General features: G+C 36.0%; 60 protein-coding genes, 1 tRNA gene and 1 pseudogene (1 of these 62 running past the window's edge). 53 read left to right on the top strand and 9 right to left on the bottom strand.

Features of this window, described 5'->3' with window-relative positions:
- From lepA to G9F74_RS23035, 30 genes are all read left to right on the top strand, one after another.
- Nucleotides 1–805, top strand: partial view of an elongation factor 4 gene (gene lepA, locus G9F74_RS23180; protein ID WP_001030961.1) — the 3' portion only. 1019 nt of this gene lie to the left of the window's left edge; the window shows 805 of its 1824 coding nt (coding positions 1020–1824); its start codon lies off the left edge, out of view; it ends in the stop codon at nucleotides 803–805.
- A 129-nt stretch (nucleotides 806–934) separates the two neighbouring features.
- Complete coding sequence (locus G9F74_RS23175; protein ID WP_016109109.1) at nucleotides 935–1309, top strand: winged helix-turn-helix transcriptional regulator; 375 nt, start codon at nucleotides 935–937, stop codon at nucleotides 1307–1309.
- A gap of 51 nt (nucleotides 1310–1360) precedes the next feature.
- Nucleotides 1361–2500, top strand: a complete 1140-nt coding sequence (hemW, locus tag G9F74_RS23170; RefSeq protein WP_000249450.1) for a radical SAM family heme chaperone HemW — start codon at nucleotides 1361–1363, stop codon at nucleotides 2498–2500.
- A gap of 133 nt (nucleotides 2501–2633) precedes the next feature.
- Nucleotides 2634–3650 carry a heat-inducible transcriptional repressor HrcA gene (gene hrcA / locus G9F74_RS23165; RefSeq protein ID WP_000954961.1) on the top strand — a complete coding sequence of 339 codons (1017 nt, stop codon included), beginning with the start codon at nucleotides 2634–2636 and terminating at the stop codon, nucleotides 3648–3650.
- Nucleotides 3651–3764: 114 nt separating this feature from the next.
- A complete protein-coding gene (gene grpE / locus G9F74_RS23160) occupies nucleotides 3765–4331 on the top strand; it encodes a nucleotide exchange factor GrpE (protein ID WP_016109108.1) in 567 nt (188 codons plus the stop codon).
- 26 nt (nucleotides 4332–4357) lie between these two features.
- Entirely contained in the window at nucleotides 4358–6193 is a 1836-nt protein-coding gene (gene dnaK, locus G9F74_RS23155) for a chaperone protein DnaK (RefSeq protein WP_016109107.1), read from the top strand.
- Between the two features lie 204 nt (nucleotides 6194–6397).
- Complete coding sequence (gene dnaJ, locus G9F74_RS23150; RefSeq protein WP_000043955.1) at nucleotides 6398–7507, top strand: chaperone protein DnaJ; 1110 nt, start codon at nucleotides 6398–6400, stop codon at nucleotides 7505–7507.
- Nucleotides 7508–7535: 28 nt separating this feature from the next.
- On the top strand, nucleotides 7536–8474 hold the full coding sequence (gene prmA, locus G9F74_RS23145; protein ID WP_000872123.1) for a 50S ribosomal protein L11 methyltransferase: 939 nt from the start codon (nucleotides 7536–7538) through the stop codon (nucleotides 8472–8474).
- A gap of 144 nt (nucleotides 8475–8618) precedes the next feature.
- The gene (locus G9F74_RS23140) at nucleotides 8619–9368 is read left to right on the top strand and encodes a 16S rRNA (uracil(1498)-N(3))-methyltransferase (protein WP_001190139.1); all 750 of its coding nucleotides are present in this window, start codon (nucleotides 8619–8621) and stop codon (nucleotides 9366–9368) included.
- 6 nt (nucleotides 9369–9374) lie between these two features.
- A complete protein-coding gene (mtaB, locus tag G9F74_RS23135; protein ID WP_000108698.1) occupies nucleotides 9375–10727 on the top strand; it encodes a tRNA (N(6)-L-threonylcarbamoyladenosine(37)-C(2))-methylthiotransferase MtaB in 1353 nt (450 codons plus the stop codon).
- A 287-nt stretch (nucleotides 10728–11014) separates the two neighbouring features.
- A complete protein-coding gene (gene rpsU / locus G9F74_RS23130) occupies nucleotides 11015–11188 on the top strand; it encodes a 30S ribosomal protein S21 (RefSeq protein WP_000048061.1) in 174 nt (57 codons plus the stop codon).
- Between the two features lie 15 nt (nucleotides 11189–11203).
- Nucleotides 11204–11647, top strand: coding sequence for a GatB/YqeY domain-containing protein (locus G9F74_RS23125; protein WP_000054576.1), 444 nt, complete (start codon nucleotides 11204–11206; stop codon nucleotides 11645–11647).
- Between the two features lie 108 nt (nucleotides 11648–11755).
- Nucleotides 11756–12049: a sporulation protein YqfC gene (gene yqfC, locus G9F74_RS23120; protein ID WP_000732262.1), complete on the top strand. Its 294-nt coding sequence runs from the start codon at nucleotides 11756–11758 to the stop codon at nucleotides 12047–12049.
- A gap of 176 nt (nucleotides 12050–12225) precedes the next feature.
- Nucleotides 12226–13425: a sporulation protein YqfD gene (yqfD, locus tag G9F74_RS23115; protein ID WP_000792486.1), complete on the top strand. Its 1200-nt coding sequence runs from the start codon at nucleotides 12226–12228 to the stop codon at nucleotides 13423–13425.
- A 3-nt stretch (nucleotides 13426–13428) separates the two neighbouring features.
- On the top strand, nucleotides 13429–14388 hold the full coding sequence (locus G9F74_RS23110; RefSeq protein ID WP_000840526.1) for a PhoH family protein: 960 nt from the start codon (nucleotides 13429–13431) through the stop codon (nucleotides 14386–14388).
- 185 nt (nucleotides 14389–14573) lie between these two features.
- Complete coding sequence (locus G9F74_RS23105; RefSeq protein ID WP_000091506.1) at nucleotides 14574–16718, top strand: HD family phosphohydrolase; 2145 nt, start codon at nucleotides 14574–14576, stop codon at nucleotides 16716–16718.
- On the top strand, nucleotides 16715–17185 hold the full coding sequence (gene ybeY, locus G9F74_RS23100; RefSeq protein ID WP_000054674.1) for an rRNA maturation RNase YbeY: 471 nt from the start codon (nucleotides 16715–16717) through the stop codon (nucleotides 17183–17185). Before G9F74_RS23105 ends, ybeY begins: the two co-directional genes overlap by 4 nt.
- Nucleotides 17182–17535 carry a diacylglycerol kinase family protein gene (locus tag G9F74_RS23095; protein ID WP_000715513.1) on the top strand — a complete coding sequence of 118 codons (354 nt, stop codon included), beginning with the start codon at nucleotides 17182–17184 and terminating at the stop codon, nucleotides 17533–17535. The genes ybeY and G9F74_RS23095 overlap by 4 nt, the downstream gene beginning before the upstream one ends.
- Before the next feature lie 98 nt (nucleotides 17536–17633).
- Nucleotides 17634–18032: a cytidine deaminase gene (locus G9F74_RS23090; RefSeq protein WP_001086291.1), complete on the top strand. Its 399-nt coding sequence runs from the start codon at nucleotides 17634–17636 to the stop codon at nucleotides 18030–18032.
- Entirely contained in the window at nucleotides 18025–18930 is a 906-nt protein-coding gene (era, locus tag G9F74_RS23085) for a GTPase Era (protein ID WP_001080234.1), read from the top strand. Before G9F74_RS23090 ends, era begins: the two co-directional genes overlap by 8 nt.
- A 172-nt stretch (nucleotides 18931–19102) precedes the next feature.
- A complete protein-coding gene (locus G9F74_RS23080; RefSeq protein WP_000883923.1) occupies nucleotides 19103–19246 on the top strand; it encodes a YqzL family protein in 144 nt (47 codons plus the stop codon).
- A 33-nt stretch (nucleotides 19247–19279) separates the two neighbouring features.
- On the top strand, nucleotides 19280–20026 hold the full coding sequence (gene recO / locus G9F74_RS23075; RefSeq protein ID WP_000487005.1) for a DNA repair protein RecO: 747 nt from the start codon (nucleotides 19280–19282) through the stop codon (nucleotides 20024–20026).
- Nucleotides 20027–20133: 107 nt separating this feature from the next.
- Nucleotides 20134–20766 carry a transcriptional regulator CcpN gene (ccpN, locus tag G9F74_RS23070; protein WP_080119744.1) on the top strand — a complete coding sequence of 211 codons (633 nt, stop codon included), beginning with the start codon at nucleotides 20134–20136 and terminating at the stop codon, nucleotides 20764–20766.
- A gap of 29 nt (nucleotides 20767–20795) precedes the next feature.
- On the top strand, nucleotides 20796–21608 hold the full coding sequence (locus G9F74_RS23065; RefSeq protein ID WP_000368950.1) for a pyruvate, water dikinase regulatory protein: 813 nt from the start codon (nucleotides 20796–20798) through the stop codon (nucleotides 21606–21608).
- Between the two features lie 368 nt (nucleotides 21609–21976).
- Complete coding sequence (locus G9F74_RS23060; protein ID WP_002039621.1) at nucleotides 21977–22216, top strand: DUF188 domain-containing protein; 240 nt, start codon at nucleotides 21977–21979, stop codon at nucleotides 22214–22216.
- Nucleotides 22217–22469: 253 nt separating this feature from the next.
- Nucleotides 22470–24266 (top strand): DNA primase, encoded by a 1797-nt coding sequence (gene dnaG, locus G9F74_RS23055; protein ID WP_000528230.1) that lies wholly within the window; start codon nucleotides 22470–22472, stop codon nucleotides 24264–24266.
- A gap of 59 nt (nucleotides 24267–24325) precedes the next feature.
- Complete coding sequence (gene rpoD, locus G9F74_RS23050) at nucleotides 24326–25453, top strand: RNA polymerase sigma factor RpoD (RefSeq protein WP_000764067.1); 1128 nt, start codon at nucleotides 24326–24328, stop codon at nucleotides 25451–25453.
- Between the two features lie 385 nt (nucleotides 25454–25838).
- Nucleotides 25839–26195 (top strand): cytochrome c550, encoded by a 357-nt coding sequence (gene cccA, locus G9F74_RS23045; protein ID WP_000828150.1) that lies wholly within the window; start codon nucleotides 25839–25841, stop codon nucleotides 26193–26195.
- A gap of 165 nt (nucleotides 26196–26360) precedes the next feature.
- Nucleotides 26361–27068, top strand: a complete 708-nt coding sequence (locus tag G9F74_RS23040) for a tRNA (adenine(22)-N(1))-methyltransferase (protein WP_001006556.1) — start codon at nucleotides 26361–26363, stop codon at nucleotides 27066–27068.
- Nucleotides 27065–28186 carry a Nif3-like dinuclear metal center hexameric protein gene (locus G9F74_RS23035; protein WP_016109105.1) on the top strand — a complete coding sequence of 374 codons (1122 nt, stop codon included), beginning with the start codon at nucleotides 27065–27067 and terminating at the stop codon, nucleotides 28184–28186. The genes G9F74_RS23040 and G9F74_RS23035 overlap by 4 nt, the downstream gene beginning before the upstream one ends.
- Before the next feature lie 40 nt (nucleotides 28187–28226).
- Here the strand turns inward: G9F74_RS23035 and G9F74_RS23030 are convergent, their stop codons facing one another.
- Together G9F74_RS23030 and vrrA are read right to left on the bottom strand one after the other, a co-directional pair.
- Entirely contained in the window at nucleotides 28227–29177 is a 951-nt protein-coding gene (locus G9F74_RS23030; RefSeq protein ID WP_000706652.1) for a 4-hydroxy-3-methylbut-2-enyl diphosphate reductase, read from the bottom strand.
- Between the two features lie 89 nt (nucleotides 29178–29266).
- Nucleotides 29267–30013: a VrrA/YqfQ family protein gene (gene vrrA, locus G9F74_RS23025; RefSeq protein WP_016109104.1), complete on the bottom strand. Its 747-nt coding sequence runs from the start codon at nucleotides 30011–30013 to the stop codon at nucleotides 29267–29269.
- Nucleotides 30014–30193: 180 nt separating this feature from the next.
- Here vrrA and G9F74_RS23020 point away from each other — a divergent pair, with 180 nt between their 5' ends.
- Together G9F74_RS23020 and G9F74_RS23015 are read left to right on the top strand one after the other, a co-directional pair.
- Complete coding sequence (locus G9F74_RS23020) at nucleotides 30194–31504, top strand: DEAD/DEAH box helicase (protein ID WP_000194009.1); 1311 nt, start codon at nucleotides 30194–30196, stop codon at nucleotides 31502–31504.
- Nucleotides 31505–31735: 231 nt separating this feature from the next.
- Nucleotides 31736–32632, top strand: coding sequence for a deoxyribonuclease IV (locus tag G9F74_RS23015; protein ID WP_016109103.1), 897 nt, complete (start codon nucleotides 31736–31738; stop codon nucleotides 32630–32632).
- Between the two features lie 19 nt (nucleotides 32633–32651).
- On the opposite strand, the gene G9F74_RS23010 is transcribed toward G9F74_RS23015, so the two are convergent.
- Nucleotides 32652–32906 carry a DUF2624 domain-containing protein gene (locus G9F74_RS23010; protein ID WP_001048958.1) on the bottom strand — a complete coding sequence of 85 codons (255 nt, stop codon included), beginning with the start codon at nucleotides 32904–32906 and terminating at the stop codon, nucleotides 32652–32654.
- A gap of 149 nt (nucleotides 32907–33055) precedes the next feature.
- Between G9F74_RS23010 and G9F74_RS23005 the strand changes: the two genes are divergently transcribed.
- The 4 genes from G9F74_RS23005 to G9F74_RS22990 all read left to right on the top strand — a co-directional run bounded on the left by G9F74_RS23005 (nucleotide 33056) and on the right by G9F74_RS22990 (nucleotide 36145).
- The gene (locus G9F74_RS23005) at nucleotides 33056–33934 is read left to right on the top strand and encodes a YitT family protein (protein ID WP_000435959.1); all 879 of its coding nucleotides are present in this window, start codon (nucleotides 33056–33058) and stop codon (nucleotides 33932–33934) included.
- 180 nt (nucleotides 33935–34114) lie between these two features.
- Nucleotides 34115–34885 carry a metal ABC transporter ATP-binding protein gene (locus G9F74_RS23000; protein ID WP_016109102.1) on the top strand — a complete coding sequence of 257 codons (771 nt, stop codon included), beginning with the start codon at nucleotides 34115–34117 and terminating at the stop codon, nucleotides 34883–34885.
- Entirely contained in the window at nucleotides 34885–35718 is an 834-nt protein-coding gene (locus G9F74_RS22995; protein WP_000613814.1) for a metal ABC transporter permease, read from the top strand. Before G9F74_RS23000 ends, G9F74_RS22995 begins: the two co-directional genes overlap by 1 nt.
- Before the next feature lie 13 nt (nucleotides 35719–35731).
- A complete protein-coding gene (locus G9F74_RS22990) occupies nucleotides 35732–36145 on the top strand; it encodes a Fur family transcriptional regulator (protein ID WP_001054515.1) in 414 nt (137 codons plus the stop codon).
- Nucleotides 36146–36225: 80 nt separating this feature from the next.
- On the opposite strand, the gene ispG is transcribed toward G9F74_RS22990, so the two are convergent.
- From ispG to G9F74_RS22975, 3 genes are all read right to left on the bottom strand, one after another.
- Nucleotides 36226–37329, bottom strand: coding sequence for a flavodoxin-dependent (E)-4-hydroxy-3-methylbut-2-enyl-diphosphate synthase (gene ispG, locus G9F74_RS22985; protein WP_162861751.1), 1104 nt, complete (start codon nucleotides 37327–37329; stop codon nucleotides 36226–36228).
- Between the two features lie 164 nt (nucleotides 37330–37493).
- Complete coding sequence (locus tag G9F74_RS22980; RefSeq protein ID WP_000825413.1) at nucleotides 37494–37847, bottom strand: hypothetical protein; 354 nt, start codon at nucleotides 37845–37847, stop codon at nucleotides 37494–37496.
- 73 nt (nucleotides 37848–37920) lie between these two features.
- Nucleotides 37921–38679, bottom strand: a complete 759-nt coding sequence (locus G9F74_RS22975) for a DUF1189 domain-containing protein (protein ID WP_000021678.1) — start codon at nucleotides 38677–38679, stop codon at nucleotides 37921–37923.
- Nucleotides 38680–38921: 242 nt separating this feature from the next.
- On the opposite strand from G9F74_RS22975, the gene G9F74_RS22970 reads away from it, so the two are divergent.
- The 14 genes from G9F74_RS22970 (at nucleotide 38922) to glcK (ending at nucleotide 53182) form a co-directional block, all read left to right on the top strand.
- Nucleotides 38922–38995, top strand: a tRNA-Ile gene (locus G9F74_RS22970).
- A gap of 224 nt (nucleotides 38996–39219) precedes the next feature.
- Nucleotides 39220–39831 (top strand): superoxide dismutase [Mn], encoded by a 612-nt coding sequence (sodA, locus tag G9F74_RS22965; RefSeq protein ID WP_001052031.1) that lies wholly within the window; start codon nucleotides 39220–39222, stop codon nucleotides 39829–39831.
- 117 nt (nucleotides 39832–39948) lie between these two features.
- A complete protein-coding gene (locus tag G9F74_RS22960) occupies nucleotides 39949–41226 on the top strand; it encodes an MFS transporter (protein WP_000871364.1) in 1278 nt (425 codons plus the stop codon).
- A 109-nt stretch (nucleotides 41227–41335) separates the two neighbouring features.
- Nucleotides 41336–43471, top strand: coding sequence for a peptidoglycan D,D-transpeptidase FtsI family protein (locus G9F74_RS22955; protein ID WP_016109101.1), 2136 nt, complete (start codon nucleotides 41336–41338; stop codon nucleotides 43469–43471).
- A gap of 338 nt (nucleotides 43472–43809) precedes the next feature.
- Nucleotides 43810–44727 (top strand): PstS family phosphate ABC transporter substrate-binding protein, encoded by a 918-nt coding sequence (locus G9F74_RS22950; protein ID WP_016109100.1) that lies wholly within the window; start codon nucleotides 43810–43812, stop codon nucleotides 44725–44727.
- 27 nt (nucleotides 44728–44754) lie between these two features.
- Nucleotides 44755–45705: a phosphate ABC transporter permease subunit PstC gene (gene pstC / locus G9F74_RS22945; RefSeq protein WP_016109099.1), complete on the top strand. Its 951-nt coding sequence runs from the start codon at nucleotides 44755–44757 to the stop codon at nucleotides 45703–45705.
- Between the two features lies 1 nt (nucleotide 45706).
- Nucleotides 45707–46573, top strand: coding sequence for a phosphate ABC transporter permease PstA (gene pstA, locus G9F74_RS22940; protein ID WP_016109098.1), 867 nt, complete (start codon nucleotides 45707–45709; stop codon nucleotides 46571–46573).
- A 28-nt stretch (nucleotides 46574–46601) separates the two neighbouring features.
- Nucleotides 46602–47417 (top strand): phosphate ABC transporter ATP-binding protein, encoded by an 816-nt coding sequence (gene pstB / locus G9F74_RS22935; RefSeq protein ID WP_000226691.1) that lies wholly within the window; start codon nucleotides 46602–46604, stop codon nucleotides 47415–47417.
- A 171-nt stretch (nucleotides 47418–47588) separates the two neighbouring features.
- Nucleotides 47589–48245, top strand: coding sequence for a phosphate signaling complex protein PhoU (gene phoU / locus G9F74_RS22930; RefSeq protein ID WP_033657342.1), 657 nt, complete (start codon nucleotides 47589–47591; stop codon nucleotides 48243–48245).
- A gap of 370 nt (nucleotides 48246–48615) precedes the next feature.
- Complete coding sequence (locus G9F74_RS22925) at nucleotides 48616–50973, top strand: sugar phosphate nucleotidyltransferase (RefSeq protein WP_016109097.1); 2358 nt, start codon at nucleotides 48616–48618, stop codon at nucleotides 50971–50973.
- A 69-nt stretch (nucleotides 50974–51042) separates the two neighbouring features.
- The gene (gene rpmG / locus G9F74_RS22920; protein ID WP_001265616.1) at nucleotides 51043–51192 is read left to right on the top strand and encodes a 50S ribosomal protein L33; all 150 of its coding nucleotides are present in this window, start codon (nucleotides 51043–51045) and stop codon (nucleotides 51190–51192) included.
- Nucleotides 51193–51296: 104 nt separating this feature from the next.
- A complete protein-coding gene (locus G9F74_RS22915; protein WP_000656840.1) occupies nucleotides 51297–51875 on the top strand; it encodes a 5-formyltetrahydrofolate cyclo-ligase in 579 nt (192 codons plus the stop codon).
- Nucleotides 51876–51978: 103 nt separating this feature from the next.
- Nucleotides 51979–52179, top strand: a complete 201-nt coding sequence (locus G9F74_RS22910) for a YqgQ family protein (protein ID WP_000253699.1) — start codon at nucleotides 51979–51981, stop codon at nucleotides 52177–52179.
- A gap of 19 nt (nucleotides 52180–52198) precedes the next feature.
- Nucleotides 52199–53182 carry a glucokinase gene (gene glcK, locus G9F74_RS22905; protein WP_016109096.1) on the top strand — a complete coding sequence of 328 codons (984 nt, stop codon included), beginning with the start codon at nucleotides 52199–52201 and terminating at the stop codon, nucleotides 53180–53182.
- Between the two features lie 81 nt (nucleotides 53183–53263).
- On the opposite strand, the gene G9F74_RS22900 is transcribed toward glcK, so the two are convergent.
- Nucleotides 53264–53437 (bottom strand): DUF2759 domain-containing protein, encoded by a 174-nt coding sequence (locus G9F74_RS22900; RefSeq protein WP_000524850.1) that lies wholly within the window; start codon nucleotides 53435–53437, stop codon nucleotides 53264–53266.
- 170 nt (nucleotides 53438–53607) lie between these two features.
- Between G9F74_RS22900 and G9F74_RS22895 the strand changes: the two genes are divergently transcribed.
- Nucleotides 53608–54237 (top strand): MBL fold metallo-hydrolase, encoded by a 630-nt coding sequence (locus G9F74_RS22895; RefSeq protein ID WP_000872319.1) that lies wholly within the window; start codon nucleotides 53608–53610, stop codon nucleotides 54235–54237.
- A gap of 9 nt (nucleotides 54238–54246) precedes the next feature.
- Nucleotides 54247–55359, top strand: coding sequence for a class I SAM-dependent methyltransferase (locus G9F74_RS22890; RefSeq protein WP_000525126.1), 1113 nt, complete (start codon nucleotides 54247–54249; stop codon nucleotides 55357–55359).
- A gap of 143 nt (nucleotides 55360–55502) precedes the next feature.
- Here G9F74_RS22890 and G9F74_RS22885 read toward each other — a convergent pair whose 3' ends face one another.
- Nucleotides 55503–55793, bottom strand: a complete 291-nt coding sequence (locus tag G9F74_RS22885) for an ArsR/SmtB family transcription factor (RefSeq protein ID WP_000894375.1) — start codon at nucleotides 55791–55793, stop codon at nucleotides 55503–55505.
- Between the two features lie 428 nt (nucleotides 55794–56221).
- Nucleotides 56222–56734, bottom strand: a pseudogene (locus G9F74_RS22880) (cysteine hydrolase family protein).
- 540 nt (nucleotides 56735–57274) lie between these two features.
- Here G9F74_RS22880 and G9F74_RS22875 point away from each other — a divergent pair.
- Complete coding sequence (locus G9F74_RS22875) at nucleotides 57275–57424, top strand: hypothetical protein (RefSeq protein WP_000521653.1); 150 nt, start codon at nucleotides 57275–57277, stop codon at nucleotides 57422–57424.
- Nucleotides 57425–57671: the final 247 nt, after the last annotated feature.

Raw genomic sequence — 57671 nt, 5'->3', positions numbered from 1 at the left:
TCAAGCGCTAGGATTTGGTTTCCGTTGTGGATTCTTAGGTTTACTTCACATGGAAATCATTCAAGAACGTATTGAACGTGAATTTAAGATTGACTTAATTACAACAGCGCCAAGCGTTATTTATAAAGTTTATTTAACAAACGGTGAAGATGTTATTGTTGATAATCCATCTAATATGCCAGATCCACAGTCTATCGATCGTGTAGAAGAGCCGTTTGTTAAAGCTTCAATTATGGTTCCGAATGACTATGTTGGAGCTGTAATGGAAATTTGCCAAGGTAAACGTGGAACGTTTATTGATATGCAATATTTAGATGAAACGCGTGTTACATTAACATATGAAATCCCGTTATCAGAAATCGTATATGACTTCTTCGATCAATTGAAATCAAATACGAAAGGATATGCATCATTTGACTACGAGTTAATTGGTTATAAACCGTCTAAACTTGTGAAAATGGATATTCTTTTAAATAATGAACAAGTGGATGCTTTATCATTCATTGTGCACCGTGATTCAGCGTATGACCGTGGTAAAGTAATCGTAGAGAAATTAAAAGAATTGATTCCAAGACAACAGTTCGAAGTGCCAATTCAAGCTACTATTGGAAACAAGGTTGTAGCACGTTCTACAATTAAGGCGATGCGTAAAAACGTACTTGCAAAATGTTACGGTGGTGACATTTCTCGTAAGCGTAAACTTCTTGATAAGCAAAAAGAAGGTAAAAAACGTATGAAGTCTGTTGGTTCTGTAGAAGTACCGCAAGAGGCATTCATGGCTGTACTGAAAATGGATGACAACTAATATAAAATAAAGAAGGAGTCGTTTATGCGGCTTCTTTTTTTCGGTATCATTACTTTTTAGACATCTTAGTATCTCTCATTTACAATAGTGAGAGAGCTTTTTAGTTCATACAGAGTTAGGAGATTATTAATGTCCGAAAATATTCGAAAAGATATTCAAGAGAAACTACAAAAAGGTAATTTTAATTGTGAAAAGGAATTGACGCTTTCTATTATTAGTGGAAAGTGGAAAGTTGTGATACTGTGGCATCTTGGTGTGGAAGGGCCTCATCGTTTTAGCGAATTACAACGGTTATTCCCAAGCATTTCTCATAAAGTTTTGTCGAACCAATTAAAAGAGTTAATGGAAGATGGGATTGTTGATCGAACAGTATATCCCGAAATTCCTCCTCGTGTTGAGTATTATATGACGGAACTAGGCATGTCACTTTTACCAATCGTTGAAATGATGTATGATTGGGGAAAAATGCGAATGGAACAAATCCGTAATACGTTAGAGAAGTAGAGAACCCTCCGGAGTGCGGAGGTTTTCTTTTTAGAAAGGTAGGAGTTATATTTGGTACAAGCTGCATATATTCATATTCCGTTTTGTCAGCATATTTGTCACTATTGTGATTTTAATAAAGTGTTTATTGAACGCCAACCGGTAGATCAATATTTAGAGTACTTAGAGAAAGAAATAATAAATACGGTTCAAAAAGTACCGTTTGATAGTATGAAAACGATTTTTGTTGGTGGAGGAACGCCGACAGCATTAAATATGGAACAGACAAAAAAATTACTCGAGATTATTAATCGTCATTTGCGTCCGTTTGCTCCGAATTGTGAATTGACATTTGAAGCGAATCCAGGAGATCTGCCGAAAGAGAAGTTGAATGTACTGCTAGAAGGTGGAGTGAATCGAATTAGTTTTGGTGTGCAAACGTTCCGTGATGAACTGCTGGAGAAAATCGGGCGCAAGCATACGAGGGAAGATGCATTCCTAGCGATTCGAGAAGCTCAAGAGGTAGGCTTTAAAAATATTAATGTAGATATTATTTATGCTTTGCCAGGACAAACGATAGAAGATGTGAAGGAAACATTAGACATTGCTTTTACGCTTGGTGTACAACATTTCTCGGCATATTCATTAATTGTGGAACCCAAAACAGTGTTTTATAACTTAATGAATAAAGGGAAATTGCGTCTTCCGGGTGAAGACCATGAAGCGAAAATGTATGAAATGGTAATGGATGAAATGGAGAAACACGGTTATAGCCAGTATGAAATTAGTAATTTCTCAAAAGGTGACAATAAAAGTAGACATAATCTCACATACTGGAATAATGAAGAGTATTATGGTTTTGGAGCTGGAGCTCATAGTTATGTAAATGGGGAACGTATTCAAAATGTAGGTCCGCTGAAGCAATATTTTAATAAAATTGATGAAACAGGATTTCCTTATTTAGATGTTCATGAAGTGACTGAGAAGGAAAAAATGGAAGAAGAGTTGTTTTTAGGACTTCGAAAAACAAAAGGTGTTTCTAAAATAGCATTCCAAAAGAAATTCAATATGGAGATGGATCAAGTTTTCGCGAAGCAGTTACAAGGCAATCAAGAACAAGGGTTGCTTGAAGAAAGAGATGGATATGTGCGTTTAACACGAAAAGGGAAATTATTAGGGAATGAAGTGTTCCAGTCATTTTTGATTGACTAATTAAATGTTTCATAAACGTGAAAAAAATTCATTATTTCGTGACGTTTCCGTTGACAATTGAATGTCAATTTTGGTAAGTTATTAATAGATTTAGCACTCGAAGACAAAGAGTGCTAACAGAGGTGATGATGAGATGCTTACGGAACGTCAGCTCTTAATTTTACAAACAATTATTGATGACTTTATTGGATCAGCGCAGCCCGTTGGGTCTAGAACGTTGGCTAAAAAAGAAGAAATCACATTTAGTTCAGCTACTATTCGAAATGAAATGGCTGATTTAGAAGAATTAGGTTTTATTGAAAAAACACATAGTTCTTCTGGACGGGTTCCTTCTGAGAAAGGATACCGATTTTATGTAGACCATCTTTTAGCGCCGCAAAACTTACCGAACGATGAAATTGTACAAATTAAAGATTTATTTGCTGAAAGAATTTTTGAAGCAGAAAAAGTTGCACAGCAATCTGCTCAAATTTTATCAGAGCTTACGAGCTATACGGCGATTGTTCTAGGGCCTAAGTTAAGCACAAATAAACTTAAAAACGTACAAATTGTGCCGCTTGATCGTCAAACAGCAGTCGCTATTATTGTAACGGATACAGGGCATGTACAAAGTAAAACGATTACCGTTCCGGAATCTGTTGATTTATCAGATTTAGAAAAAATGGTTAACATTTTAAATGAAAAGCTATCTGGTGTACCGATGGCAGAACTTCATAATAAAATCTTTAAAGAGATTGTTACAGTTTTACGTGGGTATGTTCATAATTACGATAGTGCGATAAAAATGTTAGATGGTACATTTCAAGTTCCGTTATCGGAAAAGATATACTTTGGAGGGAAAGCGAATATGCTTTCGCAACCGGAGTTCCATGACATTCATAAAGTAAGATCTTTGCTGACGATGATTGATAATGAGGCTGCGTTTTATGACATTTTGCGTCATAAACAAGTCGGAATTCAAGTGAAAATTGGTAGAGAAAATTCTTCTACGGCAATGGAGGATTGCAGTTTGATTTCTGCAACGTATTCGATTGGAGAAGAGCAACTTGGAACAATTGCAATTTTAGGTCCGACGAGAATGCAATACTCTCGTGTAATTAGTTTACTGCAGTTATTTACAAGACAGTTTACAGACGGACTTAAAAAGTAAATGAGAGTAATACATTCGCTCAAGTGATGAAATTTTCATTGCTGTGTGTAATATATAATGCTTAGGTAATCATGCTAAGCATGATACCTAATACCTTTTAAGGAGGTGAAAATTGTGGAAGAGCGTAACGAACAAGTGGTAGAAGAAGTGAAAGAAGCGCAAGTTGAAGAAGCTGTCACGCCAGAAAACAGTGAAAAAACTGTAGAAGAAAAAAGTGAGGCTGCTCTTTTACAAGAAAAAGTAGATGAGTTACAAGCGAAACTAACGGAAACGGAAGGTCGCACATTACGTCTACAAGCTGATTTTGAAAATTATAAGCGCCGTGTCCAAATGGATAAACAGGCTGCTGACAAATATAGAGCACAAAGTCTAGTTTCAGATATTTTGCCAGCTCTTGATAATTTTGAAAGAGCGATGCAAGTGGAAGTGACTGACGAGCAAACGAAATCCTTGTTACAAGGTATGGAAATGGTGCATCGTCAATTGCTAGAAGCGTTGACTAAAGAAGGTGTGGAAGCGATTGAAGCTGTTGGTAAACAGTTTGATCCGAATGAACACCAAGCTATTATGCAAGTGGAAGACAGTGAATTTGAATCAAACGCGGTAGTTGAAGAATTCCAAAAAGGTTATAAACTAAAAGACCGTGTGATTCGCCCATCAATGGTAAAAGTAAATCAATAATTTACATAAAAGTAGGAGGATTCGCCATGAGTAAAATTATCGGTATTGACTTAGGTACAACAAACTCTTGTGTAGCTGTTATGGAAGGTGGAGAACCAAAGGTTATCCCAAATCCAGAAGGAAACCGTACAACACCTTCTGTTGTAGCTTTCAAAAATGAAGAGCGTCAAGTTGGGGAAGTTGCGAAGCGCCAAGCAATTACAAACCCAAATACAATCATGTCTGTTAAACGTCATATGGGTACAGACTACAAAGTAGAAGTTGAAGGTAAAGATTTTACACCTCAAGAAATTTCTGCAATCATTTTACAAAACTTAAAAGCTTCTGCTGAAGCATACTTAGGTGAAACAGTAACGAAAGCTGTTATTACAGTACCTGCATACTTCAACGATGCAGAGCGTCAAGCAACGAAAGATGCTGGTCGTATCGCTGGTTTAGAAGTTGAGCGTATTATTAACGAACCAACAGCAGCAGCACTTGCTTACGGTTTAGAAAAACAAGATGAAGAGCAAAAAATCTTAGTATATGACTTAGGTGGCGGTACATTTGACGTATCTATCCTTGAGTTAGCAGACGGCACATTCGAAGTTATTTCAACTGCTGGTGACAACCGCCTTGGTGGAGATGACTTTGACCAAGTTATCATCGATCACTTAGTAGCTGAATTCAAAAAAGAAAATAACATTGATTTAAGCCAAGATAAAATGGCACTTCAACGTTTGAAAGATGCAGCTGAAAAAGCGAAAAAAGATCTTTCAGGTGTAACACAAACACAAATTTCATTACCATTCATTAGTGCTGGAGCTGCTGGCCCATTACACTTAGAATTAACGTTAACAAGAGCAAAATTCGAAGAGCTTTCAGCAGGTCTTGTTGAAAGAACATTAGAGCCGACTCGTCGTGCATTAAAAGACGCTGGCTTTGCTCCAAGTGAATTAGATAAAGTTATCCTTGTTGGTGGATCTACTCGTATCCCAGCTGTTCAAGAAGCTATTAAACGTGAAACTGGTAAAGAGCCATACAAAGGCGTAAACCCTGATGAAGTTGTAGCATTAGGTGCTGCGGTTCAAGGTGGCGTACTTACTGGTGATGTAGAAGGCGTACTATTATTAGACGTAACTCCACTTTCTTTAGGTATTGAAACTATGGGTGGTGTGTTCACGAAATTAATCGAGCGTAACACTACAATTCCAACAAGTAAGTCACAAGTATTCTCAACAGCTGCTGATAACCAACCGGCAGTAGACATTCATGTACTACAAGGTGAGCGTCCAATGTCAGCTGACAACAAAACATTAGGTCGTTTCCAATTAACGGATCTTCCACCAGCACCACGTGGTATTCCACAAATCGAAGTAACATTCGATATTGATGCGAACGGTATCGTTAACGTACGTGCAAAAGACTTAGGAACAAGCAAAGAGCAAGCTATTACAATTCAATCATCTTCAGGTCTTTCTGATGAAGAAGTAGATCGTATGGTACAAGAAGCAGAAGCAAATGCTGACGCTGACCAAAAACGTAAGGAAGAAGTTGAACTTCGTAATGAAGCTGACCAACTTGTATTCCAAACAGATAAAGTTGTAAAAGATTTAGAAGGTAAAGTAGATGCGGCTGAGGTTACAAAAGCGACAGAAGCGAAAGAAGCGTTGCAAGCGGCAATTGAGAAAAACGATCTTGATGAAATCCGTGCGAAAAAAGATGCTTTACAAGAAATCGTACAACAATTAAGCGTTAAATTATACGAGCAAGCTCAAGCAGCTGCAGGGCAAGCAGAAGGTGCACAAGGAGCACAAGACGCTGGCGCGAAAAAAGATAATGTAGTAGACGCTGAATTTGAAGAAGTAAAAGAAGACAAGTAATTTAAGTACAAACATAATAAGTAAGATGACAAAAAGTCAAAGTCAAGCGTGCCTTGGCTTTGGCTTTTTTCATAAATGAGGAGAAATGTGTGAGGATCTTAAGTTTTTTAGCTTGCATACTGTAAGTGAGGAAACTTTGTTGCAAAGCACTTTCTTTCGGTGTTAAAATTACGTTTATGTGAAAGATTCGGGGGTTGCAAATTTATGAGTAAACGAGACTATTATGAGGTCCTTGGGCTTAGCCAGGGCGCTTCAAAAGATGAAATTAAAAAAGCGTATCGTCGTTTGGCTAAAAAATACCATCCAGACGTAAGTAAAGAAGAAAATGCAATTGAAAAGTTTAAAGAAGTACAAGAGGCATACGAAGTGTTGAGCGATGATCAAAAGCGTGCGCAGTACGATCAATTTGGTCATGCTGGTGCAAATCAAGGCTTCGGTGGCGGAGGAGACTTCGGCGGTGGCTTTGGTTTTGAAGATATCTTTAGTTCGTTCTTTGGCGGCGGCGGTGGCGGCAGACGTCGTGATCCAAATGCTCCGCGCCAAGGTGCTGACTTACAATATCAAGTCACTTTAGACTTTGAAGAAGCTATTTTTGGTAAAGAGTTAAACGTTGAAATTCCAGTAGAAGATCCATGTGATACTTGTAAAGGTAGCGGGGCAAAACCAGGAACTTCAAAAGAAACATGTAAACATTGTTCAGGATCAGGTCAAGTAAGTGTAGAACAAAATACACCGTTTGGTCGTATTGTAAACCGTCAAGCTTGTGGTCATTGTTCAGGAACTGGTCAAATGATTAAAGAAAAATGTACGACATGTCACGGTTCAGGTAAAGTACGTAAGCGTAAAAAAATTAACGTTAAGATTCCAGCTGGTATTGATAATGGCCAACAAATTCGTGTATCTGGAAAAGGTGAAGCGGGCGTAAATGGTGGACCGGCAGGAGATTTATATGTAGTTGTTCATGTAAGAAATCATGAATTCTTCGAGCGTGAAGGTGATCATATTATTTGCGAAATGCCATTAACATTTGCGCAAATGGCACTTGGTGCTGAAGTAGAAGTTCCTACTGTTCATGGGAAAGTGAAGCTGAAAATTCCAGCAGGAACACAAACAGGAACAGAATTCCGCTTAAAAGGAAAAGGTGCTCCAAACGTACGTGGATACGGTCAAGGAGATCAATATGTAGTCGTTCGTGTTGTTGTACCAACAAAATTAAATTCACATCAAAAAGATTTATTACGTGAATTTGCAGGGCAAGAAGAGCAGGATGATAGTTTATTCGGAAAGCTTAAACGTGCTTTCAAAGGGGAATAATGGAAATAAAAAATGGAGTTGGTAAATTGTGAAATGGTCAGAAGTTAGTATTCATACAACAGAAGAAGCAGTAGAAGCTGTCTCTCATATTTTACATGAAGCTGGTGCTAGTGGAGTTGCAATTGAGGATCCAGCAGAGTTGACGAAAGAGCGCGAGCAACAATATGGTGAAATTTATGCATTGAACCCAGATGAATACCCGGCAGAGGGTGTATTAGTAAAAGCATATTTCCCACAAACGGATTCTTTACAGGAAACGATTGCGGGTGTAAAATCATCTATTGATGTGCTTCCATCTTACGACATTGAAATTGGTACTGGAAATATTACCATTAACGAAGTCAATGAAGAAGATTGGGCTACTGCTTGGAAAAAGTATTACCATCCAGTACAAATTTCTGATACATTCACAATCGTACCGACATGGGAAGAATACACACCATCTTCTCTGGATGAAAAAATCATTGAATTAGACCCGGGTATGGCGTTTGGTACAGGAACTCATCCAACAACAACGATGTGTATTCGTGCTTTAGAAAAAACAGTTCAATCAGGTGATACTGTCATTGATGTAGGAACGGGTTCAGGTGTACTTAGTATTGCAGCGGCAAAATTAGGTGCGTCTTCTGTTCAAGCATACGATTTAGATCCAGTTGCAGTGGAAAGTGCGGAAATGAATGTACGTTTAAATAAAACAGATGATATCGTATCTGTTGGACAAAATAGTCTTTTAGAAGGTATTGAAGGACCTGTTGATTTAATCGTAGCGAATTTATTAGCAGAAATTATTCTTCTATTCCCTGAAGATGCAGCACGAGTTGTAAAATCAGGTGGATTATTCATTACATCTGGTATTATTGCAGCGAAAGAAAAAGTAATTTCTGAGGCGTTAGAAAAAGCTGGATTTACAATTGAAGAAGTATTACGAATGGATGATTGGGTAGCAATTATTGCACGAAATGCGTAATATAGATTTTAGTTTATAATGAAAAGGGGAGTCTCTCACTATAAGGTGAGGGACTTGCCGTTTGTTATATGAAAAATGATAACGTTTCGTTCTTTTCGTAAGTGTTGACTTACGAAAGGAACGAAACTCTACTAAGGTGATTATATGCAACGTTATTTTGTAGAAGAAAAACATGTAAGTGAAGCAAAGATTCGCATTGTAGGTGATGATGTACATCACATTGCGAGAGTAATGCGTATGTCAGCTGGTGATCACATTTATTGCTGTGTAAACGGAAAAACAGCAGTATGTTCAATTGATGAAATTACCAGTGAATTTGTTGAGACAGCTATTGTAGAATGGGTAGAGGCATCAAGTGAACTTCCTGTGTTCGTGACGATTGCAAGTGGACTGCCAAAAGGAGACAAGCTAGAGTTAATTTTTCAAAAAGGAACCGAGCTTGGGGCAGCCGCATTTTTACCATTTCAAGCATCTCGCTCTATCGTAAAATGGGATGCGAAAAAAGCTGATAAAAAAGTTGAGCGTTTAAGAAAAATTGTGAAAGAAGCTGCGGAACAATCGCATAGAAGTGAAGTTCCAGAAGTACATGCTCCAGCATCGTTTAAGCAATTGCTTTCAATGAGTGGTGAGTATGATGTTTGTCTTGTTGCGTATGAAGAAGAAGCAAAACAAGGCGAGAAATCTAATTTTGCGAAAGCTTTAACGACAATGAAACCAGGTCAAAAGCTATTAATTGTATTTGGCCCAGAAGGCGGTTTAGCTGAGGAAGAGATTACGGCGCTTCGTGAACATAAATTTGTACTATGTAGTTTAGGACCAAGGATTTTAAGAACGGAAACGGCACCGCTTTATGCGTTAAGTGCTGCTTCTTATCATTTTGAATTGATGGGGTGATGATCAATGTCAACTGTTGCGTTCCACACGTTAGGTTGTAAAGTAAACCACTATGAAACAGAAGCTATTTGGCAATTGTTTAAACAAGGTGGTTATGAAAGAACTGAATATGAAAAGAAATCTGATGTATATGTTATTAATACATGTACAGTAACAAATACTGGAGATAAAAAAAGCCGTCAAGTAATTAGACGTGCTGTGCGTCAAAATCCAGATGCGGTTATTTGTGTAACGGGATGTTATGCGCAAACATCTCCAGCTGAAATTATGGCAATTCCAGGTGTAGATATTGTAGTTGGTACACAAGATCGTGAAAAGATGTTAGGATACATCGAAGAATTCCGTAAAGAGCGTCAACCAATTAATGCTGTCCGTAACATTATGAAAACACGTGTATACGAAGAACTTGATGTACCATATTTCACGGATCGTACACGTGCTTCATTAAAAATACAAGAAGGTTGTAATAACTTCTGTACGTTCTGTATTATTCCTTGGGCGCGTGGTTTAATGCGTTCTCGTGATGGAAAAGAAGTTATTAAACAAGCGCAGCAATTAGTGGATGCAGGCTATAAAGAAATCGTATTAACTGGTATTCATACAGGTGGATACGGTGAAGATATTAAAGATTATAACTTAGCTGGATTACTTCGTGATATGGAAGCAGAAGTAGGTGGATTAAAACGTCTTCGTATTTCTTCTATTGAAGCGAGTCAAATTTCAGATGAAGTAATTGAAGTGTTAGACAAATCTGAAGTAGTTGTACGCCACTTGCACATTCCGTTGCAATCAGGATCTAATACTGTATTAAAACGTATGCGTCGTAAGTATACAATGGAATTTTTCCAAGAGCGTTTAGATCGTTTGAAAGAAGCGTTACCAGGTCTTGCGATTACATCAGACGTAATTGTTGGCTTCCCAGGTGAAACAGAAGAAGAATTTATGGAAACGTACAATTTCATTAAAGAGAATCGCTTCTCTGAGTTACACGTATTCCCTTATTCAAAACGTACGGGAACACCTGCAGCGCGTATGGAAGATCAAGTTCCTGAAGATGTGAAGAATGATCGTGTTCACCGTCTAATTGAACTATCTAATCAATTAGCGAAAGAGTATGCTTCACAGTTTGAAGGAGAAGTACTTGAAATTATCCCGGAAGAGCAATTTAAAGATGGCGATCGTGAAGGGTTATATGTAGGTTATACAGATAACTATTTGAAAATTGTCTTTGAAGGGTCAGAAGAATTAATTGGTAAGCTAGTGAAAGTGAAAATTACGAAAGCTGGTTATCCATATAACGAAGCGCAATTTGTTCGTGTTATTGAAGATGATGTGAAAAAAGAATCAGCGAGCGCGTAAAAAAAAGCATGCAAACGGAAACGGTTTGCATGCTTTCTTTTTTCATGGAAAAGTTAAGTGTTGAAAAGGTGCAATGATAAAAATATAGTTGTTTTCAGTGGAAAAGGATGATAGCTATTTGCATAGCTTTAAAAAAGGAAGAGCATCTATTCCTCTTTTATTCTGTCAAATAGTTGACCTGAAGTGATAAAATGTATTATAATCGTAAAAGACATGCTGAAGAAGTGTTTCTTTTTGCATGCTGAAGTTAGTATGTAAGTGTGATGTTTCGGAGGGAGGGAAAGAGAATGTCAAAAACAGTCGTTCGTAAAAACGAGTCTTTGGAGGATGCACTTCGCCGTTTTAAAAGATCGGTTTCTAAAACTGGTACACTTGCTGAAGCAAGAAAGCGCGAGTTTTATGAAAAACCAAGTGTAAAACGTAAGAAGAAATCTGAAGCGGCAAGAAAGCGTAAATTCTAAGAGAGGGTGTAAGTTATGAGTCTTCTCGGTCGTTTAAACGATGATATGAAACAAGCGATGAAGAATAAACAAAAAGAAAAATTAACCGTTATTCGTATGGTTAAGGCTGCTTTACAAAATGAAGGTATTAAACTGCAACATACTCTTACAGAAGAAGAGGAATTAACAGTTTTAGCTCGTGAAGTAAAACAGTATAAGGACTCCCTCCTTGAATTTAAAAAAGCTGGTCGTGAAGACCTTGTTGATAAACTGCAAAGTGAAATTCAGATTTTAAGCGCATATTTGCCGGAGCAATTAACTGAAGAAGACCTGATTGATGTAATCAAGCAAGTTATTTCTGAAGTTGGTGCGACATCAAAAGCAGATATGGGTAAGGTGATGACTGCTGTTATGCCGAAAGTAAAAGGTAAAACAGACGGATCACTTGTGAATAAGCTGGTTATCCAGCTATTAGCATAAAAAAACGTCTCATTTCGTATGAGACGTTTTTTTATGCTTTTTTTCAGTTTGGACGTGATATTACAAGCTCTTTTTTCATACATATGGGATGAGAGGAGGTCTTTTAAGATGAAAAAATTAGAACAAATGAAGAATTGGTTAACGAAGCAAATAGACCTGCCAGTGGATGTGCTAATGGATCTACCTCGGATCACGCTTGTTGGGCAAGTGCATATCTATATAGAAAATCATCAAGGTTTATTAGTGTTTTCAGATAAAGAAGTAAGATTGTTGCTAAAACATGGTCAATTATTAATTAAGGGGCAATCCTTCGTTATTAAAACAATCCTTCCAGAGGAGCTTTTGCTTGAAGGGATCATTGAGCAAGTGATGTTTTTAGAAAGTGAAAAGCAAAAAGAGTGAGGGAAACTTCCGTATGTGAAGTTTTTCTTCTTTATTCTCGTGATTCGACCTTACTATTCAGTTATCTCGCTATTTATGGGCAGTAAAATTCTTTATATCATTTTCGTACGAGCTATTTTGCTAATTAAAGTGAAAAGTAGTATGTCTACTTTTGGGAAAGGTAGTGGAGGTAGTAGATGAAAAATAAATGGTTTATAAAGTGGCTTGGATATGTAAAAGTACGAATTGAAGGTAGAGGAGCGGAACGGTTCGTTAATGAATGCGTACGTAGAAAATTATTAGTTTGGGATGTTAAGAAGATTGCTGATGAAACGTTAGTTTTTTGTATGTTGTTACGCGATGTGAAAAAATTAAAACCAATTTATAGAAAAAATGAATGCAAATTATATTTCATTGGACGCTACGGTTTTCCTTTTTGGAATAAGCGTTTAATTAAAAATAGTGGGTTTTTAATCGGTTTTTTAATTTTCTTTTTTGGTATGATTGCAATGTCAAATATGGTTTGGAAAATTGAGATTACAGGAGCGAAACCTGAAACAGAATATATATTGATGAAAGAATTGGATAAAATGGGTATTAAGAAAGGAAAACTACAGTTTCAAATGCCTAGTGTAGAAGATGTGCAACGCCATTTGACGGACAATATTAATGCGATTACTTGGGCGGGGCTGGAAGTAAGAGGGACCACCTATCATTTTAAAATTGTGGAAAAAAACGAGCCGAAAAAAGAAAAGGAACAGCATCCACAAAATTTAGTGGCAAAAAAAGAAGCAATTATTACAAAAACGTTTGTAGAGGTTGGAAAACCAGTCGTTATGAAAAATGACCATGTTGAAAAAGGACAACTTCTTGTATCAGGTATATATGGTAATGAGGAAAACCCGTCAGTTGTTTCGGCGAAAGGTATTGTATATGGAGAAACTTGGTATACATCCGAGGTGAGTGTGCCGCTGAAAACACAATTTCAAGTGTATACTGGTAATGCGTATAATGAATACTTTCTTAAGTTTGGGAGTGCAAAAATAAAAATATGGGGATTTCAACATGATAAGTATAAACGCTCTCGTACTGAACATGTAAAACATGATGTGAAATTATTTGGTTTTACATTACCGATTGCATATGAAAAAGATATTGTACGAGAAGAGGAAGAAGCGAATCGAGAATACACAGAAAAACAGGCATTGAAAGTAGCGAAAGAGATGGCTGAAAAAGAACTAAAGAAAAAATTGGATGAACATGCTATGATTGTAAGTGATAAGATTTTGAGTAAAGAGGTTGAGGCGGATCAACTAAAAGTTACATTGCATTATACTGTAATTGAAAATATTGCAGAGTCACAACCGATATCCGAATCCGATATTCAAGGAGACTGAGTAATGGCAGAACAATTAGTAGAAATGAACCAACAATTGGAAAATACTAACGAAGCAATCGCTCTTTTTGGAGTCAATGATGCTCATTTAAAAGTAATGGAACGAGAACTTAATGTATCTATCGTAACTAGAGGTGAAACAGTTCATGTGTCTGGGGCAGATGAAAACGTGACACTCGTAGAAAAAATCTTACAGCAATTACTTGTTGTTATTCGTAAAAGTGTATCCATTACAGAAAGAGATGTTGCGTATGCAATTCAGCTCGCACAACAAGGGAAAATTGCTCAATTTGAAGAGTTATATGAAGAAGAAATTTTTAAAACGGCAAAGGGTAAATCTATTCGTGTAAAAACAATGGGACAAAGACGATATATTCATGCGATGAAGAAGAATGATATTGTATTTGGGATAGGACCTGCTGGAACTGGAAAAACGTACTTAGCTGTAGTAATGGCTGTAAGAGCGTTAAAACAAGGGTATGTAAAGAAAATTATTCTAACAAGGCCTGCTGTAGAAGCTGGAGAGAGTTTAGGTTTTTTACCAGGGGATTTAAAAGAGAAGGTAGATCCATATTTACGTCCATTGTATGATGCACTGCACGATATTCTTGGACAAGAATATACGCAGCGTATGATGGAGCGAGGTGTAATTGAAATCGCGCCTCTTGCTTATATGAGAGGGCGTACGCTTGATGATTCATTTGTTATTTTAGATGAAGCGCAAAATACAACTGGTGTCCAAATAAAAATGTTTTTAACAAGATTAGGTTTTAGTTCTAAAATGGTTATAACAGGGGATCCTTCGCAGGTAGATTTGCCAAAAGGGGCAAAATCAGGTCTTTCTATTGCTACAAATGTTTTATCTGGTGTATCGGGACTTTCGTTCATTACATTAGAGCAAAGCGACGTTGTGAGACATCCGTTAGTGCAACGTATTATTGAGGCGTATGATAAAATGGAATGATCCTATTTGTCAGGATCATTTCTTTTTGTATGATAAGGTTGGCGAATAGCAATTTTTTTACTATCATGAAAGAAGAAGAGTATAAGCGATAAATGACGTATGATTCTAAAAGTGTCGCTTGTTAGAAGAAACGAAAGCTATAAATAGTTTCACTTTATTTCTGGAGAGGAGAAGGTATTGAAATCATGTCAAGATCTCAAGAAATTTCTAAGTGGTTTCGTAATTTACAACATTCGAAAAAACTAAGTTGGATTTCTTACGTTTTATTAGGAGCAGTGCTGTTTTTTGCACTTATGAATAATGTAAAACCAGAGCAATTAGATGTTACAACATATTCTATTGCGAAAAAAACAATCCATTCTCCTATTAAAATTGAAGATAAAGTTACAACGGACAAAAAGAAAAAAGAAGCCGCTACAAAAGTTGAAGATCAATATACATATAAAAGTGAGTATAAACAAAATAAAGTGGATATTGTGAATGACGTCTTTGCTAAAGTAGATGAAGTGATACAAGAGATCAAAGCGGTTGGACCGGATGAGCAAAAAAAGATTACTGATGCTGAAAAAGTGGACAAGTTGAAAAAAAAATTGCCTACTGATTTAACGAAAGAATTATCTGATTCAAACTTACTAAACTTAATTAATGCAGATTCGAACCAATTAGTATTAGCAAAAGATGCAGCAGTTACAGCTATTAATAGTATCATGACTGAGCATATTAAAATGGACGAATTGAAGGATGCGAAGGAACGATATGTAAGTGAGATGAATAGTGTTAATGTTGATAATGGTTTAAAGGAATCTATTAAGGCGTTAGGGAAATATGCGATTTCTGCAAACTATTTTTATGATCCGACCTTAACAAAAGAGAAGAGAAAAGCGGAAGAAGATTTAGTTCCACCTGTTTATATTCTTCAAGGGCAAGTCCTTGTTAGAGAAGGTGAAACGATTTCAAGTGATATGTACAATCAGTTGAAATTAGTTGGTCTGTTAGAAAAAGGGAACAGTTTTCAACCCTATGTTGGATTAGCGGTACTCATTGGTGTGCTATTGTACTTTATGCATAAGCAATTTGAAGTATTTTTACAACGGAAAAGGGAAGATAGACCGTATATTTTAGCGTACATTACCATTTTGTCGATCACGATCGTTTTAATGAAAATCATTAGCTTGTTCCAAAAGCTTGAATATGCAGGGATCGCGTATGTCGTTCCAGTTGCAATGGGAACAATACTTGTAAAACTAATGATTGGTGATCGATTTGTTTTTTTAACAAGCATGATTTTTTCTGTATGCGGAAGCATTATGTTTAATGAAGGAGTAACGAGCACCCTGAATTATAGTGTGGGGATCTATGTGTTACTAAGTTCACTATCAGTTAGTATTTTCTTGAGAGAAAAAAATCGTCGTACGATGATTTTACAAGCGGGTATACTCGTTTCTGTGTTAAATGTGGTCGTATTGGCAGCGTTATTATTGTTGCGTAATGGGAATTTTTCGCCTCTTGAAATTGGTACACAATTATTGATGGCTTCTGTTTCAGGGATTATCTCTTCGGTGTTAGCTATGGGGATTTTACCATATTTAGAGAGTGGACTTGGCATTGTATCAAGTATGAAGCTTATGGAACTATCAAGTCCAAATCATCCGCTTTTGCGTAAGATTTTGCTAGAAGCGCCAGGGACATATCACCATAGTGTAATGGTAGCGAATCTTTCTGAAGCTGCTTGTGAAGCAGTCGGGGCAAATGGTGTATTAGCCCGTGTAGGGGCGTATTATCATGATGTAGGAAAAACGGTACAACCACAGTTCTTTATTGAAAATCAGATGGGGATTGAAAACCCACATGATAAACTCGCCCCTGTAACGAGTAAAGATATTATTATCGCTCATGTAACGGACGGGGTGAGGATGCTAGAAGAGTACCATATTCCGCAAGAAATTATTGATATTGCTGGACAACATCATGGTACAACGTTACTTAAATATTTTTACTATAAGGCGATTAAAGAAGATAAAGAAAAATATACAGAAGAGATGTTCCGTTATCCAGGATCCAAAGCAACTTCTAAAGAGTCGGCGATTGTTGGGATTGCTGATAGTGTAGAGGCCGCGGTGCGTTCTATGAATCATCCAACGCCAGATCAAATTAATAATTTAGTGCAAAGTATTATTAAAGATCGTTTGCAAGATGGACAATTTAGTGAATGTGATTTGACATTTAAAGAGCTACAAATCGTTGGAAAAACGTTATGCGAGACGTTAAATGGTATTTTCCATTCGCGTATTACATATCCGGAACTACCGGAAGAGAAGGAGAAAGAATGAGTTTATTAATTGATTTTATTGATGAAACAGAAGAAGTGAAAGACGATTATATAAGTTTGATTCGAGAGCTGGTAGAGAAAGCAGCTCAAATGGAAAACATAGAAGAAGGGGCAGAATTATCGGTTACGTTTGTAGATAATGAACGTATTCGTGAAATAAACCGTGATTACCGAGATAAGGATCAGCCTACGGATGTTATTTCTTTCGCTATGGAAGAAATGGGAGAAGGTGAAATGGAAATTGTCGGTGCGGAGATGCCGCGTATGTTAGGAGATCTTATTATTTCTATTCCAAGAGCGAAAGAGCAAGCTGAAGAATATGGACACTCTTTTGATAGGGAACTTGGGTTTTTAGCGTTACATGGCTTTTTACATTTGCTTGGTTATGATCACATGACAGAAGAAGATGAAAAAGAAATGTTTGGAAGACAAAAAGAAATTTTAGAAGCATTTGGATTAGGACGATGAAAAAAGGAAAACTTTTAGATAGTTTTGGATATGCTATAGCTGGTATATTCTTTTGTCTTCGTCATGAAAGAAATATGAGAATTCATTATTTAGCCGCAGTCATTGTTATATGCTGCGGCTTTTATTTCCATATTACGAAAATAGAGTGGGTGGTATTACTTATTGTGATAGGGATTGTAATGGGTTTAGAGATGGTAAATACGGCTGTGGAAAAAACAGTAGACTTAGTGACTGCTGATATACATCCATTTGCGAAAATTGCAAAGGATGTCGCAGCAGGAGCGGTTTTACTCTTTGCAGTTATAGCCGTTATAATTGGTGCTATTATCTTTGTACCGTATGTGGTATAGTTGCATTCCGAAGCTTTTATTAAGCCTTGGAAGTGCTATAAAGGCCTTTAGTGAGAGAGTGTATCTATTCACAGCTGTGAACAGGAAGGATGCGGGATATGAATAGTAAACAATTAATTCAAGAAGCAATCGAAGCGCGTAAACAAGCGTACGTACCATATTCAAAATTTCAAGTAGGTGCAGCATTATTAACGCACGATGGAAAAGTATATCGTGGCTGTAATGTTGAGAATGCATCCTATGGCTTATGCAACTGTGCAGAAAGAACTGCTTTATTTAAGGCAGTTTCTGAAGGGGATAAAGAGTTTGTAGCTATTGCGGTTGTAGCAGATACAAAACGCCCAGTACCTCCTTGTGGAGCATGTCGACAAGTTATGGTAGAATTATGTAAACAGGATACGAAAGTATACCTATCAAATTTACATGGTGACGTTCAAGAGACGACAGTCGGAGAATTGTTACCAGGAGCATTTTTAGCGGAGGATTTACATGAATAGAAAAGGTTATAAATCAGGTTTTGTCTCTATTATTGGCAGACCGAATGTTGGGAAATCTACATTTTTAAATCGTATTATCGGCCAAAAAATTGCCATTATGAGTGACAAGCCACAAACGACTCGTAATAAAATTCAAGGCGTATATACAGAAAATGATTCACAAGTAATTTTCATTGATACACCAGGAATACATAAACCGAAACATAAACTAGGTGACTTCATGGTGAAGATGGCTCAAACGACATTGAAAGAAGTTGATATTGTTCTGTTTATGGTCAATGCAACTGAAGGATTTGGTCGTGGTGAGGAATTCATTATTGAGAAATTACAAGAAACGAAACAACCGGTATTTTTGGTAATTAATAAAATTGACCAAGTTCATCCAGAGCAATTATTAGAGTTAATTGATCAATATCGTAAACTACATGAGTTTGCAGAGATTGTACCAATTTCTGCATTAGACGGTAATAATGTAGAAGCGTTAATTGGAGCAATTAAAAAATATTTACCAGAAGGACCGCAATACTACCCAGATAATCAAGTAACGGATCATCCGGAGCGATTTATTATTGCAGAGCTTATTCGTGAAAAAGTACTACATTTAACACGTGAAGAAGTGCCACATTCTGTAGCGGTTGTTATTGATGCAATTCAGAAGCGTGAGGGCGGTGCAGTTTATATAAATGCAACGATTGTTGTTGAACGTGCATCACAAAAAGGAATTATTATTGGGAAACAAGGGAAGATGTTAAAAGAAGTCGGGAAACGAGCTCGTTTTGATATTGAAGCACTTCTTGGTTCTAAAGTATTTTTAGAGGTATGGGTAAAAGTACAAAAAGATTGGCGCAATAAGATGTCTCAGCTTCGTGATCTTGGTTTCCGCGAAGACGAGTACTAAAATAAAATAAGGCTGTAATCAGTGGATGCTTGCTCATCCGCTGATTATTGGTTTTTGTAAACTTTAATAAATTAGGAAAAATTTTTCTCACATGAAAATGGACAAAATGGGTCAATTTAATAACAAAGGAAATTGGTTTATAGGCTACGCTTATTGAGAAAGGTGGATTCTTATGCTAGATTTTACCTGGAAGTTTTTCTCCAAAACAGGAAGCATTGAAACGTATTTGCTTTTAAAAGAGATGGAAAAAGACGTAAACGATGAGATGGATCAACATGATGAGGAGCTAGCGCATCTAGACTCTCCAATTTCTTGACCCGTTTTGTTCAAACCTTGGATGGTGACGAACATGTTTCAAAAAGTTGAGGGCATCGTTATCCGTACGACAGATTACGGAGAAACGAATAAGATTGTTACAATATTCTCAAGAGAATTCGGTAAGATAAGTGCAATGGCAAGAGGAGCGAAAAAACCGAAAAGTCGGTTAGCATCTGTTTCGCAACTTATGACACATGGGCATTTTCTTATTCAAGTGGGATCTGGGCTTGGAACTTTGCAACAAGGCGAGATTATTTCAACTATGAAAGAAATTCGCGAGGATATATTTTTAACTGCTTATGCATCATTTGTTGTTGAGTTAACTGATAAAGCAACAGAAGATAAAAAACATAATCCGTACTTATTTGAAATGTTATATCAAACGTTGCATTATATGTGTGAGGGTGTTGATCCAGAAGTATTATCATTAATTTATCAAACGAAAATGCTTCCTGTATTAGGGATGCGCCCGTATTTTGATACATGTGCGATTTGTCATCAAGAAACAGATTTTGTCGCCTTCTCTGTCAGGGAAGGCGGTTTTCTGTGCTCACGTCATGCGGAGCAAGATCCGTATCGTATACCGGTGGGAGAAGCTGTACATAAATTGTTACGTCTTTTCTTCCATTTCGATTTACATAGGCTCGGCAATGTATCAGTGAAGGATAGCACAAAAAAACAAATGCGCTTAGTATTGAATACATATTATGATGAATATTGCGGAATTTATTTGAAATCAAGACGTTTCCTAGAGCAACTTGATAAGTTTCAAATATAATTTGGGGCCGTATACGGTCCTTTTTACATACTTTCTTTTTCGAATAGCATATTTAGTATATAATATTTAAGAGATAGTATAACTTTTTTCGTTGTGCATTAAAGGTGGTGATTATCATAGAGCTGAATAAACGGCAAGAACATATCATTCAGATTGTAAAAGATCACGGTCCTATTACAGGGGAGTCAATTGCTGCGCAATTGGGTTTAACACGTGCAACGCTAAGACCAGACTTAGCAATTTTAACGATGGCTGGTTATTTAGAAGCGCGTCCACGCGTAGGTTATTTTTATACGGGGAAAACTGGGGGGCAGCTATTATCTGAAGCTGTTAAGAAAATTAAAGTGCAAGATTATCAATCTAGACCGGCTGTAATTGATAAAAATGTATCAGTATACGATGCAATTTGTACGATGTTTTTAGAGGATGTTGGTACATTGTTTGTTGTAGATCAATCTACACTATTAGTTGGTGTTGTGTCTCGAAAAGATCTATTAAGAGCTAGCTTAGGGAAGCAGGATTTAACCTCTCTTCCGGTTAATATTATCATGACAAGGATGCCAAACATTGCCATGTGTCGTAGAGAAAATTCTTTATATGATATTGCGATGGAATTAATAGAAAGACAGATTGATGCGATGCCGGTTGTGAAAGATACGAAGCAAGGTTTAGAAGTAATTGGACGAATTACAAAAACAAATATTACACGTGCGTTTGTAAACCTAGTAAATAACGAATAAGTGTAATTTGTTTAAAGTGAGGTAATGTAATGGATAATAAAATCGTATATGTCGTATCTGACTCTGTAGGAGAAACGGCTGATTTAGTTGTTCGAGCAGCAATGGGGCAATTCCCATTTGCTCCTGATATTAGACGTGTACCGTATGTAGAAGATACAGGGACATTAAAAGAAGTGATTTCGATTGCTAAGAGTAATCAAGCGCTTATTTGTTTTACGTTAGTAAAGCCGGAAATGCGCCAGTATTTAGTGAAAGAGGCTGCAAAAGAAGGGGTAGAGGCATACGATATTATCGGACCTCTTATCGATCAAATTGAAGAAATTACAGGGCAAGTGCCGAGATATGAGCCGGGTGTTGTTCGTAGATTAGATGAAGAGTACTTTAAAAAGATTGAAGCAATTGAGTTTGCTGTAAAGTACGATGATGGTAGAGATGCACGAGGTATTTTAAAAGCGGATATCGTGTTAATTGGAATTTCACGTACATCAAAAACACCACTTTCTCAATACTTAGCTCATAACAAACGGTTGAAAGTTGCCAATGTGCCGCTTGTACCAGAAGTGGATCCACCTGAGGAATTATATCAAGTGGCAAAAGAGAAATGTTTCGGTTTGAAAATTACACCGGATAAGTTAAATCATATTCGAAAAGAACGATTAAAATCACTTGGATTAAGTGACGGCGCAACATATGCCAATATTAATCGTATTCAAGAAGAGATTGATCACTTTGAAGCAGTAATTAGTAAAATAAATTGTCAAGTAATTGATGTATCGAATAAAGCGATTGAAGAAACAGCAAATATTATTGTGAATGCAGTGCAAAACCAAAAAATGTTTTAGCACATTTACCGAAGGTGAATGTGCTTTTTTCGCTCATATGAAATACGATACTTGTTGGATTAGTAATAGATTATAGCGGAGTGGTTATACTTATATTCTTCTGTTTTTTTATTATGTGAAAAGCATGGTTTAGTTATCCTAAAGTAGAAGATGAAAAAATAAAGGGATATGTAGCGTAGTTGAAGAAAATATATTATAATAAAAAATTGTGATAAAAACCTATATTTTACGTTTAGACTTTAATTTTTCAGAATAAACTAGGGATAGGATTTACAAAAAAGACATGTAATTACATTAAATCGACAAAATCTATACAAGAAAACGCACATTATGGAAGGATTCACAGAAGGGATGTAGAATACAGAAATATGCAAAACATCAATAACGTATTAGTTGATGCAGATGCATATCCCGTGAAGGATGAGATTGTGCAAGTTGGAACTGAATTTCATGTCGAAATTGTGTTTGTCGCATCGTATACTCATCGTTCAAGAAAACAGCAAGGCAATTGGATTTATGTAGATTCTGGACAAGATGAAGTTGATTTATATCTATCAACTTGCAAAGGTAACAGATCTCATGATCATACAGTATATGAGGCTTGCTAGTCTTCTTGTAAAAAAGGTGTATATGTATTGTCTTCAAGAGGTGCATTTGTAATAGATGAGCATATGAATACAATTTTATATAGTAGTATGTATCTGCGAAGTTACGCAGACAAAGGGCCTATATAAGAGGTCCGAAGTCGTTTACACAATGTGATCGACAATACTTTCTAACAAGTTTAGAAAAAATATTGTCGAATTATAAAGGAATTTTTTAATTTATATCGAATACAAAATACGACACGGAGATGGAGTTATGGGCAACAGAATTCCCGAAGAAGTTGTTGAACAGATTCGGACGTCATCCGATATTGTAGAAGTGATTGGTGAATACGTTCAACTTAGAAAGCAGGGACGTAACTATTTCGGCCTTTGTCCATTTCATGGTGAGAATTCTCCTTCATTCTCTGTTTCATCTGATAAGCAAATTTTTCATTGCTTCGGATGTGGAGAAGGTGGAAATGTATTTTCCTTTCTAATGAAAATGGAAGGACTTGCTTTTACCGAGGCTGTTCAAAAGTTAGGTGAAAGAAATGGAATTGCGGTTGCAGAGTATACATCAGGGCAAGTACAACAAGAAGACATATCTGATGACACTGTCATCATGCAACAGGCTCACGAACTTTTGAAAAAGTATTATCATCATTTATTAGTAAATACGGAAGAGGGAAATGAAGCACTTTCATATTTATTAAACCGTGGTATTACGAAAGAGATGATTGAGAAGTTTGAAATTGGTTATGCATCACTTGCTTGGGATGCTGCAACGAAAATTTTACAAAAAAGAGGTTTATCGCTGTCTAGTATGGAACAAGCCGGTCTTCTAATAAGAAGTGAGAAGGATGGTAGTCATTATGATCGCTTCCGTGGAAGAGTTATGTTTCCAATCCATACGTTACAAGGTAAGGTGATAGCGTTTAGTGGAAGGGCTTTAGGAGATGACACTCCGAAATATTTAAATAGCCCTGAAACACCGATTTTTCACAAAAGTAAATTGTTGTATAACTTCCACCAAGCAAGGCCGTTTATTAGAAAGCGTGGGCAAGTAGTCCTTTTTGAAGGGTATGCCGATGTACTAGCTGCGGTAAAGAGTGGTGTGGAAGAAGCTGTTGCGACAATGGGAACAGCTTTAACTGAAGAACAAGCAAAACTTCTGCGACGTAACGTTGAAACTGTTGTTCTTTGCTATGATGGTGATAAAGCAGGACGAGAAGCGACGATGAAAGCAGGGCAATTACTGTTAAAAGTTGGTTGCCAAGTGAAAGTCACATCCTTGCCAGATAAGCTTGATCCTGATGAATATGTGCAACAATATGGGACAACCGCTTTTGAAAATCTTGTGAAATCAAGTATAAGTTTTGTTGGTTTTAAAATAAATTATTTGCGTTTAGGGAAAAATTTGCAAGATGAGTCTGGCAAAGAAGAATATGTGAAAAGTGTTTTAAAAGAGTTGTCGTTGTTACAAGACGCGATGCAGGCAGAATCATATTTGAAGTCGTTATCGCAAGAGTTTTCTTATTCAATGGAAACACTTTTGAATCAATTGCACCAATATCGCAAAGAACAAAAGGTACAGCAAAAACAAATAAAGCAGGTTTCTAAGCCGTCTCAAGTTGTTCAAACAAAACCGAAGTTAACAGGTTTTGAAAGGGCAGAAAGAGAAATTATTTATCATATGTTGCAAAGTGCAGAAGTAGCCGTTCGCATGGAATCCCATATAGAAGATTTTCATACAGAAGAACATAAAGGGATTTTATATGAACTATACGCATATTATGAAAAGGGAAATGAACCTTCAGTCGGAACATTTTTAAGTTGGCTCTCTGATGAAAAGTTGAAAAACATTATCACTGATATTTCGACGGATGAATTTATTAATCCAGAATACACAGAAGAAGTGTTACAAGGCCATTTAGAGACGCTTAGACGTCATAAGGAAAAACTTGTAAAGATGGAAATCATCTTTAAAGTAAAACAGATGGAAAAAACAGATCCTGTAGAGGCTGCTAAATATTATGTAGCATATTTACAAAATCAAAAAGCGAGAAAATAGCTTTTTTGGTAAAGATTTAGTATAATGAATGTTTGTATCTCGCGTAAGGAGGGGAACAGATGGCTGACAAACCAGCTCGTTCTAAACAAATTGAAACTGAAATGACCCTTGAGCAAGTGAAAGAACAACTCACTGAGGTCGGAAAAAAACGTGGCGTTCTTACATATGAAGAGATCGCAGAACGCATGAATGGATTTGAAATTGAATCCGATCAAATGGATGAATACTATGAATATTTAGGTGAACAAGGGATTGACCTAGTTGGCGATAACGACAACGAAGAAGGTCCTAATAATCGCCAAATTACAAAAACGGAAGAAGAATTCGACCTTAATGATTTAAGTGTGCCACCAGGTGTGAAAATCAATGATCCTGTTCGTATGTACTTAAAAGAAATTGGTCGCGTTGACTTACTATCCGCTGAAGAAGAAATTCGACTTGCGACGCGTATTGAAGAAGGCGATGAAGAAGCAAAACGCCGTCTTGCGGAAGCGAACTTACGTCTTGTAGTAAGTATTGCAAAGCGTTACGTGGGCCGTGGTATGCTTTTCTTAGACTTAATCCAAGAAGGAAATATGGGTCTAATTAAAGCGGTTGAAAAGTTCGATTATCGTAAAGGTTTCAAATTTAGTACGTATGCAACTTGGTGGATTCGCCAAGCAATTACACGTGCGATTGCAGACCAAGCGCGAACAATTCGTATTCCAGTTCATATGGTTGAAACGATTAATAAGTTAATTCGTGTACAACGTCAATTGTTACAAGATTTAGGACGCGAACCATCTCCTGAAGAGATTGGTGAAGAAATGGATCTTGCGCCAGAAAAAGTACGCGAAATCTTAAAAATTGCACAGGAGCCAGTTTCTCTTGAAACACCAATTGGTGAAGAAGACGACTCCCATTTAGGTGACTTTATTGAAGACCAAGAAGCAACATCGCCTGCGGACCATGCAGCGTATGAATTGCTAAAAGAACAATTAGAAGATGTGTTAGATACACTAACAGATCGTGAAGAAAATGTTCTACGTCTTCGTTTCGGTTTAGATGATGGACGAACTCGTACGCTTGAAGAAGTTGGGAAAGTATTCGGCGTAACGAGAGAACGTATCCGTCAAATTGAAGCGAAAGCACTTCGCAAATTAAGACATCCAAGTCGTAGTAAGCGTCTTAAGGATTTCTTAGAATAGGCTAACTTTAAGTTTACTTCACTTTTGTGAAGTAAACTTTTTTGTTTTGTTAATTTTTGTTAAAATTTAGCTATCGGCAACGATTACAATTTCTTGTAATTTATTTTACAGAATTGTCTTTTGATTTGCAAATGCTCATTTTTCGATTTTTCGATTAATTTTGTTTATTCTATACAAAAAAATATGTAGAAAAGCGAAAAATATGATGAGAAACGTTAATAATTATCGAAATAATAAGCGATATAACAATAAAAAACAATAAACTGAATTTATGGAATATTTTCAACAAGTGATAGTTTACTCTTTTCGGATAGAGCGTTTTCAAGTACAATGGAAATGACTGAATCATCTAACTATTTAGGGGTATAGAGGGGGGAGAAGAGATATGAAACGTAATCCGCTGATTCCGTTCGCTCTTATTGCAGCATTAGGTATTATCGTTATGTTTGTATTTTCATTTCAGGGGCTAAATAAATCTAAAGAGTTAGCTGATACAAAAAATGGCGGGAAGCCAGCGCAAACAGCATCAAAGCCAGAGGATATTGTGAAGCAAAGCTGTACGAGCTGTCATGGTGATCAGTTACAAGGGGCGGTAGGGCCTAATTTACAAAAAATTGGTGGAAAACTTTCAAAGGATGAAATTAAAGAAATTCTTTCGAAAGGAAAAGGTAACATGCCGGCCAATTTAGTACCAGCTGATCAAGCGGCTAAAGTAGCTGATTGGCTATCTAAGAAAAAATAAGGTTCCATAAAACAAGCCTTTTGCTTTTGCAAAAGGCTTGTTTTTCTATACTTTCTAAAATACGATGAGTAATAGAGAATGGAATTGTTGTTATGGGCTTGCAACCACTACTATAAATTCATTATCATGGAGACAGACTGACAAGAGAAGGAGTAATGGAAATACATGAATGAAGTAAAGCTTTCAAAACGATTAGAAGAAGTTGTGCGCGAGATTCCAGTAGGATCTACAGTAGCTGATATTGGATCGGATCATGCGTATTTACCGTGTTATACAATTATAAATAATATTGCTACAAAAGCAGTTGCAGGAGAAGTTGTAGATGGGCCGTTTCGTTCTGCGCAAGCAACTGTAGCTGAAAGTGGCTTACAAGATAAAGTGGACGTTCGTAAAGGGAATGGATTAGAAGTAATTACACCAGGGGAAGTAGATGTAATTACAGTTGCTGGTATGGGTGGAGCACTAATTCGTGACATTTTAGAAAGTGGTAAAGAAAAGTTAGAAGGTGTAACACGTTTAATTTTACAGCCGAACATTGCAGCACATCACATACGTGAATGGTTTATTGAAAATGGCTGGGAGCTTATCCGTGAGAAAATCGTAAAAGAAGACGGGAAAATTTACGAAATTTTAGTTGGGGAACGAGGAAATATTGCAGCACCTTACTCGGATAATAAACAAGCTGAATTATTTATGGGTCCATTTTTAATAAAAGAAAAAGGTGAGGCTTTTGTTGAAAAGTGGGAAGGAGAATTGAAAAACTTCCAAAATATCTTAAAACAATTAGAACGTGCAGCAGATTCTGAAGAGACAAAAACGAAACGTGTAGAAGTAGAAGCGAAAATGAAAATGATAGGGGAGATTTTATCATGAGTAAAATTCCAAATGGCCATGAGGTTATTTCTTTATTTGAAAGTATGTACCCGAAGCATTTAGCGATGGAAGGGGATAAGATTGGCCTGCAGATCGGGGCGCTTAATAAACCCGTGCAGCACGTATTGATTGCTTTAGATGTAACGGAGGAGGTTGTAGATGAAGCAATTCAATTAGGAGCGAATGTCATTATTGCGCATCACCCTTTAATTTTTAATCCGTTAAAAGCGATTCATACAGAGAAAGCGTATGGGAAAATTATTGAAAAGTGTATTAAGAATGATATTGCCGTTTATGCCGCTCATACAAATGTAGACGTTGCTAAAGGTGGAGTAAACGATTTACTCGCTGATGCGTTAGGATTACAAAATACAGAAGTATTAGCTCCAACATACGCAGAAGAAATGAAAAAAATTGTTGTGTTTGTGCCAGTAACTCATGCAGAAGAGGTTCGTAAAGCATTAGGAGACGCAGGTGCGGGTCATATCGGCAATTATAGCCACTGTACGTTCAGTAGTGAGGGAGCAGGCGCGTTTGTACCTCAGGAGGGAACAAATCCTTATATCGGGGAAACTGGGCGGTTAGAACGTGTGGAAGAGGTACGTATCGAAACGATAATTCCAGCTTCACTACAAAGAAAAGTTATGAAAGAGATGTTGGCAGCTCATCCATACGAAGAAGTGGCATATGATGTATATCCTCTTGATAATAAAAGTGAAACGTTAGGGCTTGGAAAAATAGGCTATTTACAAGAAGAAATGACACTTGGACAGTTTGCTGAACATGTGAAACAATCATTAGACGTGAAGGGCGCAAGAGTTGTCGGCAAGTTAGGTGATAAAGTGCGTAAAGTTGCTGTACTTGGTGGGGACGGTAATAAATATATAAACCAAGCGAAATTTAAAGGGGCAGATGTATATGTAACAGGTGACATGTATTATCATGTCGCTCATGATGCGATGATGCTCGGTTTAAATATAGTTGATCCAGGACATAACGTTGAAAAGGTAATGAAGCAAGGTGTGCAAAAGCAACTGCAAGAAAAAGTAGATGCGAAAAAATTAAATGCACAAATTCATGCTTCGCAGTTACATACAGATCCATTCACATTTGTATAAGAAAAATAAAAACCGTTGCTCATGTAGGCAACGGTTTTTATTATTGTTCTTTTTTCACTTTTACACGAGGTAAGATTTTTTGAAGTGGTACTTTTCGAATTCTTTCCCACGTAGCCGGATTCATTGGGTCATATTGATCTAAGAAAGCGATAACCTCTTTTGTAATTGGTGTTGGAGTAGAAGCACCTGCTGTAACAGCTACGTTTTCTACACCTTGTAGCCATTCTAATTGAATTTCACTTACATCCGCAACACGGTAAGCTTTCGTACCAGCAATTTCTTGTGATACTTGCGCTAAGCGATTCGAATTGTTACTTTTTGGATCACCAACAACGATTGTTAAATCTGCAACATCCGCTTGTTTAGCTACAGCTTCTTGACGAACTTGAGTTGCTAAACAAATTTCCTTATGGAATTCTGCTGTTGGAAATTTTTTCTGAATGTCCTCCATTAAATGTTGAACATCCCATTGACTCATCGTTGTTTGATTCGTAACTAAAATTTTATCCGTTGGGATTTCTAATGTTTCTAAATCATCCGCTCTTTCGATAAGGTGAACGATATCAGGTGCAATACCAACCGCGCCTTCTGGTTCTGGATGGTTTTTTTTGCCGATATAAATGACATGATATCCTTCAGCTTTTTTTGCTTCAATAAGGTCATGTGTTTTTGTAACATCTGGACAAGTTGCATCGATTGTCGTTAAACCTTTTTCTTTTGCACGTTGTTTAACTTCAGGAGAAACACCGTGAGCAGTAAATATAACAGTACCAGAATCGATTTGATCTAAAATATCTAAGCGACTTGGTCCGTCTAACGTAATGATTCCATCTTCTTCAAAAGCGTCTGTAACATGTTTATTGTGAACAATCATACCTAAAATATAAATAGGTCTCGGTAATGATTTATCTAATGCAGCGTTACGTGCAATTACCATTGCATCGACAACACCGTAGCAATAACCACGAGGGGAAATTTTAACAATTTTCATATGAGTAATCCTCTCCTTCTAAACAAGGGATACTTTTGTGCATAGTCCTTTACATTATAAAGGAGGAGAGGATAGAAAACAAAGGATTGTTACACATATAGTTTTGGTTTTGTTGCTATTTTTTGAACAGGCTCCTCTCGTACTTCTGTTTCTATGGCTGGCTCAATCACTATTTTTTTTCTTTTTCTTTTTTTTTGTGGAGGAGGGGGAGTTGCTACCTCAACCTTTTCTGTTAGATCTTCAGTTTGATCTTCTTCCGTACTTTTTCCAGAGGTGAGGATTTTAACAATGCTTGGTAGGTTACGCATAATGGGACCGTACTGTTCGACGACAGGGCTTACAGATTGAACGACTTGTGATACTTTTTCGATATTGTTTATCATATTAGTTGGATTCGAAATTAAATTCGAAAAAAAACTGCCGATGCCGCTGCTAGATGCTGCTTTAGTGGCTGCACCGCCGCGCGTTTCGTTTGATTCATACATTTGAGGGGGAATCATTTGCTCTGGATACTGCTGCATGTATGGTTGATATTGCTGTGAGTATTGATGCGGGTATTGTTGTTGGTATTGCTGTTGATATTGCTGTTGCTGTTGATATTGCTGTTGATATTGGGGTGGCTGTTGTTGGTGCATCATTGGCGGCTGTCCTTCTATTTGTCGATAAGGCGGAACCATTTGCATGAAAGGTTCGGTTGGATCGTGTTTTTTAAAGAGTTTAGCAAGGAACCCTTTCTTTTTTTGTGCCATCGGTGGTAGTTGTGGAATGGGGTATGGTGTATAAGGTTGTTGGCCTGGATTCGGATACATTTGCCTTACGGGAGATTTTGGAAACATGTGAGAAACCCTCCTTTCTTCAGTTAGGTATATACACATACAATATGCAATAAGAGTGAAGAAGGTTAGTTTTTGAAGTAAAAACCTAAACTAAAGATGGATTTTAATTGTAGATTTCGATATAATGTAGACTTGACTGATTTGTGCGCGCAGTAGAAATTTAGAAAGAAGGTGTAACTTATGACACAACAAACTTTTACACAGTATGATTTTAAACCATTTTTAATAGATGCAATTCGTGAACTACGCTTTACAGAGCCGACAGGAATTCAACAGAAAATTTTCCCGGTCGTGAAAAAAGGTGTAAGTGTAATTGGACAATCCCAAACAGGTTCTGGGAAAACACATGCATACTTACTTCCTACATTAAACAGAATTAATCCAAGTCGTGAAGAAGTACAGCTTGTTATTACAGCGCCTACTCGTGAGTTAGCACAACAAATTTACGAAGAAATCGTGAAATTAACAAAGTTCTGTGCAGAAGATCAAATGATTACAGCACGTTGTTTAATTGGTGGAACTGATAAACAACGATCGATTGAAAAGTTGAAAAAACAACCTCATATTGTAGTTGGAACACCAGGACGTATTAAAGACTTAGTAGAAGAAAAGGCGCTATTTGTTTATAAAGCGGATACTATTATTGTCGATGAAGCGGATTTAATGCTTGATATGGGATTCATTCAAGATGTAGATAAAATTGCAGCACGTATGCCTAAAAACTTGCAAATGCTAGTTTTCTCTGCAACAATTCCTCAAAAATTAAAACCATTTTTGAAGAAATATATGGAGAATCCAGAACATATTCATATTAATCCGAAACAAGTTGCAGCAGGAAATATTGAGCATTACCTTGTGCCTTCAAGACACCGTAATAAAATTGAATTAGTGAAAAATATGCTACTTCAATTTAAACCGTACTTAGCAATTGTGTTTACAAACACGAAGAAGAAGGCTGATGAAGTAGCCGATGGATTAGCTGAACGTGGGTTAAAAGTAGGGCGTATACACGGTGATTTATCACCACGTGATCGTAAAAAAATGATGAAACAAGTTCGTGATTTAGAGTTCCAATACATTGTCGCAACAGATTTAGCGGCACGCGGTATTGATATTGAAGGAATTAGCCATGTTATTAACTATGAACTTCCATCGGATTTAGATTTCTTCGTTCACCGCGTTGGAAGAACTGCACGTGCGGGTCATTCAGGGATTGCAGTGACAATTTATGATCCAGCAAATGAAGAAGCGTTAGATAGTTTGGAAAAACAACGTCATATCGAGTTTAAGCATGTAGATTTACGCGGAGATGAGTGGGCGGATTTAGGTGACCGTCGTCGTCGTAAGAGTCGTAAAAAACCAAATGATGGACTAGATGTTATGGCAACAAAAGTTGTTAAAAAGCCGAAAAAAGTAAAACCAAACTATAAGCGAAAACTTGCAACAGAACGTGACAAAGTGAAGAAAAAATATAGCAATAAAAAAAGATAAGGGATTTCCCTTATCTTTTTTTATCCAGCTATTTGTGAGAGTCGTAATCAATATGGGTAGAAAAATATGGATTAAAGCTTCACTTAATCCAGTTCATTTAAATGAAGAGTATAGTCTGTTTAAATAGTTATATAAATTTGTGTAGTGCGTTTTTTGTGAACAAACAATTCACTACATATTTCTACAAATTATGCTATCATTATAACTATTGTATATTGAAGAGGTGATTGTATGTTAAAGATTGGATCTCATGTCTCAATGAGTGGTAAGAAAATGTTATTAGCAGCAAGTGAAGAGGCTGTTTCATACGGTGCAACAACGTTTATGATTTATACAGGTGCACCGCAAAATACACGAAGAAAACCGATTGAAGAATTGAACATAGAAGCAGGACGTAAACATATGGAACTGAATGGTATTAAGGAAATTATCGTCCATGCACCATATATTATTAACGTTGGTAATACGACGAAGCCAGAAACATTCCAATTAGGTGTAGACTTCCTGCGCATGGAAATTGAAAGAACAGCGGCATTAGGTGTTGCGAAACAAATTGTTCTTCACCCAGGAGCGCACGTTGGTGCTGGAGCAGATGCGGGTATTCAACAAATTATTAAAGGGCTTAATGAAGTAATAACGCCTGAACAGACGGTTAACATTGCGCTAGAGACGATGGCTGGAAAAGGAACAGAGTGCGGTCGTAGCTTTGAGGAAATTGCAAAGATTATTGATGGTGTAAAATATAATGAGAAGCTATCTGTATGTTTTGATACGTGTCATACGCATGATGCGGGTTATGACATTGTAAATGATTTTGACGGTGTATTGAACGAATTTGACAAGATTGTTGGTGTAGATCGATTACAAGTGCTTCATATTAATGATAGTAAAAATGTGCGTGGGGCCGGAAAGGACCGTCACGAAAATATCGGTTTTGGTCATATCGGTTATAAAGCATTGCATCATATTGTACATCATCCGCAGTTAATGAACGTGCCAAAAATTCTTGAAACACCATATGTAGGTGAAGATAAAAAAGATAAGAAGCCACCATATAAATTAGAAATCGAAATGCTGAAAAACGGTACTTTTGATGAGGGGATTCTTGAAAAAATTAAAGCGCAATAAGGAGGGGGGTATCCCCTCCTTATTTTAGTAGTTGCTGAAATAAAGTGTTTACTTGTTGCGCGGTAGCAGGGGAAGTTACTTTTGCGATTTGTTTTAAGAGTTCTAGTCGCTCATTATTATCATAAATGTTAATATTCTTTCCTTTCATAAGTAAAACAATTTGATCAGCTTGTGCAGTTGTAATTGAAACTTCATATTCTTTACTATATTTCAATAACTCTTTTGTAGAAATATGATTTAATTTTTTATTCACAATTTGTTTAATGAGATTCATCGAGTTATCCTCCTTCATACGTTCTTCTATCGAAATATATGAGTGCGTAGCTTGTACATATTCTTATAGAGTTTCTTTTTTCATGAGGAAAAGAAGCGTATGTTATAATGTAAGGACAAAACTACAGAAAAAGAATATAAGGAGGACTTATGGAACAAAAGCAACATCGAAAAGAAAGCGTTATCCATCTCATTTATCGTTTAGTAATGATTATTTTTGGGGCAGCGTGCGCGGCGGTAGCGATTGAATTATTCTTAATGCCAAATAAAATTATTGATGGTGGAATTATTGGTATTTCTCTTATATTAGATTATCTTACTCCTAATATTTGGTGGTTAAGTTTTTCTACTTTAGTTGTTATCCTCAACATTCCGTTTATGTACTCTGGGTATAAGCAAATCGGAAAAACATTTATGTTATCCTCAGCATTTGGGATTGTAGCTTTAGCATTTATTGAATCGACATTACATGCTGTTCCACCATTTACAACTGAGCCCATTTTAGCAACAGTTTTTGGTGGCCTTATTTTGGGGCTTGGTGTAGGACTTGTTATTCGTCATGGCGGATCAATGGACGGAACAGAAATTATGGGGATTTTATTAACGAAGAAATTACCGTTTTCTGTTGGTGAATTCGTAATGTTTGTGAACTTATTTGTTTTTGCATGGGCAGCATTTGTATTTGGTGTCGAACAAGCTATGTATTCTGTTATGACGTACTATATTGCATTCAAAACAATTGATACGGTAATTCAAGGTTTAGATGAAACGAAAGCAGTTTTAATTGTATCAGATCAGTATGAGGAAGTATCAAATGCCATTTTGCATCGTCTCGGTCGTGGAACTACAAAGCTTGTAGCCAAAGGTGGTTACACGGATAAAGAAAAAGAAGTTATTTATGCAGTTGTAACGCGTTTGGAAGTGACGAAGTTAAAATCAATTGTGCATGAAATTGATGAAAATGCGTTTGTTACGATTATGAGTACACAAGAAACAAATGGTGGTAAGTTTAAATCAGCTATCCACTAAAAAGTTACTTGGAATATTTTTCGAAAGCAGAGAATTTTTCTCTGCTTTTTGTTATAATAGTAAGGTTTCTTGAAAAAATAGATATAATTTAGGCAGATTGGTTTACAACTATAATAAGCTGTACTATAATTCAAATAGATATAAATCGGAATCATTCTGAATTAAAATAGGTGAGATGCTATGAATAATATATTGGAAATAGAAGGATTAACGTTTCGATATGAAGATCGAAATGTGTTAGAAAATATTAATTTGCAAGTTCCGAAGGGAGCTTTTTTAGGTTTAGTTGGGCCAAATGGTTCTGGGAAATCCACTTTACTAAAATGTTTATTAGGCGTTTTAAAGCCTAAACAAGGGAGTATTCGCTTGTTTGGTGTTGATAGCAAGAAGTTTAAAGAATGGAACAAACTTGGCTATGTATCCCAAAAGGCAAATAGTTTCAACTCTGGTTTTCCAGCAACTGTTTTTGAAGTTGTGTCAATGGGGCTCGTTTCGAAAAAAGGTCTTTTTCGCTTTTTCACGAAAGACGACAAGGCGAAGGTAGAAAAGGCGATTGCTGATGTAGGGATGAGTGAATTTCAAGATCGCAATATTGGAGAGCTTTCTGGTGGACAACAACAACGTGTATTTATTGCTCGTGCGCTCGTTAGTGATCCTGAATTACTTATTTTGGACGAGCCTACTGTTGGGATTGATGTGAAAAATGTGGAAAGTTTTTATGAGATATTAGAGGATTTAAACAAAAGGCTTGGGATTACATTGATTCTTGTTACTCATGATATGGGGGCTGTTACCGAGAAAGTAACACATGTTGCATGTCTAAACCAACATTTACATTTCCATGGGAATGTAAAGGAGTTCCGAGAGTTAGAAGATGCAGAAATGTCCGTCTTATATGGACATCATGTCCATCGTTTAAAACACGAGCATGAGCATCACGGGAGGATATAATGATACAAGATTTTTTACAATATGACTTTTTACGTAATTCTTTATATGCAGGTATTTTAATTGGACTTGTTGCACCGCTTATCGGTGTGTTTGTTGTTATTCGTCGTTTATCTCTTATTGCAGATGCATTAAGTCACGTGACGTTATCAGGTATTGCAGCAAGTTTACTACTTGAAAAAACAATTTTTACAGGTGGCTTTTTAAATCCCCTATATATGGGGATGATTTTCTCGATTGGGGGAGCGTTACTAATTGAAAAGTTACGAACTGTATATAAGCATTATCAAGAATTAGCAATTCCGATTATTCTTTCAGCAGGAATGGGAATTGGAGTTATTTTCATTTCACTTGCAAATGGATTTAACACAGACTTATTTAGTTATTTATTTGGTAGTGTAAGTGCTGTAACGAGTACGGATTTAATTATTATTGGGATTGTAGCAATTGTTGTTATTGCGACAATTATTTTATTATATAAAGAGCTGTTTTTATTATCATTTGATGAGGAATACGCAGTATCAACTGGTCTAAGGGCAAAGTGGATTCACTTTATCTTCATTATACTAGTTGCTCTTGTCATTGCAGTATCAATGCGTGTAGTAGGTGTTCTTCTCGTATCCTCATTAATGACGTTACCAGTTGCAGCAAGTATTCGTATTGCTAAAGGATTTAAACAAACAATTTTCTTTTCCATTTTATTTGGTGAAATTGCAGTAATTGGTGGAATGTTTGCTTCGTATCAACTTGATCTAGCACCAGGTGGTACAATTGTTATGATAGCAGTTCTTATTTTAATCGGTGCGATTTTATGGAAGAAGAAAAAAACTGCATAAAGTAGGGATAGGTATGAATCTAACAGAAGCTTTACGCCTAATGAAAGAAAAAGGATACAAACATACTGGGAAAAGGGAAGAGATGCTCAGATTATTTGCAGCTCACAATCGTTATTTAACAGCAAAAGACGTTTTAGAGCATATGAAGGATGATTATCCAGGGCTTAGTTTTGATACGATTTATCGTAACTTAACGGTTTTTGCTGAAATCGGCGTTTTAGAACAAACAGAATTAAATGGTGAAAAACATTTTCGTTTTACATGTTCCATTATGGAACATCATCATCATTTTATTTGTTTAGATTGCGGGGGAACGAAAGAGATTACTTCCTGTCCAATGGATTTTATGAATAAAGATTTTAACGGTTATGAAGTAACAGGGCATAAATTTGAAATATACGGCCGTTGTCCAAAATGTGCAAAATAAAAACTCGTCGGTTATATAACTGACGAGCTTTTTTGCATAAAAAAGAAGGTTGCTCACAAATATTGTGGGCAACCTTCTTTTTATTGTTCTTGTGTTTCTTTTTCTTTATCTCTTTCAGCAGCCATTTCAGCAGCGATTACATCGATTTCTTTTTTCAGTTCTTCTACCATTGTTTCTTCTGGTACTTTACGAACAACTTGCCCTTTGCGGAATAATAATCCTTCTCCACGTGCACCGGCAATACCGATATCAGCTTCACGAGCTTCACCAGGGCCATTTACAGCGCAACCAAGTACTGCAACTTTAATTGGTACTTGCAGTGTAGAAATATATTCTTCCACTTCGTTAGCGATGCTAATTAAATCAATTTCAATACGACCGCAAGTTGGACAAGAGATAAGTGTTGCTGCATTAGATGCAAGACCAAATGACTTTAATAGTTCACGTGCAACTTTTACTTCTTCAACTGGATCAGCACTTAATGAAATACGAAGTGTGTTTCCGATGCCTTTACTTAAAATTGCTCCAAGACCAGCGGCACTTTTTACAGTTCCAGCAAACAATGTGCCAGATTCTGTAATACCTAAATGTAATGGATAATCAAAAGCGCGAGCAGCTTTTTCATATGCTTCAATTGCTAAGTTAACATCAGAGGCTTTCATAGATACGATAATATCGTGGAAATCTAAGTCCTCTAAAATTTTAATGTGATGTAGTGCGCTCTCAACCATGCCATCTGCAGTTGGGTATCCGTACTTTTCTAAAATGTGACGCTCTAATGAACCAGCGTTTACACCGATACGGATTGGAATGCCGCGCTCTTTTGCTGCATTTACAACAGCTTCTACTTTATGGCGACGACCAATGTTACCTGGATTGATACGTACTTTATCAATGCCACCTTCAATTGCTTTTAAAGCAAGGCGATAATCAAAATGAATATCAGCAACAAGTGGAATGTTGATTTGTTTTTTAATATCAGCAATAGCATTTGCTGCGCGTTCATCTGGAACGGCAACACGAACAACCTGACAACCAGCTTCTTCTAAACGTTTAATTTCAGCAACTGTTGCTTCAACATCATGTGTTTTTGTTGTTGTCATACTTTGTATAATTAATTCATTATTACCGCCAATTGTTAAATTACCGACTTTAACTGGACGTGTTTTTGTACGATGAGTCATTTCATTCACGAATAGATCGCTCTCCTTATAAAAGAAGTTTCTTATTTAGTCCCTCATATCAATGATAGTATACGTGATATAGGGCTATAGAAACCGAAGTGCTCGGTTTCACTTTTACTATTGTATCAGCGCCTTTATGTAATTGACAAGGATTAAGTGATCGCTTATTGATATAACGGGAATTTATAAGTCTTTCCAATTTGAATTTTTGTAGCAGATGTACTTTTATTTAATTGTTTAAAGTCATCAATTACCTTTTCAATAGAAGGGATTTTTTTCTTATTAATTTGTTCTGTAATCGAAAGAACGGTCTCACCAGTTTTTACTTCAATTGCTTTATAAGTAACATCTGTTTCTTCCTTTTTGCTTTGTTTTGTAGTTGTTTCTTCTTTTTTTATAGTTTGAGCAGCTGTTGTTTTTTTGTATGAACTTAACATCGGTAAAGTACCGATTTTTATATCGTAATAAAATATATAACCGAGAACAAGCACGAATAAGAATATACCTAATCTCTTCATATTCTTCACTCCTTTGCTAGGAATATATGCTTGTCCAAAAAAAAAATGCCTATTTAGGCATTTTTTATCGTTCTTATTTTTCTTTCGGTTGTGGAACTTCTTTAAGTGTTAAGTATAGAACAATTAAAACAACTGCGATATAAATGAATGTTGAACCAGGTACGACGATTTTAAATAAATCCATAATCATAAAGAAGATTGTTGGAATTGTGTAACTGTAAGCAGTTAATGTCCAAACTTGTTTGTAGGATAATTTACGTTGTCCGCTCATAGCAGAACCGATGAACGCAAGTAAAGTCACGCCTACAAAAGTAATGAATAATTGGAATAGGTACACTAAAAATCCGATAACAAATAATAAAATTGGATAGATACTATCGAATAGAGAAATAAAGTCTTGTAAATCTTTTTTCTCAAGAGATGCACCTAATAAGTCGTTATAGGAATACGTTTGTGTTTGACCATTTCCCATGGAGACTACTTTATCTTTTAAAACAAATAAACCCGTTTTATTTTGATATTTTTCTAAGTTTGTTGAATTTGGATCAAATACGAAAAGGGCATTTCCATCTTCTTTTTCGATAGGTTGATCAATATCTGCTGTTAGTTCGCCATTTTCAATTTTAAAATCAGGTAAATCTTTTTCGATTACTTTATTTACCATATTAACACCGTCTTGAATAACGCTACCGTACAAGAAAGTTCTTGGAATAGTAGTGATTAGGCAAAGAAGCATAATATACAAAATGGTTTTACCGATTTTTTGAAAACGGAAAAGCGCAATATCTTTAGGCGAATATACGCTTTTTGCTAACTGTTTAAAAATGGACATAGATTCACTTCCTTTATGTATGTATAAAGTCATTGTAACGTAGGAATCTAGAGAATCTCAAGATATATTATATTTACATATAGTGGAGATAACTAAATTTCTTTTTAATAATTTTCTTCTTTTAAATGAGAAAAATACAATTGACACTTTTCTTTTTTATATGGTAAATTTATCTTACATTTCTTAAAGGATATATCCGATAGGAATTCAGTTGTTTAATATGTTATTACATACATAATTATGGACCCTTAGCTCAGCTGGTTAGAGCAGACGGCTCATAACCGTCCGGTCGTAGGTTCGAGTCCTACAGGGTCCATACCCATTTCGCATGTTTATTATGTCAGCAGGAAGCTTCCTTGTAGAAGGAAGCTTTTTTTACGGAATATATGAGCATTTTAATTGAAAAGAAGTGGGAATTTTGCTACTTTAATGATAGCAAGACAATGTGATTTATTTGTTTGCACCCTATGGCAATTAGGGTAGAATGAAGTTGTATGTCACACATATGGTGGCAATACATAAACTGGGAGGAATATAACAATGGCAAAACACGAATTACCAAACTTACCTTATGCGTATGATGCTTTAGAGCCTCACTTTGACAAAGAAACAATGAACATCCATCATACAAAACATCACAACACGTACATTACAAACTTAAACGCTGCTTTAGAAGGTCATGCAGAACTAGCTGACAAAAGCGTTGAAGAATTAGTTGCAAACTTAAACGAAGTACCAGAAGCAATCCGTACAGCAGTACGTAACAATGGTGGTGGACATGCTAACCATACATTCTTCTGGACAATTCTTTCTCCAAACGGCGGGGGACAACCAGTAGGCGAACTTGCAACTGCGATTGAAGCGAAATTCGGTAGCTTCGATGCATTCAAAGAAGAATTCGCAAAAGCTGGCGCAACTCGCTTCGGTTCTGGTTGGGCTTGGTTAGTAGTAAACAATGGTGAGTTAGAAGTAACAAGCACGCCAAACCAAGATTCTCCTCTAACTGAAGGTAAAACTCCAGTTATCGGTTTAGATGTTTGGGAGCATGCTTACTACTTAAATTACCAAAACCGTCGTCCAGACTACATCGGTGCATTCTGGAACGTTGTAGATTGGAACGCTGCTGAAAAACGTTACCAAGAAGCAAAATAATTATAATAATTATAGAAAAAAGCTAGGAGAATGCTCCTAGCTTTTTTCTATGCTTTCCTTTTACATAATTGGGCTTGTCTTTGGAAGACTAGAACATGAAGTAAAGGAGAGTTGTGTATGAAGTGGAAACATATAATTGGTGACGTTGAAGTGAATCGGGATTTAGTGTTATTGCTCCTTATTGGAGGTTTATACACGCTCGCAATTTCTTTATCGAATACGTTTGTTAATATTTATTTATGGAAACAAACACAAAATTATGTGAATCTTGGCTTGTATAATTTGGCCAGCGTTGTATTGCAGCCTCTCACATTTCTTATAGGTGGGAAATTAGCGAAACGTATTGACCGCTCAATCTTGTTACGAATAGGCGTAGGCACGTTAGCAATTTTTTTTATCGTTGTTTTAGTAGCGGGAAAAAGCGCTTCTCACTATATTTTATTAATGGGGGCTCTTTTAGGAGTCGGATATGGTTTTTATTGGCTCGCGTTTAACTTATTGACATTTGAGATTACAGAACCAGAAACAAGAGATTTCTTTAATGGGTTTCTTGGACTTCTTACATCCTTCTCTGGAATGATTGGACCGATAGCGGCAGGATACACAATTTCACGTATGGCAAAATGGAGTGGTTATACTGTCATATTCTTTCTTTCATTAGTGCTATTTGCAATTGCTGTCGTTTTAAGCTTTTTTTTATCTAAGAGAGAATGTGAAGGGCGTTATGAAATTACAAAAGTATTGAAGGAGCGACGGATTGATAAAAATTGGGGGAGAATTACACGTGCTCATTTTTTCCAAGGGTTGAGAGAGGGAACATTTATTTTTGTTATTTCAGTATATGTGTACTTAGCAACCGATAGTGAGCTCGCATTAGGGAAATATAGCTTAGTCAACTCCGCTGTATCATTTGTATGTTACTACTTAGTTGCTCGTATGTTAAAGAAAGAGTGGCGAAAAAAAGCGATTTTGCTTGGAGGCATTATTTTATATGCGGTCGTATTTTTAGTTATATTCAATGTTACATACACAAAATTACTTATTTATGCAGCATGTATCGCGATCGCATATCCTATTTTACTCGTTCCGTACGGGTCAATGACATATGACGTAATTGGTAGAGCGAAAAATGCGAGAGAGTGGCGTGTAGAGTATGTAGTTGTCCGGGAATTATGGTTAAATGCTGGAAGGATTTGTTCGGTTTTAAGTTTTTTATATGCTGTGTTATTCTTTCCGCCTGAAAAAAGTTTACCTTTCTTACTATGTATTTTAGGTGCTGGACATTTTCTTATTTATTTTGCAGTTAAAAATGTCAAATATGATGAGGGAAATGTGGGGAAAACCAGCGTTGTAGCGCAAGAAACTACCCAGAATCAAACTGAACCAGAAGGTTAACTTATCGTTTGTTTTATGCTAAAATAGAAAAAGATGTAAGACAGCAGTGAGGACACCTGTATGAAGGTGTCCCTTTCACATTACATAGCTGTTGGTAGAGGGGGTTTGTATGAGCAAGAAGCAGAAACAACAAAAGAAAAAAACTCACGTTCCTTTTCGATTAAACGTGCTGTTTTTTTGCGTATTTTTAATGTTCTCCGCGGTTATTGTAAGGCTCGGATATGTACAAATTGTTCGTGGTGAGGAATATAAGAATGAAGTAGAGAAGAAAGAGAATTCAACGATAAGTAATCCTGTACCGCGCGGGAAAATCTTTGACCGCTATGGGCGACCTGTAGTAGATAATACAGCTGTTCGTACTATTACATTTACAAAAATGAAAGGATCAACTGCAGAAGATCGCTTAGAAACAGCGAAAAAATTAGCAGAGTTGATTGAAGTACCGACAGATAAATTAACAGAGCGAGATAAAAAAGATTATTGGATTGCGATGCATAAAGAGGAAGCGAAAACAAAAATTACGAGTAAAGATCGTCAAGAATTGAAAGATAACAAAATTGACGATAAAGAATTAGACGAGCGTCAACGAAGTCGTGTAACAGAAGAAGAGATTAATCAATTATCCGCAAAAGATTTAGAAATACTAGCGATTAAAAGTAAGATGGACGGCGGATATGCAATGACACCTCAAGTTATTAAAAAAGATGCTACAGAAAGAGAATATGCGATTATTAGTGAGAGCCTAGCAACATTACCAGGTGTAGATACGAATGTTGATTGGGATCGAAAATATACGTATGATGATTTATTCCGAAGTGTTCTTGGTGGGGTGTCGACGGCGGATGAAGGTTTACCGAGAGAAAGACTAGATTACTATCTTGTTCGTGATTATAATCGAAATGACCGAGTAGGGAAAAGTTATCTTGAACAGCAATATGAAGATAGCCTGCACGGTACGAAAGCAGAAGTGAAAAATATTACAGATAAAAACGGTAATATTTTGGAAACAATTAATGTATCACAAGGACAAAGTGGTAATAATCTGAACTTAACAATTGATATGGAATTACAAAAGCGTGTGGAAGATATTATTACCAAAAATTTAACGAAATTTAAAGGGTCAGAACCTCTTTTAGATCGAGCATTTGTTGTAATGATGAATCCGAAAAATGGTGAAGTGTTATCTATGGCTGGGAAACAATTAGTGGATGAAAATGGCGAAACGAAAGTACAAGATTTCGCATTAGGAACGATGACAAGTTCTTATCCGATGGGATCGACTGTAAAAGGTGCGACAGTACTTACAGGATATCAAACAGGTGCAATTCAACCGGGTTCAGTTCAACTGGATGAACCAATCGTATTAAAAGGGACGAAGAGCAAATCTTCTTGGAAGACGATGGGATATATTAATGATTTAACAGCATTAAAAATGTCTTCTAACGTATATATGTTTAAAACAGCGATGAATATCGCTAATGCTCCATATGTTAGAGGTGGTACGTTAAATATACCGCAAAAAGCATATGATACGATGCGATACTATTATGGTCAGTTTGGACTTGGTGTAAAAACAGGCATTGATTTACCGAATGAATCTGCTGGACAAAGAGGTACTACAGACAATATCCCAGGTTTCTTATTAGATTTATCAATTGGACAGTATGATACGTATACACCACTTCAATTAGCGCAATATATTTCGACAATTGCCAATGGTGGATATCGTATGCAACCGCAAGTTGTTAAAGAAATTCGTCAACCGGAAGCGAAACCAGATGAAGTTGGAAAAGTTATTCACTCGATGGAGCCGAAAGTGCTAAATCGTATTGATATGCCTGAATCACAAATTAAACGTGTTCAAGAAGGATTTAGACAAGTATTTAACGATTCCGGCGGTACAGCTACAAAATACTTTACTGGTGCAAAATATAAAGCTGCAGGGAAAACTGGTACAGCGCAAACTGTGTATGGTGGGGATAAAGCGATTGGTAAAAAAGCAGATGGTCAGCGTGTGGAGACTTATAACTTAACATTAGTAGGTTATGCGCCACTTGAAGATCCAGAAGTGGCATTCTCTGTTGTTGTTCCGTGGGTACATGATGATAAGACTGGTATTAATGGATATATTAGTCGTGAAATTATGGATGCTTACTATGATTTGAAAAACCAAGAAATAAATGGTGAAGCTCCAAAAGATGCAAAAGATAATAAAAATGAAAAAGAAGATCAAGATGAGGAATAAAAAAGTTGTAAAAAAAGCACACTATCTGAAAAGATAGTGTGCTTTTTTTTATGGTTTATGCATATCGTGTAATAAATGTGGACAAGTATAAAATATTGGAAAAAGCACGCGGTCTCACAAATGATAATTTTATATTGTGTATAGGGGGATAACTGTCTTATGGACTAATTAATTATCAGTGGAAATGAATAGCGGCTACTGATTAAAGTTTTATCTTATGTTGATTCCTGTGGAACTTTACAAAACTTTTACAAACAATTAAAACCGAATTAATAGTTTAGCAGTATTCTTATATCTGTAATCCTGTTATTTCCGGTTACTTCTAGGAGGAAGAACACGTGAAATGGATGAGTGCATCGATTAAAGTTTTTATATTATCGACATGGTTCCTTTGTTTTGGCATGTCTACTGCATTTGCTGTGAACGAAAGGGGAGAAGTGAGAGTTGATGGATCCTCAACGGTTTTTCCTATTATAGAAGCAGTAGCGGAGGAATATACAAAGGAGCATCCAAACGTGAAAATTTCTATTAGTGTTTCTGGAACTGGAGGAGGATTTAATCGTTTCAGTAAAGGAGAAGTGGATATAAATAATGCTTCGAGAGTAATGAAACAAGTGGAAGAAAATGAAATGAAGAATAACTCCATTCAGTTTACACCCTTTGAGGTTGCTTATGATGGTCTTACGATTGTTGTAAATCGTCACAATACTTGGGTAGACAATATGACAGTAGACGAGTTACGTCTCTTATGGAGTGAAGATGGAAGAGAGAAGCGATGGTCGCAAGTTCATTCAACATGGCCACGTGCACAAGTGAAGTTTTATGCACCAGGTGTAGACTCTGGTACTTATGATTATTTTCAAAATGTCATCTTACAAAATCGTCGCATTGTAAAAAAAGTCTCTTTGTCTGAAGATGATCAAGTTATTATGCAAGGAGTAATGCATGATAAAAATGCCATTGCTTTTGTAGGATATGCTTATTATATGGCCAATCGAGATAGGGTGAAAGCGATAAAAGTGAACGGTGTATTTCCGACGAAAGAGACTATTCAATCAGGTGATTATAAGCCGTTATCTAGATCGTTATTTACTTATGTGAATGATGCATCTATCCGACAAAAAATAAATGTAGCAAATTATGTTGAGTTTATGATCAAACATGTTGGTAACCTCGCTGAAGAGGTTGGATATGTAAAATTACGAAAAGAAAAATATAATGAACAGCTGCGAATGTTAACAGAAATCAAAAGGTAATGTCAGGGTGGAAAGGGGTTTTCATCTTTGGCTCATAACGACAAAAGTCAAATTACATTTTCTGTACAACATTTGATTGAAAGAAATACAAAACAAAGAAAAAAAACGCAGCGAATCAATCAAATAGTTCCATTATTATTAAAAATAATTGCTAGTGTGTCTATTGTGACGACAATGGGAATTATTTGTACGTTGGCAAATGAAACAATGATGTTTTTTCAAAAAATATCATTATACTCCTTTTTGACGGAGAAAGAATGGTTACCGTTTTTTGAAAATCCTAAATTCGGTATATTACCACTTATATGTGGAACAGTCCTTGTAACAGCAATCGCCATGTTTGTAGCAATTCCTATCGGTTTAGCGTGTGCTGTATTTTTGAGCGAATACGCTTCAAACGGTGCGCGAAAAATATTAAAGCCGATGTTAGAACTATTAGCAGGTATCCCGACAATTGTATATGGTTTTTTTGCATTAACAGTTGTCACGCCACTTTTACAACGAATGATACCGGATTTACAGTTTTTTAATGCAATTAGTCCAGGAATCGTTATTGGATTTATGATGATACCTACAGTTGCATCTTTATCTGAAGACTCGATGAGAGCTGTGGCGAAAGGAACGAAAGAAGCCTCGTTAGCGCTCGGAGCGACTCGGTTTGAGATGGTAAAACAAGTAGTGTTTCCCGCAGCTTTTACAGGGATTATGGCAGCGATTATATTAGCGGCTTCCAGGGCAATCGGTGAAACAATGATAGTTGTAATTGCAGCGGGATCCACACCGAATGTATCGCTGGATCCGACGCACTCTATTCAAACGTTAACAGCCTATATTGTGCAAGTGAGTTTAGGTGATGCTCCGCATGGAACGATTGCTTATTACAGTATGTATGCCGTAGGCGCAACGTTATTCTTGTTTACTTTTATAATGAACATCATTTCGCAGTATATTGTGCGCCGTTTTAGGAGGATGACATAATATGCGAATGTTGAATCATAAAAAAATACAAGAAAATATGGCATCACGTTTTTTTAAAGATCGAATTTACAAATTGTTATTTTATATAGCAATTTTGTTTTCAATCGTAATTTTGCTTATTTTGCTTTTTCAAATTTTTGAAAAAGGGTTAAGCTATCTTTCAATAGATTTCTTTACAAACTTCGCTTCACGTAATCCGAAAGAAGCCGGGATTGCTGCAGCTTTGTCAGGGACAATATTATTTATGAGTATTGTTATACCGGTCACGTTTATATTTGGAGTCGGGACTGCCCTTTATTTAGAGCAATATGCGAAGGAATCTATATTTAAAAAGGTAATAGAAATCAATAATCAAACGTTAGCAGGAGTACCTTCCATTGTATTTGGATTACTTGGCTTAACTATTTTTGTATATGCTCTTCATTTAGGCGAGAGTATTGTTGCAGCGGCGCTGACGATGAGTTTGCTCGTCTTACCGACAGTTGTTGTAGCGAGTCAAGAAGCGATACGATCTGTACCAAGTTCATTATTAGAGGCTTCTTACGGATTAGGTGCTACGAAGTGGCAAACGATGTATCAAATTGTATTGCCGGTAGCTTTCCCAGGAATTATAACGGGTTGTACGTTAGCGGTATCAAGAGCAATTGGAGAAGCGGCACCGTTGTTAGTAATCGGAGCATTAGCGTTTGCAAATTATGTTCCATTTAGTATGTTTGATAGATTTACAGTTTTACCAATTCAAATTTTTAATTGGATGAGTAGACCACAAGAAGAATTTCAGTATGTAGCAGCAGCTGGGATGATTGTTTTGCTAGGTCTGTTACTCTTTATCAATATATTTGTCTTATGGTTACGAAATCGAAAATAAGTTGGAAGTGGATGAAAGGGGAATTCAAATGGTAGCAACAGTAGTAAATGTACAGGTGAAAAACGAAGAGAAAATCCAGACTGCTCCAAAAAAAGTAGTATTTGATACGAAAAACCTAAATTTATGGTATGGAGAAGACCATGCTTTAAAGGATATTAACTTAAGTATTCATGAGAATGAAGTTACAGCAATTATTGGACCAAGTGGTTGCGGTAAATCAACGTACTTAAAAACATTAAATCGTATGGTAGAGTTAGTACCGATCGTTCGAACTACAGGCGTGATTGAATATAGAGAACGTAATATATTTGATAAATCGTATCCAGTTGAAGAATTACGCACACATGTAGGAATGGTGTTCCAAAAGCCAAATCCATTTCCAAAATCTATTTATGAAAATGTAGCATATGGACCGAAAATCCACGGTGTTCGTGATAAAAAAACGTTGGACGAAATTGTTGAAAAAAGTTTACGCGGGGCAGCAATTTGGGATGAATTAAAAGATCGTTTGCATGATAACGCATACGGTTTATCTGGTGGACAGCAACAACGCTTATGTATTGCACGTTGCTTAGCGATTGAACCAGACGTTATTTTAATGGATGAACCAACATCGGCGTTAGATCCAATTTCGACGTTAAAAGTAGAAGAATTAATTCAAGAGTTAAAGAAAGACTTTAGTATTGTAATTGTAACGCATAACATGCAACAAGCAGCGCGTATTTCAGATAAAACAGCTTTCTTCTTAAGTGGGGAAGTTGTGGAGTATACAGATACAAATAAATTATTCACAACCCCTTCAGATAAGCGTACAGAAGACTATATCACAGGACGATTCGGTTGATATCGCTAGCAAGGCTAAGAGAAAATGCCCTCTTAACAGAGGGCATTTCTTATTTTTACCTCATTTTAATAGAGAATTAAAACTTCTCCTATCTTACTGCTTATGGCAAGTATAAGAGGTTAGATAGGAGATTTATATAAAATGGCACATAATATTGAGGGGGAAGAAACGATGGTAAGAGAACAGTTTCAGTGTGATTTAAAAACGTTACAGCAAAAGGTAATTGAGCTTGGTGAATTAGCAAAGGAAGCTTTATTAATTGCTATGGAAGGTCTGCATACAAGAGATGTAGAGAAAGCGTTAGAGGTCATTGATGGTGATTACCGCATGGATAATTTAGAAGAGGAAATAAACGATCTTGCTCTTATGCTTATTACGAAGCAACAGCCTGTAGCAAGTGATCTAAGAAGAATTTTTATTTCAATTAAAACAGCGACAGATTTAGAGCGTATTGCAGACCATGCTGTTAATATTGCGAAATCCACAATTCGTCTTGGGGAAAAAGAAGTAACAGTTAGTTTGCAAAATCTTGATGAAATGTTTGCGATTGCTCATAAGATGCTAAATTTAGCATTGGAAGCATACGAACAAGAAAATTTAACTTTTGCTAAACAAATTGCTGAGATGGATGATTCAGTTGATGAAATATATGGGAAGGCAATTCGTGAATTTATATCCTCGATCCCTGAACAACCAGAGGCTATTACACAAATTACACAATTATCCTTTGTTGCAAGATATATTGAGCGTGTAGCAGATCATGTTACAAATATTGCTGAGAATGTATTTTATTTAGTAAAAGGAAAGCATTATTTATTGAATGAATAGGAAGGAAAGTAGGTGATGAGAAATCACCTGCTTTTTTTAGTCAAAACATGACAAAAAAAGCTCGTTGTTTCCTTTAGTTTATGATGATAAGATGTATCATAATATAATGGGAAAATTAGTATTATTGGTTTTTATTCAGTGCTTTTTTACTAAGTTAATAGTAAGCGCTTTCTTTGTTGTTTGAGGGTGATAAAAATAGCCCTTCTTATTAAAGTTTCATTTTATATGGAAGAAGATTATAAGCAGAGATTTTCCATAGCACATTGATTTGTTGAAACAATCAAGCTTATATTGCTAGTTCATGTGGGATAGAGAATATACATATGGTGTATGGATTTATTGAACATTATATAAGTGGAGGCTGAAGTATATGAAGGGGGTTATTTTAGCTGGAGGAAAAGGAAGACGCCTTAGACCATTAACATGTAATACTCCAAAGCCGATGTTGCCATTATTAGAAAAACCAGTTTTGGAATACAATATTGAATTGTTACGTCAGCATGGTATTCGTGAAATTGCAATTACAGTTCAATATATGAGTGCGGCCATTAAGCAATATTTTGGCGATGGTAGTAAATGGGGAGTTAACTTGTACTATTTTGAAGACTCCCCTCCACTTGGAACGGCAGGAAGTATTAAACAAGCGGAAAACTTTTTAGATGAAACATTTGTTGTTATAAGTGGAGATGCATTAACTGATTTTCGATTATCAGAAGGAATTGCGTTTCATGAACAAAAGAAAAGAATGGTAACTATGTTTGTAAAGGAAGTAGAAAACCCACTCTCATTCGGTTTGGTTGTAATGAACAAAGAACAAGAGGTTACACGATATATAGAAAAACCGAGCTGGAATGAGGTAATCTCCAATATTGTGAATACAGGGATTTATATTATGGAGCCAGAAATCTTTTCTTACATACCACCCCGAGAGTTTTTTGATTTCAGTCAAGATGTGTTTCCATTATTATTAGCAAATAAGAACGCGTTATTTGCATATTTGTCAGAAGGTTATTGGTTAGATATTGGTACATTTGATCAATATCGACAAGCACAATTTGATTTGTTAACGAAAAAATTGCAAGTACCTATTCCTTATACGGAAGTGTTACCGATGGTATGGATGGGAGAAGGTGTGACGATTGGAAAAGGGACGAAAATTCATGGCCCATCTTTTATTGGAGAAGGAGCAAAGATTGGTGCGGGGGCTGTAATTGAGCCGTACTCTATTATCGGGAAAAATAGTATTGTTTCAAGTTACTCTCATCTTCAAAAAAGTATTGTTTTTGCAAATGCTCACATTGGGGAGTATTGTGAGCTATTAGAAACGACAATAGGAGAGCATACAATGGTTGAAGATGACGTTACGTTGTTTCAAAAAAGTATTGTAGCGGATCATTGTCATATAGGGAAGAGTACGGTCATTAAGCAAAAAGGAAAATTATGGCCTTATAAGGCCATTGATAGTCATTCGATAGTAGGATCGGCTGGTGTTCAAGAAAGTGAAAAAAGCGCTGGCTGGTTACAAAAAAGCCGTATTGTAGGGAGAGGGAATGTTGAGATTACTCCGCAATTTATTGTAAAAGTGGCGATGGCGTATGGATCTCTTTTCGGAAAAGGGGAAAGCATACTAATTGGGAGTCAAGAACATATAGAAACAACTTCTTATAAAAATTTATTTTTACATGCTATTCATGGTATCGGGATTCATACGATGGAATGTAAAGAGATGAACGAGTCACTTTTTCAGTATAGCATTCATAATTTGCAATGTGCAGGTGGGGTTTTCGTTCAAGTGGAAAATGAAAAAGAAGTTGTTATAAAGCTGTATGGTAAGGATGGGATGCTGTTAACGTATAAGCAGCAAAAAGCAATAGAACAAGTATATATGTCCGAGTCGTTTTATTACGTATGTGAGAAAGAAATGGGACAAAATACGCCAGTCCACGTTTCTTTAAATGACTATATAGAAGCTGTATTAGAATGCATTGATATTGAACAAATACAAAAACAAAAGTTTCATCTTCTTATTAATAAGAGAAATGATATGTTACAACATTTACTTATGCTCTTTCTTCAAAGGCTTGGGTGCACAGTTACATGGATTTATGCGGGCGAACAAAAAGATCATGTGAAAGCTTTGATGAAATCAAGTAAAGCGAATATGGCGCTTATGTTTTCTGAGCAAGGAAATTATTTCGAGTTATATGATAATCATAGTAATATTTACCAAGGTACAGATTTTGAAGAAATAGATCTTCCTGACTTATTACTGGAATCAAAAGGGAATATTTACCCAATGTCTTTGAAATTAGGAGAATGTTACCTTCTATTTTATATACATGATGAAAAAAAGGCGTTTCAAGTAAAGTGGAAACGAGATATTTTATATCGAATTGGAAAGTTATTCGAGTTAATAGCACTGCAAGAAAAGGCGTTTCTTAGCATAGTAGAGCAATCACCGCCGCTTTATTTACTTTATGATGAAGTTGTGTGTTCATGGAACGAAAAAGGGAAAGTGATGAGGAAATTATTGGCCGATATGGAAAGAAAGGAAGAAGGTATATTTGAAGGAGTGCAGTTCAAGTATACCGAAAAAGAGTGGTCTTATATCGTTTCTGATACAAAACAACCAAAATTTTTGGTGTATTCACATGCTAGAAATCCAGTGATAGCAAGGGAAAACATGAAAAATCTTATAGAAAAAATTAGACAATATCAAAAGGTGTAGAATTTTTATTTTAAAAGTGGTATTATGGTATAGTCTGATTTAAGTTATTAGTACTGGAGGGAAATAAGAATGCGTGTGAATATTACTCTAGCATGTACAGAATGCGGAGATCGTAACTATATCTCAAAGAAAAATAAACGTAACAACGCTGAGCGTATCGAGCTTAAAAAGTATTGCAAGCGTGACAAGAAGTCTACGTTACACCGTGAAACAAAGTAAGCAGTAGGAATATTTTCCTACTGTTTCTTTTTTTATTCGATTCCTATATTAAAAGTGATACACTATCATCATAGAGTAAAGTGTCACTGTAGGGGGGAAGATGTGTGAAAGAAGAGAAAATACGTTTACGTAAACAAATAATAGAACACATGAATTCTTTATCGGAAGAACAGTATGCAACTTTATCAGAGCAAATCGCAGTTTCGTTGTATGCGCAAAAAGAGTGGGTTGAAGCTGAAACAATTGGAATCACTCTTTCAATGGAAAATGAAGTGAATACATATCCTATTATCGAAAAAGCTTGGGAAGAAGGAAAGAAAGTTGTAGTTCCGAAGTGTAATAAAGGAACAAGAACAATGTCCTTCCGGCAAATTAGTAATTTTGATCAATTAGAAACAGTGTATATGCATTTGCGTGAACCGATTCCATCGCTTACTGAAGAAGTGAATGCGGATGAAATTAACCTTCAAATCGTACCAGGTGTAGCCTATACAGAGCGAGGAGAACGGATTGGATACGGCGGGGGCTATTATGATCGTTATCTCGTGCATTATAAAGGGAAAACGCTATCATTAGCTTATGATTTTCAAATGGTAAAACAAATTCCAGTGGAACCATTTGATAAAAATGTAGAAAAAATTATTACAGAAAAAGGAACAATGGTTATAAATGGGCTTGTATAGACAAATAAAAATTGACGAGACTTTTTCTTCTTGATTATAATAAAATATGTGAACGTTTTCTTATTATAATTTTTTATAGTAAGTGAGCATAGAGGGTGATGAAATGGTATCTATTTATGATATTCAGCAATTGCTAAAGAAATTTGGTACGATTATTTATACGGGTGATCGAATTGCAGATTTGCAATTAATGCAAGATGAGCTACGTGAATTAAATCAGTCACAGCTAATCGATCCACAAGACTATCAAACAGCTTTATTTTTATTGAAGCAAGAAATTCAAAAAGAGCTAAATAAGAATTAGATAAAGGTAGGTAAGCAACATGGAAGAGAAATGGTTAGTTGGTGTTGACCTTGGAGGTACAACGATTAAATTAGCATTTATTAATGTATACGGTGAAATTTTACATAAGTGGGAAATCCCTACGAATACAAATGAGCAAGGAAAACATATTACACTTGACGTAGCGAAGGCAATTGATAAAAAATTAGAAGAGTTAGGCGAATTAAAAAGCAAGTTAATTGGTATTGGTATGGGAGCTCCTGGTCCTGTGCATGTGGCATCTGGAATGATTTATGAAGCGGTTAATTTAGGGTGGAAAAACTATCCATTAAAAGATTTACTAGAAGTAGAAACAGGGTTACCTGTTGTAATTGATAACGATGCAAACTTAGCAGCGCTTGGCGAAATGTGGAAAGGTGCTGGCGAAGGAGCAAAAGATTTAATTTGTATGACGCTTGGCACTGGTGTCGGTGGTGGTGTAATCGCCAATGGTGAGATTGTACACGGTGTAAGTGGTGCTGCTGGTGAGATTGGACATATTACAGTCGTTACAGAAAATGCTTTCCCATGTAATTGCGGAAAATCTGGTTGTTTAGAAACAGTAGCTTCTGCAACGGGTATTGTGCGTGTTGCTATGCAGAAAATACAAGAGACTGATAAAGAAAGCATGTTACGTTCTATGTTAGCAGAAGAAGGACGTATTACATCAAAAGATGTTTTTGAAGCGCACGGACAAGGTGATGAACTAGCAAATGAAGTAGTAGAAAAAGTAGCTTCTTATTTAGGATTAGCTGTAGCGAATCTTTCTAGTACGTTGAACCCAGAGAAAATTGTTATTGGTGGAGGCGTTTCTAGAGCTGGAGATGCACTATTAGAACCAATTCAAAGTTATTTCGAGCAATATGCTTTCTCACGTGCTGTAAAGAGTACGAAGTTAGCCATTGCAACACTTGGTAATGATGCAGGTGTTATTGGAGGAGCTTGGCTTGTAAAAAAGCACAAATACGAAGCGAAGATGATATAAGTTGTGAAATGTGAAAAGAGGAAGGGGGAAACCCTTCCTCTTTTTGTGCATAATCTTGATGAAGAATAACATGTAAGTGAATTAAGCTGCTGGTGGATACCCGTTATATAGAACAGTCATGATCGTAAACCATCCGAAAACGAGTACAGTCGCAATTGCAAAGCCGCCTGCGAAAAAGTTCTTTTCGCGAAGTGTTCTAAGCGTAGCAAAAACAGCTAACAGAGTGACAAGCGTAAAAATAATAACAAGGCCCATACAATATCCTCCTCTGTCTACCTATTCTTAAATGTGAGTTTTTAGAATATTTACTCTTTTATATTGTACATGTTTTAAAAATGATTGTCGAGATAGCATCCTTTCTTTTCCTAAGAGAAAGAAATGTTGTATCATTAAAAGTAAGTTTAATAACTGGAGGAGATTTTCATATGAAATGGACACAAATGCCGTTAGGACCATTACAAACAAATGCTTATATTTTAACGAATGATCAAAATGAGTGTATTATCTTTGATCCTGGTCATGAAGGAGAGAAGCTCGTTACATATTTACAAGAAGAACAATTAAAACCACTGGCGGTTTTATTAACGCATGCCCACTTTGATCATATTGGTGCTGTTGATGCGGTAAGAGACGCTTTCCATATTCCTGTATACGTACATAAAGAAGAAGCAGATTGGTTAGGAGATGGAACTGTAAATGGCTCTCAAATTTTTATGATGAACCGTAGTATTACAGCTAAGCCAGCGGATCATATTATTGATGCAGAAGGTACATTAACAGTCGGTTCATTTAATTTTGAAATTTTTGAGACGCCAGGACACTCTCCAGGAAGTATTTCTTATTATAGTAAAGAGGCGAATGCAGTGTTCTCAGGAGATGTATTATTCCAAATGAGTATTGGAAGAACTGATTTACCTGGTGGAAGTTTTGCTGAATTAATTGGAAGTATTGAAGAGAAATTATTCGTATTGCCAGATGAAACAGCGGTGCTATGTGGACATGGTCCAGAAACAAGCATCGGTTTTGAAAAAGAAAATAATCCATTTTTACAATAAGGAGTCATTATGGGGATGGAGCTCATTTTAAGAGAATGGATGGGGAAAGAGAAAGATTATTCGATTTCATATAGTACGTATATGAACCTCGTATTGTATGCAGAAGGGCATGGCTATTATATGAAGGACCGTGAAAAGATTGGAAGACAAGGCGATTTTTTTACAAGTAGCAATGTATCCTCTGCTTTTGCAAAAACATTTGCTAAGTTTTTTATTCGTCTTGTTGAGAATGATGAAGTCGCTCCAAATATTTGTGAGATTGGCGGGGGAACAGGAAAGTTTGCCTATGATGTTTTACAAGAATGGAAGCAATTATCTCCGGAAACCTTTATTGATTTAAACTATTCAATGATTGAAGTGAGCCCTTTTCATAGAAAATTACAACAAGAGAATCTGTGCTCATTTTCTAATATATCGTATTATACATCTTATAGTAAAATGGGAGAGTCATTCGAAGGAATTCTTTTTTCGAATGAGTTATTTGATGCATTTCCTGTTGAAGTAATTGAGAAGAGAAATGGAATGTTGTATGAAGTACGTATTACGTATACAGAGGAAGGGAACCTTGCTGAAGTATGTAGACCGTTAGATAAAAGAATCGGTCGCTACTTACTGAAATATAACATTCATATTGCAGAAGGGCAGCGTTTTGAGGTGCCAATTGCGATGGAAGATTATATAAAAGGAATTGCAAAATGGTTTCAAAAAGGTATATGTATTACAGTTGACTATGGATACACAAAAGCAGAATGGACGTACCCTGCGCATCGAGAAGGAAGTTTACGTGGGTATTATAAGCATAAGTTAATACGTAATCCTTTAGCGTATCCAGGGGAAATGGATCTTACTACTCATATTCATTGGGATGAGTTAAAGGAGATTTTTAACCTTCAGGGAATGAGTGCAGTATGGCATAAGAAGCAATCTGAGTTTTTGTTAGCTGCAGGAATATTAGAACAGCTTACGAGTCATCAAGATACGAATCCTTTTTCTGAAACTCAAAAACAAAATCGAGCAATTCGTTCTATGATTTTGAACGGAGGATTAGGGAATGCCTTTGATGTTGTTATACATACGAAAGACATACAGAATTTACATCTGAATCGGTATTTAACAATATAAAAAACAAGACACAGCATATTTCTGTGTCTTGTTTTTTAATACGACGTATGTAGTATTATATATTTCCTCTCATGATATATATTTATATTAAAGATATGAGATGAAAAATATAGAATACGTTCTTTTTCTCTGTTTATTAGTCCCTAACCTAATAATACGCGAACGAGTTGAATAATTGTTTCGTTTTCTACTTTGTAGTAAATTTCTAATCCTTTTCTTTCACTAGAAACGATTTTAGCACTTTTTAATTTTGCTAAATGCTGTGAAATTGTAGACTGTGGCATGTTTAAGCCAGTGTACATTGTAGAAACGTTGCTTGGACCACGCTCGATTAATCCTTTTACGATACATAAACGAACTGGGTGAGCAAGTACTTTCAATAATTCTGCATTGCTTTCATAAAGTTCTATTTCTTTTTGAAAGGTTTCTAACATGTTCTTTTCCACCTCCGTGTGAGCTGTTATACCATACTATACATACCAAAAAATTAAAGAAAAGAAAACAGTTGTTGCAGAAAAAATTTCCTAAAGTAAAGAAATTGTAAGAAAAGAGACCCTGATGTAAATAAAATGGATAAATTAGCACAGTTTTGTAAAATGACGCTTTTGGGCGAAAATTTTGATGCGTTTTAAAAATTGAAAGATATAGATATATTTGTAACACAATTTTATCATGATTTTCTTATTCTTTCAAATGAATATACAAAATTTTTAAAATAATATGACAAAGGAATTATAATGCTATATATAGAATATAAAACAGGTTAAAAGAAGCCCGATGTAATCAGCTTTTTTATGAGGATAATGAGACACTTGAGTGTAGCTGATCAATCTTAGAATGATCAAGTCATTCGTCATTTATGCTAGAGCTCATCTTTTAGCAACTTTAAAAATCTGTGATTCCATATATTCTCATAAAAGTCAATTGTCTCTTTTGCGGACATAAATGGATTGTTTAATGTAGAAGTTATTTTAGGTGCCATAAAGTTTTCGTACCCTAGTCCGTGAGCAAATTTAATCGTAGCATCCATACAGTACTCTGTCTGGGCGCCACAAAATTCAATACGATGTACAGATAATTGATCTAAAATTTCTTTTAAGTTTGTTTTATAAAATCAATTTGCATGTGTTTTTCTCACAAAGAAATCATGGTCTTGAACATCTAGATCAGTATGAATAGCCCAAAGTTCTTTTTCGGGTACTAAATGATCATCACAATGTTGAACAAAAATGATTGGTTTATTTGATTTTCTGTATGAAGAAATTCTTTTATTTACTTTTGTAAGCAAGTTTTGTAAATCAAATAAATGCTCTCCGCTATAACATACCCCATTTTGTAAATCGATAACGATTAAAATATCAGAACAAGTATCCATTATTTTTACCCCCTTTTATTTCTTAATATATCGATAAAACCATTATTTGTAAATAAGTGATGTGCTTTTATCCCACTATTTGTGGGAGGCGGGCTGCCCGTAAACGCCCGATTGGTGAAGGCTAATAATGAGTGGGAATGAACAAAACCCCCAATGATTAAATTTTTGTACAGAGATAATAAAGTAGTTTTATTTACAATAAAATTCTTTAAAAAACAATAAAGTTGTTTTATTATAATTGGGGTAGAGTCAAGAAAATACGCATTTACAACGATAAGTATTTTGATACAAGTCTTATGAGACATTATGAGGTCTAATTGAAAGGTGATTGGATTATGTACCGATAGGTTTTACTCTATTGAGATTGTGAAGTTTCCTACTTAAACTAACGGGGCAGGTTAGTTAGATAAAGGGATATTTGGATTAAGATAGATGTAAGTAGAAAAACTACTAAAGTAATAAGATTTGCTTCAGTAAAATAAGGTATATTATATTTGTTGAATAGATTCTCTGTAAAGACAAGAAAAGTAGGTGAACAAAGTGGGCAAATATCAATTGGATTACAAAAGTCAGGTAGCTGTGGCAAAGTTTCATGAAAAACAGACGCCTGCCAAATTTGATAAAAAGCAGCAACTTGAAAAATTGCGTGCGGAGTATTTGAAAAAGAAGCAAAAACAAACAGATAAATAATATGTTTTGTTTGTCTGATTGTTTTGTATTCGGTGTAAACAAAAGGAAATAGGTAAGTTATTCATCGTTCAAATATATACAGGCTATTTTTTCAAACATCTTTCTTAATGAACTAACGCATGCGTTAGTTCATTAAGAATAAATAAAAAAGTCGATTCCTTGAGAGGGGATGATATTATCCCCTTTAGGTAGACAGTGTGAAAAAGACCATGTATACACATGGATGTTACACTATTACTTGGAGGGG

The sequence above is a fragment of the Bacillus sp. EKM202B genome (assembly GCF_011066025.1).
Lineage (GTDB): Bacteria > Bacillota > Bacilli > Bacillales > Bacillaceae_G > Bacillus_A > Bacillus_A toyonensis.
This window is presented reverse-complemented; position numbering and strand designations above follow the sequence as displayed.

Bases quoted from the DNA above. Each gene is read 5' to 3' on its own strand.
- G9F74_RS23175 (WP_016109109.1), top strand. From the start codon at position 935: ATGTCCGAAAATATTCGAAAAGATATTCAAGAGAAACTACAAAAAGGT.
- hrcA (WP_000954961.1), top strand. From the start codon at position 2,634: ATGCTTACGGAACGTCAGCTCTTAATTTTACAAACAATTATTGATGAC.
- dnaK (WP_016109107.1), top strand. From the start codon at position 4,358: ATGAGTAAAATTATCGGTATTGACTTAGGTACAACAAACTCTTGTGTA.
- dnaJ (WP_000043955.1), top strand. From the start codon at position 6,398: ATGAGTAAACGAGACTATTATGAGGTCCTTGGGCTTAGCCAGGGCGCT.
- G9F74_RS23140 (WP_001190139.1), top strand. From the start codon at position 8,619: ATGCAACGTTATTTTGTAGAAGAAAAACATGTAAGTGAAGCAAAGATT.
- mtaB (WP_000108698.1), top strand. From the start codon at position 9,375: ATGTCAACTGTTGCGTTCCACACGTTAGGTTGTAAAGTAAACCACTAT.
- rpsU (WP_000048061.1), top strand. From the start codon at position 11,015: ATGTCAAAAACAGTCGTTCGTAAAAACGAGTCTTTGGAGGATGCACTT.
- G9F74_RS23125 (WP_000054576.1), top strand. From the start codon at position 11,204: ATGAGTCTTCTCGGTCGTTTAAACGATGATATGAAACAAGCGATGAAG.
- yqfC (WP_000732262.1), top strand. From the start codon at position 11,756: ATGAAAAAATTAGAACAAATGAAGAATTGGTTAACGAAGCAAATAGAC.
- yqfD (WP_000792486.1), top strand. From the start codon at position 12,226: ATGAAAAATAAATGGTTTATAAAGTGGCTTGGATATGTAAAAGTACGA.
- G9F74_RS23110 (WP_000840526.1), top strand. From the start codon at position 13,429: ATGGCAGAACAATTAGTAGAAATGAACCAACAATTGGAAAATACTAAC.
- G9F74_RS23105 (WP_000091506.1), top strand. From the start codon at position 14,574: ATGTCAAGATCTCAAGAAATTTCTAAGTGGTTTCGTAATTTACAACAT.
- ybeY (WP_000054674.1), top strand. From the start codon at position 16,715: ATGAGTTTATTAATTGATTTTATTGATGAAACAGAAGAAGTGAAAGAC.
- G9F74_RS23095 (WP_000715513.1), top strand. From the start codon at position 17,182: ATGAAAAAAGGAAAACTTTTAGATAGTTTTGGATATGCTATAGCTGGT.
- G9F74_RS23090 (WP_001086291.1), top strand. From the start codon at position 17,634: ATGAATAGTAAACAATTAATTCAAGAAGCAATCGAAGCGCGTAAACAA.
- era (WP_001080234.1), top strand. From the start codon at position 18,025: ATGAATAGAAAAGGTTATAAATCAGGTTTTGTCTCTATTATTGGCAGA.
- G9F74_RS23080 (WP_000883923.1), top strand. From the start codon at position 19,103: ATGCTAGATTTTACCTGGAAGTTTTTCTCCAAAACAGGAAGCATTGAA.
- recO (WP_000487005.1), top strand. From the start codon at position 19,280: ATGTTTCAAAAAGTTGAGGGCATCGTTATCCGTACGACAGATTACGGA.
- G9F74_RS23065 (WP_000368950.1), top strand. From the start codon at position 20,796: ATGGATAATAAAATCGTATATGTCGTATCTGACTCTGTAGGAGAAACG.
- G9F74_RS23060 (WP_002039621.1), top strand. From the start codon at position 21,977: ATGCAAAACATCAATAACGTATTAGTTGATGCAGATGCATATCCCGTG.
- dnaG (WP_000528230.1), top strand. From the start codon at position 22,470: ATGGGCAACAGAATTCCCGAAGAAGTTGTTGAACAGATTCGGACGTCA.
- rpoD (WP_000764067.1), top strand. From the start codon at position 24,326: ATGGCTGACAAACCAGCTCGTTCTAAACAAATTGAAACTGAAATGACC.
- cccA (WP_000828150.1), top strand. From the start codon at position 25,839: ATGAAACGTAATCCGCTGATTCCGTTCGCTCTTATTGCAGCATTAGGT.
- G9F74_RS23040 (WP_001006556.1), top strand. From the start codon at position 26,361: ATGAATGAAGTAAAGCTTTCAAAACGATTAGAAGAAGTTGTGCGCGAG.
- G9F74_RS23035 (WP_016109105.1), top strand. From the start codon at position 27,065: ATGAGTAAAATTCCAAATGGCCATGAGGTTATTTCTTTATTTGAAAGT.
- G9F74_RS23030 (WP_000706652.1), bottom strand. From the start codon at position 29,177: ATGAAAATTGTTAAAATTTCCCCTCGTGGTTATTGCTACGGTGTTGTC.
- vrrA (WP_016109104.1), bottom strand. From the start codon at position 30,013: ATGTTTCCAAAATCTCCCGTAAGGCAAATGTATCCGAATCCAGGCCAA.
- G9F74_RS23020 (WP_000194009.1), top strand. From the start codon at position 30,194: ATGACACAACAAACTTTTACACAGTATGATTTTAAACCATTTTTAATA.
- G9F74_RS23015 (WP_016109103.1), top strand. From the start codon at position 31,736: ATGTTAAAGATTGGATCTCATGTCTCAATGAGTGGTAAGAAAATGTTA.
- G9F74_RS23010 (WP_001048958.1), bottom strand. From the start codon at position 32,906: ATGAATCTCATTAAACAAATTGTGAATAAAAAATTAAATCATATTTCT.
- G9F74_RS23005 (WP_000435959.1), top strand. From the start codon at position 33,056: ATGGAACAAAAGCAACATCGAAAAGAAAGCGTTATCCATCTCATTTAT.
- G9F74_RS23000 (WP_016109102.1), top strand. From the start codon at position 34,115: ATGAATAATATATTGGAAATAGAAGGATTAACGTTTCGATATGAAGAT.
- G9F74_RS22995 (WP_000613814.1), top strand. From the start codon at position 34,885: ATGATACAAGATTTTTTACAATATGACTTTTTACGTAATTCTTTATAT.
- G9F74_RS22990 (WP_001054515.1), top strand. From the start codon at position 35,732: ATGAATCTAACAGAAGCTTTACGCCTAATGAAAGAAAAAGGATACAAA.
- ispG (WP_162861751.1), bottom strand. From the start codon at position 37,329: ATGACTCATCGTACAAAAACACGTCCAGTTAAAGTCGGTAATTTAACA.
- G9F74_RS22980 (WP_000825413.1), bottom strand. From the start codon at position 37,847: ATGAAGAGATTAGGTATATTCTTATTCGTGCTTGTTCTCGGTTATATA.
- G9F74_RS22975 (WP_000021678.1), bottom strand. From the start codon at position 38,679: ATGTCCATTTTTAAACAGTTAGCAAAAAGCGTATATTCGCCTAAAGAT.
- sodA (WP_001052031.1), top strand. From the start codon at position 39,220: ATGGCAAAACACGAATTACCAAACTTACCTTATGCGTATGATGCTTTA.
- G9F74_RS22960 (WP_000871364.1), top strand. From the start codon at position 39,949: ATGAAGTGGAAACATATAATTGGTGACGTTGAAGTGAATCGGGATTTA.
- G9F74_RS22955 (WP_016109101.1), top strand. From the start codon at position 41,336: ATGAGCAAGAAGCAGAAACAACAAAAGAAAAAAACTCACGTTCCTTTT.
- pstA (WP_016109098.1), top strand. From the start codon at position 45,707: ATGCGAATGTTGAATCATAAAAAAATACAAGAAAATATGGCATCACGT.
- pstB (WP_000226691.1), top strand. From the start codon at position 46,602: ATGGTAGCAACAGTAGTAAATGTACAGGTGAAAAACGAAGAGAAAATC.
- phoU (WP_033657342.1), top strand. From the start codon at position 47,589: ATGGTAAGAGAACAGTTTCAGTGTGATTTAAAAACGTTACAGCAAAAG.
- G9F74_RS22925 (WP_016109097.1), top strand. From the start codon at position 48,616: ATGAAGGGGGTTATTTTAGCTGGAGGAAAAGGAAGACGCCTTAGACCA.
- rpmG (WP_001265616.1), top strand. From the start codon at position 51,043: ATGCGTGTGAATATTACTCTAGCATGTACAGAATGCGGAGATCGTAAC.
- G9F74_RS22910 (WP_000253699.1), top strand. From the start codon at position 51,979: ATGGTATCTATTTATGATATTCAGCAATTGCTAAAGAAATTTGGTACG.
- glcK (WP_016109096.1), top strand. From the start codon at position 52,199: ATGGAAGAGAAATGGTTAGTTGGTGTTGACCTTGGAGGTACAACGATT.
- G9F74_RS22900 (WP_000524850.1), bottom strand. From the start codon at position 53,437: ATGGGCCTTGTTATTATTTTTACGCTTGTCACTCTGTTAGCTGTTTTT.
- G9F74_RS22895 (WP_000872319.1), top strand. From the start codon at position 53,608: ATGAAATGGACACAAATGCCGTTAGGACCATTACAAACAAATGCTTAT.
- G9F74_RS22890 (WP_000525126.1), top strand. From the start codon at position 54,247: ATGGGGATGGAGCTCATTTTAAGAGAATGGATGGGGAAAGAGAAAGAT.
- G9F74_RS22885 (WP_000894375.1), bottom strand. From the start codon at position 55,793: ATGTTAGAAACCTTTCAAAAAGAAATAGAACTTTATGAAAGCAATGCA.